This window comes from Streptomyces sp. KL2, assembly GCF_046529545.1.
Lineage (GTDB): Bacteria > Actinomycetota > Actinomycetes > Streptomycetales > Streptomycetaceae > Streptomyces > Streptomyces radiopugnans.
On the sequence record NZ_CP127170.1, the window covers coordinates 2,949,286 to 3,006,425 of the forward strand.

Sequence of the window (57,140 nt, forward strand, 5' to 3'; positions counted from 1 at the left end):
GTCGTCGGTCTGCACCAGGAACGGCTCCAGCGAGGCCAGGAACGCCAGCTTGGCGATCCGCTCGTGGCCGTAGGTCCTTACGTAGCGGGCCAGTTCGCCGGTGCCCATGGAGAAGCCGACCAGGATGACGTCGCGCAGGTCCAGCGTCTCCAGGAGGGTGTTCAGGTCGGCGGCGAAGGTGTCGTAGTCGTAGCCGGTGCCGACCTTGCTCGACTGCCCGAAGCCGCGGCGGTCGTAGGTGATGACGCGGTATCCGGCCGCGAGCAGCTCCCTGGTCTGGAGCTCCCAGCTGTGGCCGTCGAGCGGGTAGCCGTGGATGAGGACGACCGGCTGACCCGATCCCTGGTCCTCGTAGTACAGCTCGATGTCGGTGGTGTTCTCGCTGCCGACCTTGACGTAGCCCATGGGAACATCCTCTCCGCCGCGGAGAACGGTCGTTCTCCGGCTCTGTCGACTACAGTAGAGAACGTTGGTTCTCTTTGCAAGGGGAGTTCTCGTGATCGATGAGCAGACAGCGCGCGAACGGGTGGTCTCCGCCGCCGACCGGTTGTTCTACGCCCGGGGTGTGCAGGCCGTCGGGATGGACGCCGTCCGCAGCGAGTCGGGCGTCTCGCTCAAGCGCATCTACGCGCTGTTCCCCTCCAAGGAGGATCTGATCGTCGCCGTGCTGCGGCACCGGACGGACCGCTGGAACGCGGGCGTCACCGATGCGGTCGACGGCGCCGGGACGCCGCGCGAGAGGCTGCTGGCCGTCTTCGACTTCCTGGCCGGCTGGTTCCGCGAGGACGACTTCCGCGGCTGCGCCTTCATCAACGTGTTCGGCGAACTGGGGGGCGGCAGCGACCGGATCGCCGAGGCCGTGCGCGAGCAGAAGGAGTCCTTCCGTCGCCAGGTGGCCGGCCTGGTCCGTGCCGCGGGCGGTCCGGACCACCTCGCCCCCCAGCTCGTCCTCCTCGCCGAGGGCGCCCAGGCCACGGCCGCCATATCGCGCGACCCGGACATGGCGGGCCACGCCCGCGCCGCCGCCGACACCCTCATCCGGTGCGCGCTGGACGACGCCGGGGAGCCGGCCGCGGCGGCGTGAGCGCCGTAAGCGGCGTAAGCGCCCCGGCGGGCGTACGTCACCGGCCGCCGGGGCCGCCGGGACCGTACGCCCGCCGAGGGACCGTCACCAGCGGATCGCCCTGAAGTCGACCGGCCGCTGCCTCAACTCGCCTGCGCGGACGGCGAGTCGCCGCAGCCGCTCGGCCATCTCGCCGGCGGGCAGGTGCCGCCGGTCGCCGTGGCCGGGCAGCAGCCACTCGAAGCGGATCCGACCCGCCACCCGCTCCAGGGAGGCGGCCAGCTTCTCGACGGAGTACCAGGTGACGGTGTCGAACACCTCGATGTCGCCCGTGGTGCGCGACCAGTGGAAGCTGTCGCCGGTGAAGCAGTACCGGTCGTCCGCCAGGTAGAGCACGCTGCCCTCGGTGTGCCCGGGCAGTGGGTGGGCGACCACGCCGCCGGCGATCTCCACCGGGTCCGTGCCGCGCAGTACGCGGTCGGCGTCGGGGGCGGAGTCGAGGTCGCCCTCGTGGATCCACAGCCGCGCGCCGAAGCCGTCGGCGTACTGGCGGCCGTGTGCGGCGTGGTCGCGGTGGGTGAGCAGTACGTCGGTGACGGGGCCCAGCTTCTCGTACCGCCTGGCCAGCGACGGGCTCCAGCGCGGGGTGTCCACCATCATCACGGTGCCGTCGGGGCGGCGCAGCAGGTAGGAGTTGGCGCCGGCCGTCTGCCGGGAGTTGTGCCCGCACAGGTACACCGCGCCGTCCGCGCCGTCCGAACCGTCCGCGCCGTCCAGCGGCATCGGGAACGGGTCGGGCACCTCCTCCAGCCGCCCGCCCGGAGGGTGGACGGAGCGGGTGTGGCAGGCGTGCGCGGCGGCGTGGAGCCGCCTTGCCTCAACCTGGTCGCGCGGCTCGCGCAGTACGACCGAGCGGCCGTCCGCCTCGCCGATCAGGCCGGGCGCGAGCTGCCGCGCCACATCGCAGTTCGTGCACCGCTCGTCCACCCGCCAGCCGTCCGCTAACCGCTCCCCGGCCATGTCCGCTCCTCTCCTCGGCGCGTCCGCCTGCCGGACGCCCACCCCCAGGGGTATCCCACGCCGTACGGCCGGGGAAAGGGGGCGATCAGCGCGCGATCAGCCGCCGCACAGGGCGCGGCCGGCCGGTCCGGTGACGCCTTCCGACCGCCGCAGGGCGGCGGCGTGGTCCCCGGGGCGGCTGTGCGCGGAGACGGTGACGGCCGCCCGTCCGCCCCCGGGCCTTCCGGGGGGGGTGCCCGCAGCCGGGCTCCCCTCGGGGCCCGGCGGGGACGGGGCCGCGAAACGGAAGGCCGGCCGGCTCGTTGGCCTGTACGGGCCGGGCTATGGCCGGAAAACCGGCTTACGGCCGCCTACGGGCGGAGAGAACAACGAGAGGGCGCTGTGTCCTCCGCGGCGAAGGAGGAGTCATGATCATGACAATCGGATCCGGTGAGCGCACCGGGACGGGCCTGGCCCTGGACAGACCGGAGGACAGGTTCCCGCTGGACCGGGGGGCGGCCCCGGAGCTGCCGGACCTGACCGGTCGGCGGGGCCCGGCGCCGCTGGCCTTCCGGTTCCTGACCGCCACCGACGGTTCGGGAGGTGTGCTTCCGGAGGACATCGCCTACGACGAGGAGACGCAGACCGGCGTCTACCAGGGCCTTCCTCCGGGGGTGTTCATGACCAGGAACCCGCCGAAGACCTTCGGGCCCACCGAGCCCACCGGCGAGATGGACGCGCCGGACGACCCGGGCCCGAGCGACGACTGACGGCCGGTGCCCGATGACGGACGGCGCGGGATGACCGCCTCCGGGACGGTCCTGGTGCTGGCGGGCCGCTTCGACCCCACCGCCGACCTGGTGGTCGAGGAACTGAACCGGCGGACCGTGCCCGTCTTCCGCACCGATGTCGCGGACTTCCCGCTGCGGCTCGCCCTCGCCGCGCGCCTCGGCGGGAGGGCCGGAGGGAGCGGGGGCACCGGGGAGGGCGGAGACGCCGCCGGAAGGACGTGGAGCGGCACGCTGCGCACCGGGCGCCGGACGCTGGACCTGCGGGACGTGCGCAGCGTCTACTACCGCAGACCCGCCCGTCCCCGCTTCCCCGACGGGATGTCGCCGGACGCCCGCAGGGTGGCCGAGCGGGAGGCCCGGCGAGGCTTCGGCGGACTGCTGGCGGCACTGCCGGTCCGGTGGCTGCCGCCCCCGGGCAGAGCGGCCGACGCCGAGTACAAACCCCTGCAGCTGCGCGTCGCGGCCGAGTCCGGGCTGTCCGTGCCGCGCACGCTGATCACCAACGACCCCGGCGCGGCCAGGGAGTTCGGCGAGACGGCCGGCGGCCGGGTGGTCTTCAAGCCCTTCACCCCCGTGCGCGGCACCGTCGGCGGTAGGTCGGCGGCGGTCTACACCAGCATCGTCGGCCCCGGGGAACTCGGCCACCCGGACGTCGCCACCACGGCGCACCTGTTCCAGGAATGGGTGCCCAAGGCCTACGAGGTGCGGCTGACGGCCGTCGGCGGGCGGCTGTTCGCCGCCGAGATCCACGCGGGCTCACCGGCCGGACACGTGGACTGGCGCAGCGACTACGGCAGCCACAGATACCGGCTGTGCGAGCCGCCGGCGGATGTCGCGGCCGGAGTGCGCCGGATGATGGACACCCTCGGCCTGCCCTACGGCGCGTTCGACTTCGTCGTCACGCCCGAGGGGCGATGGTGCTTCCTGGAGGTCAATCCGAGCGGGCAGTTCGGTTTCGTGGAGCAGGCGACCGGACTGCCGATCACGGCCGCCGTCGCCGACTGGCTGGAAGGGAAAGGGATGTGAGAGCGCACGGGGGCGACGAGCACGGGGAGCTCGTCGAGGCGCGGGTCGGCATGGTGCGGCGGATGGACGAGGGCGGTGTGGTGCTCTCCTCGCGGCTGGCCGAGGTCTTCCTGAACGTGCCGCGCCACCGGTTCGTCCCGGTGTTCTACCGCCGGGACGGCGGGCGCTTCCTTCCCTGCCGCCGCACGGACGGGGACACCGGTGAGTGGGCGGCGCGGGTGTACGCGGACGACTCCCTGATCACCGAGGTGGACGGGATCCACGCGGAGGACGCGGGGCGGCGGGCCGTCACGGGCGTGCCCACCTCCTCATCGACCGCGCCGAGCCTGATGGCCGACATGCTCGACGCGCTCGACGTCGACCCGGGCGCGCGGGTCCTGGAGGTCGGCACGGGCACCGGCTACAACGCGGCGCTGCTGTGCCGGCTGGCCGGTACGGAGAACGTGGTGACCGTGGACGTCTCCGAACGCCTCACCGCCGCGGCGCGGGAGCGGCTGGGCGGCCTGGGGCTGTCACCGGTGGTGGAGACGGCCGACGGAGCGGCGGGCGCCCCGGGGCACGCGCCGTTCGACCGGATCATCGCCACCTGCTCGGTACGACGCGTCCCCACCGCCTGGATCGACCAGTGCGCGACGGGCGGGATCATGGTGGTGCCGCTCAAGGGGGCGCTGGCCGGAGGCGTGCTGGCCCGGCTGACCAAGATCGCGGACGGCACGGTCGCCGGGCACCTCCTGCACACCCCGGCGGCCTTCATGCCGCTGCTGTCCGGTCCCCGCCCGGCGCCGCCCCCGTCCGGCCCGGAGGACGGGCGGCACCGTGGGACGCCGCTGTCCGGCAGCGTGCTCGACGACTGGACGTTCTCCTTCTTCGCCCAGCTCCACCTGGGGCCCGGCGTCGAGCGAGAACACCGCCGCGCCGCCGACGGCGCCCACACCACCGTGCTGTACGACCCCGCCGACGGCTCCCGCACACGGGTGGCCGACCACGGGGACCGGCGCACCGGCGCGGCGGTCACCGCCGCCGGGCCCCGGGACCTGTGGGCGACGGTCGAGCGCGCCCACCGGCAGTGGCGGGAGCTGAACCGGCCCCGCCGCGAGTGGTTCACCGTCCGCGCCACACCCCGGGACCAGACCATGGCCTACACCTCCCCCACCGGCCGCACCCACACCTGGGAGCTGTGAGCGTCCGGAGCCCGGCCGGACACGCCACGGCCGCCCCGCCCCGTCGGGGCGGGGGCGGCCGGGGGCCGGGAAGCGGGGGCGGCCGGGCGCGGTCTTACGCGCCCTTGGGCTCCTCCAGGCGCGGGAAGAGCGCCGGGCCCTTGGTGACCCGGGTGCCCGCCGGGAGCAGGCCCCAGGCGCCGGCGTCCTGGACGCGCTGGTCGGCCAGGGCGCCCAGCGGAGCCTCCGCGCCGAGGGAGTCCCACAGCAGGCCGGAGGTGCGCGGCATCACCGGGTTGAGCAGGACGGCGCAGGCGCGCAGCGACTCGGCGGCGGTGTAGAGGATCGTCGCCAGCCGCTCCTGGGCCTCGGGCGAGGTGTCCTTGGCGACCTTCCACGGCTCCTGCTCGGTGAGGTAGCCGTTGACCTGCTTGATGAAGTCGAAGACCGCCGCGATGCCGCCCGCGAAGTCCAGCTCGTCGCCGATGCGGCGGTCGGCCTCGGCCACGGCCTTCGCCATGCCCTCCCGGACGGCCTGCTCGGCCTCGCCGTCCGCCTTGGACTCGGGCAGCAGCCCGTCGAAGTACTTGTTCACCATGGCGGCCAGGCGCGAGGCGAGGTTGCCGTAGTCGTTGGCCAGCTCGCTGGTGTAGCGGGCGGAGAAGTCCTCCCAGGAGAAGGAGCCGTCCTGGCCGAAGGCGATGGCGCGCAGGAAGTACCAGCGGTAGGCGTCCACGCCGAAGTGACCGGTGAGCTGCTGCGGCGAGATGCCCGTCAGGTTGGACTTGCTCATCTTCTCGCCGCCGACCATCAGCCAGCCGTTGGCGGCCACCTTGCCCGGCAGCGGCAGGCCCTGCGCCATCAGCATCGCGGGCCAGATCACCGCGTGGAAGCGGAGGATGTCCTTGCCCACCAGGTGGACGTCGGCGGGGAAGGTCTCCTCGAACTTCTTCTGGTCGGAGCCGTAGCCGACGGCGGTGGCGTAGTTCATCAGGGCGTCGATCCACACGTAGATGACGTGCTTGTCGTCCCAGGGGATCTTCACGCCCCAGTCGAAGGTGGAGCGGGAGATCGACAGGTCCTCCAGGCCCTGGCGGACGATGTTGACGACCTCGTTGCGCGCCGACTCGGGCTGGATGAACTCCGGGTGCCTCTCGTAGTGCTCCAGGAGCCTGGGCCCGTACTCGGAGAGCTTGAAGAAGTAGTTCTCCTCCTGGAGCATCTCCACGGGCTTCTTGTGGATCGGGCACAGCTTCTCGCCGGCGAAGTCCCCCTCGCCGTCCAGCAGGTCGCCGGGGGACTTGTACTCCTCGCAGCCCACGCAGTACGGGCCCTCGTACTCGCCCTTGTAGATCTCGCCCTTGTCGTACAGGTCCTGCACGAACTCCTGGACGCGGGCGGTGTGCCGCTCCTGCGTGGTGCGGATGAAGTCGTCGTTGGCGATCTCCAGGTGCTCCCAGAGGGGCTTCCACGCCTCCTCCACGAGCTTGTCGCACCACTCCTGCGGGGTGACCCCGTTGGCCTCGGCGGTGCGCATGATCTTCTGACCGTGCTCGTCCGTGCCGGTGAGGTACCACACCTTCTCGCCGCGCTGGCGGTGCCAGCGCGTGAGCACGTCGCCTGCGACGGTCGTGTAGGCGTGGCCCAGGTGCGGAGCGTCGTTGACGTAGTAGATGGGGGTCGTGACGTAGAACGCCTTCGCCCCCTGCTGCTCTTTTCCAGTGGCCGCCATGGGAGAAATCCTAACGGTCCGGGGCCGTGCCACCGGTCCGGATATAGCCGTGCGCGGGGGGTGCCGGAAAGGGTGCCGGGGCGGCCGGGGGGAGGGCGGGAGAGGCGGCTCCGGGCACCGGGTGTGCCGGTGCGGGCACCGTACGGATCCGGCCGGGGCGGGCGCGCCGGCGACCGCCGGACGGCCTGCCGACTCCACGGGCCGGATTCACCCCGCGTTCACCGTGAGGTCGCCCCCCGTCGTGCCTGCGCGCCTAGCGTCCGGACACGCGTAGACACGGAACATCCGGAGGGGACCATGCGCAAGCTGCTGCCGCTGATCGGTTCGCACCCCGGCGGGAGAGCCGCCCTGACCTGCCGCTACCGCTGCGGCGACGCCTGCTTCCACGAGGTGCCCAACACCAGCGGCAACGAGTACGCCGGCGACGTCATCGCCGCCGCCCTCTCGCGCCGCTCGGTGCTGCGCGCCGGCGCCGTGGTCGGCGCCGCCGCCGCTGCCGGCGCGGCGGTCGGTTTCGGCCAGGCGCCCGGCGCCGCCGCGGCGCCCGCCGCCGTACCGGCCAAGGGCTGGGAGAAGGGGAGCGGCAAGGTCCGCGGGGCGGCGCGCGGCCTGCGCTTCGCGCCCGTCGCGCCGAACACCGCCGACGCGGTGACCGTCCCCGAGGGCTACGCGCAGAACGTCGTCATCCGCTGGGGCGACCCGATCCTGCGCGGCGCGCCCGCCTTCGACCCGGAGAAGCAGAGCGCGAAGGCGCAGGCCGGCCAGTTCGGCTACAACAACGACTTCCTCACCCTGCTGCCGCTGAAGGGCGAGCGCGGGCGCCAGGTGCTGTTCGCCAACCACGAGTACACCGACGAAGAGCTGATGTTCCCCGGCTACGACGCGGCCAACCCCACGCGCGAGCAGGTGGAGATCGCCTGGGCCGCGCACGGCCTGTCCGTCGTCGTGGTGGAGGAGGACCGCCGTACGGGCAGGCTCACGGCCGTGCCCCGCCACCACCTCAACCGCCGCTTCACCGCCACCAGCGAGTTCCGCCTCACCGGCCCGGCCGCGGGGTCCGACCTGCTGAAGACCTCCGCCGACCCCACCGGCACGAAGGTGCTGGGCACCCTCAACAACTGCGCCGGCGGCACCACCCCCTGGGGCACGGCGCTGTCCGGCGAGGAGAACTTCAACCAGTACTTCGCCAACGCCGCGTCCGTCGCCGACCCCGACGTGAAGGCCAGGCTGGCCCGCTACGGCATGTCCGGCGGCGCCTCCGGGCGCAAGTGGGAGCGGTTCGACGACCGCTTCGACCTCACCAAGGAGCCCAACGAGGCCAACCGCTTCGGCTGGGTCGTCGAGGTGGACCCGTACGACCCCGACTCCGTCCCGCGCAAGCGCACCGCGCTCGGCCGTTTCAAGCACGAGGCCGCCGAGCCCCGCCTGACCGCCGACGGCCGCCCGGTCGTCTACATGGGCGACGACGAGCGCTTCGACTACTTCTACAAGTTCGTCTCCTCCAAGCGGATGATGAAGGGCGACAGCCGCGCCGCCCGCGAGCACAACCTCACGCTGCTGGACGAGGGCACCCTCTACGTCGCCAAGCTGACCGGCGACAGCCCGGCCGCCGAGATCGACGGCAGCGGAAAGCTCCCCTCCGACGGCGAGTTCGACGGCTCCGGCGTGTGGATCCCGCTGGCCACCGGCACCACCTCCCACGTCCCCGGCATGAGTGCCGAGGAGGTCTACGTCCACACCCGGCTGGCCGCCGACAAGGTGGGCGCCACCAAGATGGACCGCCCCGAGGACGTCGAGCCCAGCCCGCGCACCGGCCGCGTCTACGTCGCGCTGACCAACAACTCCCAGCGCGGTGCGGCGGGCAGGCCCGGTGCGGACGAGGCCAACCCGCGCAACGCCAACAGGCACGGCCAGGTGCTGGAGCTGGCCGAGCACTGGGACGACCCGGCGGCCGACGGCTTCGCCTGGCGCCTGTTCCTGGTCTGCGGCGACCCGGAGGACCCCTCCACCTACTTCGGCGGCTTCCCCAAGGACCAGGTCAGCCCGATCTCCTGCCCCGACAACGTCGCCTTCGACTCCTACGGCAACCTGTGGATCTCCACCGACGGCAACGCGCTGGGCTCCAACGACGGCCTGTTCGGCGTGGCCACGGCGGGTGAACGGCGCGGTGAGGTGCGGCAGTTCCTCACGGTGCCCGTCGGCGCCGAGACCTGCGGCCCGATCATCCAGGACCGCCGGGTGCTGGTCGCGGTGCAGCACCCGGGCGAGGTGGACGGCGCCAGCTACGAGCAGCCCGCCTCGGCCTGGCCCGACGGGCCGGGGAAGGTCGTCCGCCCGTCGGTCGTCGCCGTCTGGCGCGAGGACGGCCGCGGCATCGGCGTCTGAGGGCGTCCGAGCGCGGTGCTCCGGCCGCCGTACCCGTCGGTGCGGCGGCCGGTTCTCGGCGGCACTCCTTGACAACTTGGCATGTCCTTGTGTGCCCGGGCCGGGGCAGGGAAGGAGGAAGGCAAGGAACCTACCCGAAAGGGTGAAGTCATGGAGATAACCGGCATCATCACCGCGATCATCATCGGCATCGTCGTCGGTGTGCTGGGGCGGTTGGTCCTGCCGGGCCGCCAGCGCATCGGTGTCCTGTGGACGATCGTGGTCGGTATCGCCGCCGCCCTGATCGGTACGTTCATCGCGGCCGGAATCGGTGTGGCGGACACCCGCGGTGTCGACTGGATCGAGCTGTTCATCCAGATCGGCCTGGCCGCGGTGGGTGTCGCCGCCGTGGACCGCGCGAAGGTCCGCGCCTGACGGACGGCCGGACGGCACGCGGGGCCCCGCCTCGCCGGCCTTCCCGACACGTGACCCGGGTGGTGCACCTGCCCGGCGGAAAGCGGCCCCCACAGCCGCTTTCCGCCGGGCTCTCGGCTGTCCGGGGCCCGGCTCGCGGCCTTCGAGCCCCCTGCCCTCCGGCTTCCTGCCCTCCGGACCCGGACAGCCGGGAGGCCGGGGGCGGTGCGTGCGCGTGCCCCGGGCCTCCGCCGCCTCCGGCGCGGCGGTCCCGCCCGGCTCCGTCCGAACCCACCGGGCGGGACCGGCTCCCTCGCTCCGGAGCCGGTGTCCGAATCCGGGCTCAGCCCGTGTGGTGGTCCCGCTGGAAGAGCGCGGCGTGCTCCAGCACGTCCTCCATCGGGTCGTCGATCTGCCCGGTGGAGATCAGCGCGACGGTGGGCCCGTTGTGCGATCCGTGGTGGGTCTCGTCGGCCCAGGCCGACGCGGCCCCGCCAGGCAGCGCGACCGCCGTCACGACGGCCCCCGCCGCCACCCCGCACCAGCGCATCGTCCGGTTCCGCCTCACCGTGCTTCTCCTCTCGTCCTTCATCCGGTCACGGCAGATCGCCGTCCGCCGTGCATATCTGCCGGTGAGCGGAAAAGTTACGAACGGATTGTGGATCTGTCCTACGGCGTCCCGCTGTGCGCCCCGTCGCGCGCTCCGGGGAGCGTCCGTGCCCGCCTCGGCCGCCGGCCCGGTGCCACCGCGCACGCGGGGCGGACGGCCGAGGAGACGAGGAAGCCGGGAAGGGTTCCATCTGCGATGGTTCCAAAGTTGATACCCTCATCCATGAGGGTTCCATCTTTGGAACCCTCATGGATGAGGGTATCTGCGAAGCGAGGCGTCGATGGCGGGCGGTTTCATCGGGCGCGAGCGGGAGTTGGCCCTGCTGGGAAGGATGCTGCGCAAGACGGAGCGGGGCGACCGGCCCGGCCGGGCCGTACTGATCCGGGGGCGGCGGCGAGTGGGCAAATCGAGGCTGGTGGAGGAGTTCATCGAGCGCTCCGGACTGCCGAGCCTGTTCTTCACCGCCTCGGCCCAGTCCACTCTCTCCGCCGACCTCGGTCTGTTCATGGAGGAACTGGCCGCCTCGGACCTCCCGGGCGCGGCGGAACTGGCCGGCCAGTCGCCCCGCAACTGGGACGCCGCGCTGCGCCTGCTGGTCACGGCCCTGCCCGACGACCGCCCCGCCGTCGTCGTGCTGGACGAGATGCCGTATCTGATCGGCAACGACCCCGGCTTCGAGGGCACCCTCCAGAAACTCTTCGACCGGGAGTTCTCCCGCAGACCGGTGCTCCTGCTGTGCGTGGGCTCGGACCTGGCGATGATGGAGCGGCTCAACGACTACGACCGCCCGTTCCACCAGCGCGGCACGGAGATGGTGGTCCCACCGCTCAACCCCTCCGACGTGGCCGGGATGCTGGACCTGCCGCCCGCCGAAGCGTTCGACGCCTACCTCGTCTCCGGAGGGCTGCCGCTGGTGCTGGAGGAATGGCCGCGAGGCGGCGGCGTCTTCGACTACCTCCAGGACGCGCTCACCGACCCCACCTCCGCGCTCGTCGTGAGCGGGGAGCGGTCGCTGGCCGCCGAGTTCCCGGCGGACGCCCAGGCCCGGCTGGTGCTCGGGGCGATCGGAGCGGGGGAGCGGACGTACTCGCTGATCGGACGTGAGGCGGGCGACCTGCCCAAGGCCAGCCTGAGCCGGGCGCTGCAACTGCTCGGAGCCAAGAGGGTGGTCGATGCGGCCACGCCGCTGTCGACGCGCCCCTCCAAGGAGACGCGCTACCACGTCGCCGATCCCCATCTGCGCTTCTGGCTGGCCTTCCTCGGCCCGCACCTGCCGGAGGTCGAACGGGGCAGAGGCGATCTGGTACTGGAGAGGGTCCGCCGCTCGTGGGCGGCCTGGCGGGGGCGCGCGGTCGAACCCGTCGTCCGCGAGGCGCTGCTGAGAATGCGGGAGGGCGGGCTGCCCGAGGGAACCGGGGCCGTGGGCGGTTACTGGACCCGCACCAACAACCCCGAGATCGACATCGTCGGCGCCGACCGGGCGCCGATCGCCAGGCGGATCACGGCCGTCGGCTCGGTGAAGTGGCTGGAGAACCGCCCCTTCGACGCCCGCGACCTCTCCCGCCTCCTGATCCACCGCTCCCAACTCCCGGGCGCGGGCGAGGAGACTCCGCTGTACGCGGTGACCAGATCGGGCGCCACGGTGGACGGGATCCACGTACTCGGCCCCGATGAGCTGATCACCGCCTGGAGCTGAGCCCCGTCATCCGCGCCCGTACGCGGCGGCCTACCCCGCAGCCCGCCGCCGGATCAGCGCGACGGCGCCGAGGACCTCCGCGACCACCGTGAGCACCGCTCCGGACAGCGCGGTGGCGAGCGGGAGCAGGGCGGCGCGCCCGGCTGTCCACCGCCTCGCTCCCCGTCCGGCTCTCCGTCCGTCCGGTGTCCCGCACCGCGTCTCCTGCCGTCGTCCTCCGGGGTACCGGTAGAGGCTAGGAGGCTTCGCATCGGGACGGCGCGCCGGGGCCCGCGCGGTGACCGTCCCGGCCGGCCGCGCCCCGGCGCTTGCGGTCACGGCTCGGCTTGCCGATCGCCGGGGCCAGCACGGTGGCGACCGCGCACAGCACGCCGGAGACGATCCAGGCCGCGTCGTAGGAGCCGAGGGCGTCGCGGAGGACGCCGCCGGTGAACGCCATCACCCCGGCGCCTAGCTGGTGGAAGGCGAGCGTCCAGCCGAAGACGACCGCGCCGGCGCCCTTCCCGTAGATCTCGCGGACGGCCGATAGCGCGATCGTCGGCGGGACGGTGGCCACGTCGAGCAGGCCGAAGAAGACCACGAAGACGATCAGCGGCCAGTTGGCCTCCGGCCCCAGGAGGGAGGGCAGGAGCAGCAGCGAGACCCCGCGCATCCCGTAGTAGAGCGCGAGCAGCAGGCGCGGGTCGTGGCGGTCGGTGAGCCAGCCGGAGACGACCGTGCCCGCCACGTTGAAGACCCCGATGAGCGCGAGCAGCGAGGCCGCGACGGTGGGCGGCATGCCGTGGTCGTGGGCGGCGGGCACGAAACCGCTCCACATGATCCCGTTGGTGGACGCGCCGCAGACGGCGAAGGTGCCCGCCAGCAGCCAGAACGGACGGGTACGGGCCGCCGAGCGCAGCACCCGCAGCGCGTGGCGGGCCGCGCCCGGGGCCGGTGCCGGGCGGGGGACGTACTCCCGGGCGCCGTAGGGGCGCAGGCCGAGATCGGCGGGGTGGTCGCGCAGCAGCAGCCCTGCCGGCGGGACCAGGGCGAGCGCCACCAGCGCGATCGTCACCGTGGTCGGGCGCCACTGGTACCGCTCGATCGACCAGGACAGCAGCGGCAGGAAGACGAACTGGCCGAAGACGCTCGCCGCCGTCAGCAGACCGGTGACCAGGCCGCGCCGGGCGGCGAACCAGCGCTCCACCACCACGGCCGCGAAGCCCATCGCCACGGAGCCGCAGCCCAGCCCCACCAACAAGCCCCAGTAGAGGGTCAGTTGCCAGGGCTGGGTCATGACCGTGGTGAGCGCCGCCCCGGCGGCGACGGCCGCCAGCGCCCCGGCGGCGACGCGTCGCAGCCCGAAGCGGCCCATGAGCGCGGTGGCGAAGGGCGCGACCAGCCCGGAGGCCGCCATGTTCACCCAGACCGCGAGACCGATGGAGCCGCGCGACCAGTCCAGGTCGCGGTGGAGCGGCTCGACCAGCAGCCCGGGCACGGTGGCGAAGGCGCCCGCGCCCATGACCGCCAGCGCGGCCACGGCGGCGACCCACCAGGCCCGGTGCACGCGCCGCCCACGGGCGGTGCGCGGGGCGGCCCGGCCGGTACGGACGTGCTCGGTGGTGGTGCGGGTCGTGTGCGTCATGCCTCCGATGCTGTTCGGACCGATCGGCCCGAACGAGTGGCCGGATGGCCGACATCTGAAAGAATCTGGCCATGGACGTCTTCACGCACCCGGAACGGCACCGGGTGGCGGTACTGGTCCGCCACGGGGTGCTGCCGATGGAGCTGGGCCTGGTCCACCAGTTGTTCCGCGCGGCCGAGTCGGCCTCCGGCGCACCGCTGTACGAGGTCGTGACCTGCGCGCCCGCCCCCGGCCTGGTCCGCACCGACGCCGACTTCCCCGTCCACGTCGGACACGGCCCGCGGGCCCTCGCCGAGGCCGACACCGTGGTCGTCCCGGCCAGCCACGAGGACGACGGGACGTACCCGTGCGGGCGGCTGCCCGCCGCGCTCGCCGACGCCCTCGCCCGCATCCGGCCCGGCACCCGTATCGCCTCGGTCTGCACCGGCGCCTTCGTGCTGGCCGCCGCCGGGCTGCTCGACGGCCGCCGGGCCACCACCCACTGGAAGTCCGCCGAGCACTTCCGGCGGCTCCACCCGGCCGTACGGCTCGACCCGAACGTCCTCTACACCGACGAGGGCGACGTGCTCACCTCCGCGGGCGAGGCCGCCGGGATCGACCTGTGCCTGCACATGATCCGCCGCGACCACGGCGCGGCCGTCGCCAACCGGGCGGCCCGCAGCACGGTCGTACCGCCGCACCGCGACGGCGGGCAGGCCCAGTACATCCCGCGCCCGGTCGCCGAGCCGCGCCACTCCTCCACCGGCGCCGCCCGCGCCTGGGCGCTTGAGCACCTGGACCGGCCCATCACACTGGCCGAACTGGCCGCGCGCGAGTCGATGAGCGTGCGCACCTTCACCCGCCGCTTCAAGGAGGAGGTGGGCACCACCGCGGTGCGGTGGCTGAACCGGCAGCGCATCGAGCGGGCCCGGCAACTGCTGGAGGAGACCGACCTGTCCGTCGACCGGGTCGCCGCCGACACCGGCTTCGGCACGGCCGCCTCGCTGCGCCAGCACATGCAGCGCACCCTCGGCGTCACCCCCACCGGCTACCGCGCCACCTTCCGCGGCCCCGCCACCCGCCCGGCCGGTCTGTGACCGGGTACGGCGGGGAGCCGCTGAGGCGGGCGGGAGCGGGAAGACGTGAGCGGCCCGCCCCGGTCGGGGCGGGCCGTGGTGCACGGGGCCGGGGTGTGCCGGTCAGCTCGGCCAGTAGGACCAACTGGAGCAGCCCACGTGGTCCTCGCAGACCCGGAACTGCTTGATGCGTGAGCTGTAGCTCGCCCACGGGCCCCGGTTCCCGTCCGCGCCGTTGCCGTCCCACTGGGAGACGTGGGCGCCGTTGGCCAGGTAGGCGTCGGCGTATACGCCGTTGCCGTCGCGCTCGCCGTCGTAGGCGCGCATCGCGTAGGCGGTCGCCTGGGCGGCGTCGCTGCCGTGGTAGCGCGTCACGGTCGCCGAAGCCGGCGCGGCAGTGGTGAGGGCGAGCAGGAACGCGCCGCCGAGCACGGCGGCCGTACGCGCGACTCTCCTCGTCCTCCCGGTCGTCCTCGTCATGTCTCCCCCTTGCGGTCACTCGCGGTCGATGCGGTGCACACGGGCCGGACGGCCCGCTCCTCCGAGTCTGGGAAGGAGGTGTGCCGACTTCCCGCTTTCGGTGGCGAACAACGCGGAAGGGGCATCGGGGGAACGGAGTTGCGGGCGCCGCCGGAGGGGCGGCTACGCGCCGGCGCAGTCGCGGCAGGCGCGGGCGGAGGACGCCACCACGGTGTGGAGCGCGGCGGCGAGGGCGCCCGCGAGCGCGACCGCCGGCCAGTTCCCCGACAGGGGGGAGGACGCGGCGAGGGTGAGCGCGGACACGCCCAGGCAGACGCCGGCCGCGGTGCTGGCCCAGGCGGTCGCCCGGGGGAGCCGGCGCGGGGTGGGCAGCCGCCGGGCGAGAGGTCCGGTGGCGGCCAGTGCGGCCGTCGCGAGCAGCGCGGCGGCGGCCGCGACCCCGGCCAGGGGGAACGCCAGCAGGCGGGCGGCCAGGGGGAGTTGGCTGCCATGCCCGGTGGCCAGGAACAGGTACCAGCAGACGGCCGGGAGCGGGGCGGCCAGGGCGACGGCGCGGGCGGTGTGGCGGACCTGGGCGACGGTCAGTTCCCGCTGGCAGGCGGGAGCCACCTCCGCCACGGTACCGAACTCGCGCACGGCCCGCCGGACGGCGAGGTCGTGGGGCAGCCCCTCGGCGGCGTACGCGGCCACCGTGCCGGCCAGGCCGTCGCGTATCTCCGCCACCAGGCGGGCCTTGGCGCGGACCGGGCCGCGCAGGGCGGACGCCAGGGCCGCGGCGTACTCGTCCGCGTATTCGTCGGCGTACTCCTCGGCGTACTCCTCGGGGCGCTCCCCGGCGGGACCGGCCCGCCGTCCGGTGCCGCTCATCCGGCGCGCCCGGGGTGCGGGGCGGGGTCCAGGACGGAGCCGATCGCCGCCGTGAACGCCTGCCAGGCCGTCCGCTCCTCGGCCAGCGCGCGCCGTCCGGCGTCGGTGAGTTCGTAGCGGCGCCGCCTCCGCTCGCCGGTGGAGTCCCAGCTGCTGCGCAGCAGTCCGGTCCGCTCCAGGCGGTTCAGCGCGGGGTAGACCGTGCCGGTGCGCAGTTCGAGCGCGCCCGCGCTGCGCCGCTGTACGGCGGTGATGATCGCGTATCCGTGCAGCGGCCCCGGCTCCAGCACGGCCAGCAGCAGTCCGTCCAGATGTCCGCGTACGGCGTCGGCCTTCATGAGTAGGCAGCCTACACAACCGCTGCGTAGGTGTGCTATGTATTGGCAGCCAACATATTCATCCCCGGAGCGAGGAGACCGCGGTGACCAAGGTGCTGCTGTCCGTCCACGTCCTGGCGGCGATCGTGGTGATCGGACCGATCACCGTCGCCGCCTCCCTCTTCCCGCGCCACGCGCGGCAGGCCGCCGCTTCGGCCGCCGCTTCGGCCGCCGCGTCCGGGGAGCCGGGGGAGGGACGGGACGCGGGGATCGCCGCGTTCCTGCACCGGATCTGCCGGAACTACGCCGTCGCCGGCATCGCCGTCCCGGTCTTCGGAATCGCCACGGGTGCGCAGCTCGGCGTCCTCACCGACGCATGGCTGGTCGCCTCGCTCGTCCTGACCGCGCTCGCCGCGGCCGTCCTGGTCCTGGCGATCGTCCCCGGCCAGCGGCGGATGCTCCGGCCGGCGGGCGGTGCGGGGGCGCGTACGGCGGCGGACGACGGAGAGGCGCGCTCGGCGGCGGCCCGGCTGTCCATGCTCACCGGCGTCTTCAACCTGCTGTGGGCGGTCGTCGTCGTCCTGATGATCGTCCGCCCCGGCTCCACCACGGGGGCGTGACCGGCGTGCGCACCCTGCGGATCGCCGCCGGCGCGGAGGCCGCCACCCTGGCCGTCCTGCTGGCCAACCTGCTCACCGTCCACGCGCGGCCGGTCACCTCGCTCGCCGGCCCGCTGCACGGCACCGCGTACCTGGTCGTCATCGCCGCCGCCTGGCAGGCCACGACCGCCGCCGGCACGGGCGCGCGGTGGTACGCCCTCGTCCCCGGCGTCGGCGGACTGCTCGCCCTGCGCCGCATCCGCAGGACCCCCGCCCCCGGCGTCCAGGAGGGACGAACATGACGGGCCCTTACGAGGAACTTCCCCTGCCACGGACCGAGTTGGCGCTGGAGGCCCTTCGCCACGCGAAGCGGACCGAACATCCGTCGATCTTCAACCACAGCCTCCGGACCTACCTCCACGGACGCGCGTCCGGCGAGCGGCGCGGCCTGCTGCCCGGCCGCGACTACGACGACGAACTCCTTTTCCTGGGCTGTGTCCTGCACGATGCGGGGCTCACCCCGCAGGGCGACGGCGACCAGTCCTTCGACCTCGACGGCGCCGACCTGGCCGCCCGCTTCCTCACCGAGCGCGGGATGCCCGCCGACCGGCCTGACGACCTGCCGCAACGGCTTGGACCGCGAGGTCGCGGCGACGGTGCGCACGGTGGGCGGGGGCCGGACGGCGGTGGAGACGGCGCGGCCGGGGATCCCGGAGCCGCCGTCGAACGTGTGCGGGCCCTGCCCGGCCGACGGTGGTCCCGTGGGCAGTGAGGGGCCCGCCTACTGCCGCAGGCGGTCGTAGGTGTCCCGTGCTTCGCGCAGGTACGGTCCGGTCGCGGCCGGCTCGTCCCGGGCGATCCGCTCCAGCAGGGTTACGGCCTCGGCGGATGCCTCCCTGGCGAGGTCCGAGCGGTCCCCGGTCAGGAGCCGGGCGCGGGCGAACGCCGAGAGGGCCCGGGCGAGCGCGTCCCGGTGGGCCGGGCGGTCCTGGCGGGTGAGCAGCCGGGCGAGTTCCAGAGCCTCGTTCGTGGTGTCGGCCGCCTCCCGCGTCCGTCCGGCCTCGGCGAGACGGAGTCCGTGGCTCGCCAGTGCCACGGCCGTGGACGAGCGGAGCGGGGGGAAGGCGTCGGCGAGGCGGCGGAGGATGGTGACGGCCTCCTCCGAGGCCCGGAGCGCCTCCGGGTGCCGTTCGGGGACCGCGGCCAGATGCTGTCCGAAGTGCATCAGTGTCTGGGCGAGTTGTATCTCGCCGACCGGCCCGGCGGGCTCCGCGCGGGCCCTGCAGAGGCCGACGGCCTTCGCCAGGAGGCCCAGGGCGTTCTCCTCGCCCAGTTCGGCCGCGATCACGCCGTACGTGGAGGACGCCGCCGCGGTGGCGAAGGCGGCGGTGTCCGGATCGGCCACCGAGCGGCTGACGCCCTTCGCCCGGGCGCCGGCTTGGAGAGCCGCCCCGCCGTCTCCGGCGTAGAAGAGCAGGGTGGCCAGTTGGGACTGGGCCGAGGCCAGGGACGCGGCGTATGCCCCCGGGGTGTCCGCGTGGAGTGCCTCGAACCTTTCCACGGCCTCCCGGGTCGGCGGCAGGGCGTCGGCACGGCGACCGCGGTACAGCAGGCGGGTCCCGAACACCAGCGCCGCCTGAGCCGCCTGCGCCTGCGCCTGTGCGGGCGGGGTGGTGGCTTCGCCCCGGTGCTCCAGCACCTCGCGGCGGAGTTTCAGCACCTCCTCGGCGGCCGCGAGGGACTGCCTGAGCCGGCCCAGCGCGAACAACTGGTCGCCGTACTTCCCCAGGTGTTCCGCGAGCAGGGGGCGGTGGCGGCCGGGATCGCGGCCCATGAGCCGGCGGCTCACCTCCACGGCCTCCTTCGCCCGGCGGAGGGCCCCCTCGGGCCGTCCCGCGAACTGCAGCAGGATTCCGGTGGAGGACAGGGTCATCGCCAGGTCGGCCTCGTACCGCTCGGGTGCGGACCTGGCCAGGGAGCGTAGCCCGCGCACGGCCTTCTCTCCCGCCGCCATCGCGTCCCCGAGCCGTTCCAGGCCGACCAGGCAGTTGTACTTGACCAGCCAGTTCTTGTTGAGGATGTCCGCGAAGGCGGCGGCCTTCCCCCGTGCCAGCCGAGTGTTGATGTCGATGGCCTCCTCGACGGTGCGCAGAGCGTCCTCCAACTCCCCGGCCCGGAACAGCAGGGCGGAGAGGTTGTTGAGGCAGAGGGCCAGGCCCGGGCGGAAGGCGGCCGGATCGGTGGCGGCCAGCGACCGGTAGATCGAAGCGGACTTCTCCAGGGCGTCGCGGGCGTCCTTCAGCCTGCCCACGCCTTCGAGGCACTGGTCGAGGGTGATGAGGGCCATCGCGAGTTCGGAGCGGAACGCGCCCGGGTGCTCCTCGGCCAGTCCCTCGAACCTTCCGACGGACTCCTCGGCGGCCTCCAGCGCCAGGTCCGGGCGCTCGTGGCCGAGCAGGCTGTTGGCCAGGGTGTTCAGGGACAAAGGGAGGTCGTACGCATGGGCCTGGGGGTACTTGACGGCCAGTTCACGGTACACATCCACCGATTTCCTGGCGGCGTCCAGCGCATCGTCGCGCAAACCCAGTTCCGCCAGGTCGATGGAGAGCGCGTTGAGGGTGTTGGCGAGGTCGGCCCGGTACGCCTCGGGTCGGGCGTCGCTCAGCTTGCGGCGGATGGCGATGGCCTCGCGGACGGCCTCCAGCGCCCGGTCCTTGCGCCCCATGAGGCGGGCGGCGCTCGAAAGGGTGGTGAGCGCCAGGGCCAGGCCGGGCCGGAATGCGTCGGGATTGTCGGCGGCCAGTCCCTTGTGGAGGGCGACGGCCTCCTCCGCCGCCTTCAGGGCCTCCTTCCGACGGTCGCACTCCAGGAGATAACCGGCCATGTCCTGCAGGCCGTCGGCCAGGAGGGAGACCGAGTGTTCGTTCCGTCCGTACCGGTCGCACAGGTCCTGGCGGATCTCCACGCACTCCTCGGCGATCCGCAGGGCGGCCCGGTGGTCGCCGAGGTTGCTCTCGGCCGAGGCCAGCGTCGCCAGTCCCCGTGACAAGTGGCCAAGTGCCACCGGGTCCTCGGGGCGGGCTTCCCCGCGCATCAGCGCGACGGCCGTGCGGGCGGCCTGGAGCGCATCCCTCTGCTGGCCGAGCCTGCTGTGCCACATGGACGCGTTGTTGTGGCAGGCGCCCAGCTCGGACCGGCGCTCCGGAAGGTGCTCGGGCAGGGCCTGCCACAGGTCGATGGCTTCCTGGTTCGTCCGGAGGGCCTCTTCGTGCCGCCCCACGGAACCCAGTCGTTTGGCCAGCTCCCGCAGGGCCACGGCGAGCCGTGCCCGGCGCTCGGGGGAATCGTCGGCCTGATCGCGGTGGACCTGGACGATCCGCTGGTGGAGTCGCAGGGCCCAGGGGGCGAGGTTGTGCGAAATCCCGGGCAGGTGCTCGGCCAGGTCCTCCAGGTCGTTCAGGGACGTGCCGGGGTCGTCGACGATCACCGCGAGCGCATCCAGCAGTGGCCCGGGATCCTCCACTCTGGTGGCCACGGTGATCGCGGGGAGCACCAGGACGTGCCGGTGGCGGACGCACCAGTCGGTCAGGCGTTTCTCGCCGAGGATGCCACGGACCGCCGCGCGGGTGGCGAGGGTGAGGAACCGGGCGGCCTGGCCGGACGTGGCACCGGGCAGGAGCCTGTCGGCAAGCTCCGGGTACTTCTCCAGCCGACCGCCGACGAAGCGCTCGGCCAGCCGGTCGGGCTGGAGGTCGCCGACGGGGCGGCCGTCCGGGGAGGGGAGGACGGCCCGGATCCAGGAGAGCACCGAATGGAGGCGGTCCTCACTCAGATCCGACAGCCGGGGCACGCGCCGCACGAGAGTGCCGGCCTGGGCCCGGTCCTGCGGGTACAGCACGACCGCTCCCGCCACCGCGTCGAACAGAGCGTCGTCTGACAGCACGGGCCGGCCCACCCCGTGCGCGGTGGCCACGCGCAGCCAGTGCGACCGCTCGTGAGCCAGCAGTTGCTCCTCCACCGCCGCGGTGCCGTCGTCGGGTCCGAAGACGGGCGAGGGCGACGATTCGCCGGAGCCGGCGGCGTCGAGGAGGCTCACCAGGGCAGCCATGTGCAAGGTGAGGGGGGAGCCGAGGTGTTCGCCGGGTTCGACGGGAGCAAGCCCTTCGGCCAGCTCCTTCCAGGAGGGGATTTCCTCGTCGGCGCGCTTCCAGTCGGGCATGTGCTCCAGGGCCGACGAGAACGCGAGAGCGGCCTCGCGGAACGAGCGCCGCTGCGTCTTGGCGTCCGTCTCCAGACCCGGCAGGAGGATCTTCAGCGTCCTGCTCATGAGGGCCGCGACGGGGAGGGACGCCTCGCTCTCCCGTCGGCTGGTCCACCAGCCGTCCGACCGTGCCGTCAGTACGACCTTGACCGGGACGCTCCGGTTCCGCGCGGCGAACTCCACCGCCGCTGCGGCCTCCTCCACGCGGCTGTCGGCGCCGTCGACCACCACGAGCAGCGGCACCGTGGGCGACGGCAACCGGCGTATGCCGTCGGGGCTTCCCGAACCCAGCCAGAGGACCGCCCAGTCCTCCCCTTCTGAAGCCAGTTCGCGGGAGAACTCCAGAGCCAGACGGGTCTTCCCCCGGCCGCCGGGGGCGTGGACCAGGGCCGCTCCCGGACCGGGCCGCCGCGACCACTCGCGCAGGAGGGACAGCTGTTCGCCGCGCCCGCCGAAGGGGACGATCCCCCGGGCGGGGTGGAGCAGTTCGATGACCGAGGAGGGAGCCTGGACCAGGCCGGGACCGTGGTCCTGATCGGCCAGCTTCGCGTACTCGACGGGTTCGAGGACATGGACGCCCGGCGGCCCGTACCGGTCGACGGTGTCCAGGAAACCCTCCGCCCGGAGCAGGGCGGTGGCCGTCTCCGCCTCCAGCCGGGCGGGCCGGTGACCGGGCAGCTCGGCGAAGACGACGCCGGTCAGGAGGTCTCCGCAGAACACGGCCGCCCCGGATACACCCCGCCACGGCGAGCCCTCGGCCGGAGGCGGCGGGGTGGTGTCGCAGTCGACCACGTACGTGCCGCCGACGAAGCCGTTGCCCGGATTGATCGTGCCGAGGACCTGAGTGCTCTCCCCCGGGCGGTGTTCCGCGTACGGGAACCCCCACACACGGCACTCCACGCGGTCCCGCTCTCCGACGACGCGCCCCCAGCGCGGCCGGTCCGGCGCGGACCGCCGGCCTGCGGGAGACTTCTTCCAGTCGGGTACGAGGACCAGGGCCGCGTCGACACCCCGGCCGTGCCGCCCCTCCGGGTCGTGGGGATGCGCACCGAGGGGCATGCCGCGCCACTCGACCCGTCCCTCGTGCGCGGGCCCCTCCCCCTGTCTGCGCACCCGCACCGGAGCGCCCGTCTCCCCCACGGTGTGGGCGGCGGTCAGGACGAGGCCCGGCAGGATCTCGTATCCGGAGCCCCATCCCTCCGTGGTCAGCACCTGTACCACGCGTACGTTGTCCATCCCCCGACCTGTCCGCCGCTCGACGGCGTATCCGTGCCCTCCCTCCGGTCCGACGACCGGAGGGAGAGGATCTGTTCGTTGTCAGTGCTGGGATTCAGTGCTGGGATTCAGTGCCGGGATTCAGCGCCTGGGAGAGCGCGTCGCGCCCTCGGGAAACGTCTCGGACGGCGGAGGGGCCTCGCCCTCGGCCGAGACCAGCGGGGGCCTCCCGTCGGCCCGGCGGGGAGTGAGGGTGAAGGCCACACGGTGGCCGCGGCCCCGGGACAGGCCGCCCTCGGCGTCGGCCGTGAGGACCCACGCGCGCAGGCCCGACTTCCCCCGGACCTCCTGCCGGAGTTCGACCTGGAACTCCATCTCGATCGGGCCGACCTCGAAGGCGATGTCCTGGCCCGCGCCGCGGGACGCGGCCTCCATCAGGCCGTCGCGCACGGCGGCGACGGCTTCGGCGAGTTCGATCTCCATGTGATCCCCCCCGGATCCGGCGATGTGCTCGGTCGCCGTCCGCTTCCCCCGGCAGTCGGCGGACCGCCCCGCCGGACCTCTCCCCATCGGTCGGCGGCCGCGGAGGCGCGGACGTGCGGTCAGACTGTAACGACTCCGTGTGGTGCCCGCTGTGCGTTCTGTGAAATCTTCCCCGGCCGCCATGTCCGGGAAGCACCGGCGAGCGTGACGGCATATGCGCCGGTGACGCGTCCCGCGTTGCGGGGCCACCGCGCTCCTCCGCGCGGCGGAATCGGCCACCGCAGACTTCGCGCACGCCGGTTTCGCGCCGGTGGGAAGCCGGGGAGGTCTACTGTCGGCGGGACACGGCCGACGGCGGGGAGCCGACGCGTCCGCGTGTGACGGGCCGTGCCCGAACGGGGAGGGAACGGTTATGAGCGATCGGGTGCTGCTCCGGCTGCGCGGAGCGGACGGCGAGGACGCGGAACGCCTGGAACTGGCGACCTCGGCGTTACGCGAGGAGCTGCTGGAGCTGGACGTCGAACGGATCGAGGCGGTGAGCGCGGGGCCGGCCCCGGACGGGACCCGGGCGGTCGACGTGGCGGAGATCGGCGGTCTGCTGGTGACCCTCGCCCAGATGCCCGTTGCCCTGCACGAGCTGGTGACGGCGGTCCGGCACTGGCTGGCCAGGGGCGCGGACTCCGGAGCCGCCGACCGTACCGCCGAGCTGACGATCGACGGCGACACCCTGAAGGTCACCGGCGTCTCGGCCGAGACCCAGGACCGGATCGTCGACGCCTGGCTCCGGGCCCATGCCCCCGCTCCTTCCGCTCCCTCCGAGCCGGAGAGGAGCTGACCGCGGTGGCGGGACGACACGCCCTGATCGTGGCCAACGACGTCTACGAGCACGAGGGGCTGAGCCGCCTGGCGGCCCCGGCCCACGACGCCCGGGCCCTGGAGTCCGTGCTGGCCGATCCGCAGATCGGCCGGTTCCAGGTCACGGTGGTCCGCAACCAGCCCGCCCACGTCGTCCGGCGGGAGATCGCGAACTTCTTCGCCGACCGCAGGCCGGACGACTTCCTGCTGCTCCACTTCTCCTGCCACGGCCTGAAGGGGGCGTCCGGCGCGCTGTACTTCGCCGGCGCGGACACCGTGCCGACCCGGCTGTCCGCGACGGCGGTCTCCGCCCGCTTCGTCGACCAGGAGATGACCGAGAGCCGCGCCCGGCGGATCGCCCTGTTCCTCGACTGCTGCTACGGCGGGGCCTTCTCCCGGGGGATGCGGGCCCGTGCGGCGGACGCGATCGACGGGGAGAGCGCCTTCCCGGCGGCGGCGTCCGGGGCCGACGGCGCGGGCGACGGCCGGGGCCGGATGGTCATCACGGCCTCCGGCGCCACGGAGTACGCCTTCGAGGACGACCGGCTGGCCCGGGCGGACCGGCACGGGCCGTCGGTCTTCACCGGCGCGCTCGTCCACGGGCTGCGCACCGGCGAGGCGGACACCGGCGGGGACGGCCTGGTCGACCTGGACGAGCTGTACGACTACGTCTACACGCGGGTGCGCGCCACCACCAGGCACCAGACCCCGCAGAAGTGGGTGGACGCCTCCGGCAAGCTGGTCGTCGGCTGGGTTCCGCTGTCCGCCCGGCTGAAGGGCGCGCCCCTCCCCGCCGATCTGGTCGCCCGTACGGACGGGCGGGCTCCCGCCGACCGGCTGGCGGGGGTGCGGGAACTGCGGCGGATCCTGCTCGACGACGACGTCGAGCGGGCGGTCGGCGCCATGGACCTGCTGCACCGGCTGACCGGGGACGACAGCAAGGAGGTGTCCGCCGCCGCGACCGCCGCTCTGCAGGAGGCGCAGCTCAAGGCCGTCCCCGGCCGTGTCGAACTGGGAGCGGCGCCGGAGGGCGGATTCGGGGGCGGGGCCGGATTCGGAGCCGGAGGCGGGGAGGCCGGGCCGCCGGCCACGCACACGGTACGGCTGGTGGGCTCGCCCCTGGCACGCGTCTTCCAGGCCACCACCACGGCGAGCTGGATCACCGTGGAGCACAGCGGGCCCTTCGACCCGTCGGGCGGGTGGGTCAGGATCGGCGTCGACTCCGGAGCGCTCGCCGAGCACTCCGGGCCGCTGCACGGCTCGGTCAACATCGTGAACCGGCTGGGCGAGTTCGAGATACCCGTCACCGCGCCGGCCCGCGGTTCGCTGTGGCCCCGGACGGCCGGCACGGCCGTTCCCCGGCTCCCCCGGCCCGGCTGGCTCCTGGACAGGAGGGTGCCTCCGGCCCTCGCCGCCGCGGCTGTCGTGGCCTGGCCGCTGTCCGAGGCGTCGGCCGCGGGAGACATGAACCTCGCCGGCGCGGTGTTCTTCCTGCTGCGCTCGGCGCTGCTCCTGGCCGGGGCCCTTCTGCTGGACCGGCCCGGGACGAAGGGCGCGGTGGGCCGGGGCCTGGTCGCCGGGAGCGGCGTCTACTACCTCGCCTTCGGCCTGGGTCTGCTGGCCGTCCACGCCGATGTGTACGCGCTGCTGGGGCTGGCGGCCACCGTGCTGCTCCTGGCCGGACTGGTGCTGCGGCTGTGGCCGCACCGGGCGGTCCTGAAGGGGATGAGGCCGACGGCGGCCGCCGCGAACCGGCTGACGTACGTCACCGGGGCGGCGCTGGTGGGCCTGTTCGTCATGTCGTTCGTGTCGCTGCCGGAGACGGACGTGACGGCGGTGGACGTCATCGGGCTGCCCGCGGTCCTCTGCGCCGTCCTCCCGATGGGGGCGTTGTGCGTCGCCGCGACGTCGGCCGGTCTCCGCGGAGCGCGGGCGCGTCTCTCCGCCGTCGCGGCCATCGCCTCCTACTACGGCCCCGAGCTGTACTTCCTCCTGGGCTCCCTGTTCGGGAGGGAGCACGTCTACGTGGGCAACACCCTGGTCTCCCCGTACCCGTCCCCCGGGTACATCCTCGTCCAGGCCGCGCTCGTCGCGGCGCTCGCCCTGCCCGCGGCCCTGCCGCTGTGGCGCGGCTGGACGCCGCCGCCGAAGGCGCCGATGCCGCCGAACGTCCCGCCGCCGCCGACGGTTCCACCGCGTCCCCGGTGAGCTTCCGGCGCCCCGGCGGTGGCGGCGCGTACGGGCTCACAGGCGCTCGAAGCCGCGGACGCGCTCCCAGTCGGTGACCGCGCCTTCGAAGGCGGACAGTTCGGCGCGGGCGGCCCGCGCGTAGTGGGCGACGGTCTCCTTGCCGAAGAGTCCGGCCGCGATGCCGCTGTTCTCCCAGCGGTGCAGGGCCTCGGTGAGGGTGGCGGGCAGGCGGGGGACGGACGGGTCGGCGAGGGCGTTGGCGGTGTGCTCCGGCGGCAGGGGGAGGCGGTTGTCGATGCCGTGGAGCCCGGCGGCGACGGCGGCGGCGACGGCCAGGTACGGGTTGGCGTCGCCGCCGGGGACGCGGTGCTCGATGCGCAGGGACGGCCCCGAGCCCACCACCCGTACCGGGCAGGTGCGGTTGTCGCGGCCCCAGGCGATGCCCGTCGGGGCGAACGCGCCGGGCCGGAGGCGCTTGTAGGAGTTGACGTTGGGGGCCATCAGCAGGGTCAGGTCGGGCAGGCAGGCGAGCTGCCCGGCGACGAAGTGCCGCATCAGCTCCGACATGCCGTCACCGGCGGACGGGTCGGCCAGGACGGGCGTGCCGTCGGTGCCGCGCAGGGAGATGTGGACGTGGCAGGAGTTGCCCTCGCCCTCGTCGAACTTCGGCATGAACGTCAGCGAGGCGCCCTCGGCGGCGGCGATCCGCTTGGCGCCGTCCTTGAACAGGACGTGGTTGTCGCAGGTGGCCATCGCCTCGTCGTAGCGGAAGACGATCTCGTACTGACCCGGGTGGCACTCCCCGCGGGCGGTCTCCATCCGCAGCCCGGCGCGCGTCATCGCGCGGCGGATGCGGCGGGCGACCGGCTCGACCTCCTCCAGGCCCTGGAGGGAGTAGTCGGTGTTGTAGCGGGCGGCGGGGCGCAGGCCGGTGTAGCGGCGCTCCCAGGCCTCGCGGTAGGAGGCGGTGAAGACGAGGAACTCCAGCTCGGTGCCGGCGTACGCGGTCAGGCCGCGGGCGGCCAGCCGGTCGAGCTGGGTGCGCAGGACGTGGCGGGGGGCGACGGCGACCGGCTCGGGTCCGTGGTCGGGGCCGGGGCCGTGTTCGCCGCCGGGGCCGACGGGCCACACCGCGTCGGCCAGGACGAGGGCGGTGCCCTCGTCCCAGGGCAGGACGGTGCGCAGGGTGGCCGGGTCGGGGCGCAGGACGAAGTCGCCGAAGCCGCTGTCCCAGGCGTCGATGGCGTAGCCGGGGCCGGTGTCCATCTCCACGTCGGTGGCGAGCAGGTAGACGCAGGCGCCGAAGCCGCCGCGGGCGGCCTCCTCCAGGAAGTAGGGCACGGACAGTCGGCTGCCCATCAGCCGCCCCTGGAGGTCGGGCACGGCGACGACCACCTCCTCGACGCGCCCCGCCTCGGCCTCGGCGCGCAGCCGCTCGTACGGGTCGGTCACCTGGACTCCTCGGTGGAGGCGGTGGAGGCGTTGGAAGCGGCGGGTTCGGCGGATCGGGAGAAGGGGGCCGCGCCGGCCAGGGGGTTGGGGACGGTGCCGTGGACGACGTCGAAGCCCTCGTCGCGTTCGGCGCGGTCGTGGAAGCCGCCGCCCAGCAACTGCTCGCGGTTGAGGGCGACCCGGTCGAAGGAGGGCGCGAGCAGACCGAACTCCTCGAAACGGTCGGCGAGTTCGGGGAAGCGGCCGTGGTAGCGGCCGACCTCGGCACGCACCAGGGACCAGAAGTCCGCCTCGGGGACGCCCAGATGCTCCTCCACCAGGGGCGCGAGGAAGCGGAAGTGGCCCGCGAAGACGGCGCTCAGCAGCGAGTGCGCCAGCTCGCGCGCCGGCCAGCGCAGCAGTGCGGCGTCTGCGCGCGGCGGCAGCCCGGCGTACTCGGGGCGGCGGCCGGGGAGCAGGTTGACGTCCTCGGCGAAGTCCTTGAGCGCGATGCCGACGGGCACCTCGCGGGCGTCGTGGAGGACCACGGTGTTCTCGCCGTGCGGGCAGAAGGCGATGCCGTGGCGGTACAGGCAGTGCAGCAGCCCCGGCAGCAGGGCGGCCAGGAAGCGGGCCAGCCAGGCGCGCGGGGCCAGGCCGGAACGTTCCACCAGCTCGGCGACCAGCGCCTTCCCGTCCGAGCCGGTCTTGAGCAGGGCGGCCATCGTGCGGGCCTTCTCACCGTCGCGCAGCAGGGCGGTCACCGGCTCGCGCCACACCGCGCCCAGCAGCTCGTGGTAGCGGTAGGGGGCGTCGGCCACCGACTCGTACAGCGGGTGGCGCACGGCGACGGAGGCCACCTCGCCCAGGGGGTGGAAGCGCAGCTCGTCGCGGAGGTAGGGGTCGGTGTCGCGTATCGCGTGCAGCCAGGCGCTGATGTCGGGCGCGGCCCGCGTCGGTTCGGTGGACAGCCCGCGCCACACCAGGGTGTTGCGGATGAGCAGCGGCACCTTGACGTTGCGGCGGCCGGGGTGGTCGAGGTTGGCGAGGGTGCGGATCGACTGGAGGGGCCGGTAGCGGTCCGGGCCCTCGCCGAGGGGGACGATCCGGCCGTCGGCGAGGTAGGGGGCGAAGAGGGTGGCCACGGCCTCGTCCCAGTGGAAGGGGTGGACCGGCAGCCAGACGAAGTCGCCCGGGGCGTAAGGGCCTTGGGTGCAGGCGTCGGCGAGGGCGGTGGCGAAACGTTCGCGCACGGCCGCGTCCAGCTCCTCGGACAGCAGCGCCTGAGCGTCCAGGCCCGGTATGCCCGCGTACGAGGCCAGGGTGGTGTGTACGGCCGCCCAGCGCAGCCGCACCTCGCCGGCCGCCTCGGGGGCGTAGGCGGCGGCGTCGGAGGCGGAGAAGCCCAGGCGGCCCTTGTTGAGCAGCATGCAGGGGTGGCCGTCCTGGTGGGACTCCAGCTCCAGGTGGTCCAGGTCGGCCAGGTCGGCGGCGGGCAGGTCGCGGGCGATGACCTCGGCCTCGGCGCGGCGGGTCGCGGTCAGCTCGCGCAGCGCCTCGGCGGTGGTGGGGCCGTCCCAGCCCAGCACCGCGCGGGCGTCGAGCAGCAGCCGCTCGGGGCCGGCCTCCTCCCCCTCCGCGTCGCCGCCGGGCGCGGGGTGGCGGCGCAGGGTGCCGGGGACCAGGCGCCAGGAGCCGAAGGAGCCGCGGGCGGCGCGGAACGTCCAGGACACCCCGCCGCCCAGGTCCAGCCGGTACGCGCCGGGGGAGCCGGCGGGCCCGGCGGCGGGTTCGGGGTCGGGTTCGGGGACGAGCAGTTCCTCGTAGGCGAACTCCTCGACGGCCTTGGCCAGCAGTCTGCGCCCCGCCTCCCGCCAGGCGTCGCGGGGGACGGCGCTCATCGGGCCGCCTCCCCGGCGCGCGCCCCGGCCCCGGGCTCTCCGGTCCCGGGCTCGGGCCCGGGCGCGCCGAAGGTCGTCCAGGCCGCCCGGTCGGGCACGGGCAGTACGGTGCGCCCGGCGGCGGAGTTGAGGATCACCGCCGCCCGCCACGCGCCGAGGGTCAGGTCGGGCGCGCCCACGCCGTGGGTGTGCATCTCGGCGTTCTGCACGTACAGCGCGCCGGTGACGCTCGCGTCGAGCGCGACGCGGTAGTCGCCGCCGACGCGGTAGCGGCCGCGCGCGTCCCAGTCGACGAGCTTCTCCAGCGGGTCCAGGCAGGCCGGTCGTACGGCCGCGTAGCCGGTGGCCGCGACGACCGCCGAGGTGCGCACCTCGAACTCCGTGCCCTGCCGGGTGTGGCGGCAGCCCAGCACGTAGCCCCGCCCCCCGGAGTCCTCCACGGGGCGCACGGCGGTGATCTCCACGCCCGGGTGGAGGTCGGCGCGCGGCCGGCCGCCGCCGATGGTCCGCTCGTACAGCTCGTCGTGGATCTCGCCGAGGGTGTGCTCGCTGACGCCCTTGTAGAGCTGCCACTGCTCGCGCACCAGCCGGTCGCGGACGGCCTCGGGCAGGGCGCGGAAGTAGCGCACGTAGTCCGGGGTGAAGTGCTCCAGGCCGATCTTGGAGTACTCCATGGGCGCGAACGCCGGGGTGCGCGCCAGCCAGCGCACGTACGGGCCGCCGCGCCCCTCGCCGTCCTGGCGCCGCAGCAGGTCGAGGACGACCTCCGCGCCGGACTGCCCCGCTCCGACCACCGTCACGTCGTCGGCCGCGGCGAGGGCGGCGCGGTGGGTGCGGTAGTCGGCGCTGTGCAGTACGCGCCCGGCGTGCGCGGGCGTGAGCAGGGGGCGCAGCGGCTCGGGCACGACCGGGGTGGTGCCGACGCCGAGGACGACCCGGCGGGCCAGCACGCGCCCCTCCCGGCCCCCGCCCGAATCACCCGGCGCGCGGTGGGTGACGGCGAACGCCTCGGCCGACGCGTCCCACTCCACCGCCGTCACCTCCGAGCCGAAGCGGCACGAGGGCAGGCGCTCGGCGACCCAGCGGCAGTAGTGGTCGTACTCGCGGCGCGGGATGTGGAAGCGCTCGGAGAAGAAGAACGGGAACAGCCGCCCGTGCTCGCGCAGGTAGTTCAGGTACGACCAGCGGCTGGTGGGGTCGGCCATCGTCACCAGGTCGGCCATGAAGGGCACCTGCAGGACGGTGCCCTCCAGCAGCAGGCCGGGGTGCCAGGAGAAGGCGGGCCGGCGGTCCAGGAAGAGGGTGTCCAGTCCCGGCACGCCGTCGCAGAGCGCGGCCAGGGAGAGGTTGAACGGGCCGATGCCGACGCCGACGAGGTCGTACACGCCGTGCGGCGGGGTGGAGTGGTCGGTCACCGCTGTGCCTCCGCGAGGGGGTTGGGAAGGTCGATGTAGACGGACTGGGTGTGGACGTCGCCGACCAGCTCGTCGAGCCCGTCCACGCAGGTCAGGAAGTTGGCCTTGCAGCGCAGCGACGGGGCGTCCAGCAGCAGGTCCAGCAGGCCCTTGGCGCCGGGCTCGGCGGCGCGCAGCCGCTCCAGCGCGCCGCGCAGCACGCGCAGCAGGCGCTCCTCGCGGGCCAGGCCGAACGAGCCGAACGCGCCCACCAGGCCCAGCAGGTTGCTCACGCCCAGGTAATAGGCGACGCGCTCGTCGACGAAGGAGTCCTCGAAGACCAGCTCCACCCCCTCGTACAGGCCCGGCAGCAGCCGCTCCAGCGCGGCGGCGCGGGAGGCGGCGACGTAGTAGCCCTGGCTGTCGCGGTACCGGCCCGCCACCGGCAGTCCGTCGGCGCCCAGCGCCACCAGGGTGTTCTGGTGGTGCGGCTCCAGTGCGATCCCGTGGTGGGCCTGGAGGCGGATCAGGGGTACGGCCAGCACGTCGAGGTAGCGCAGCAGCCATCGCTCGGACGCCTCGGCGGTGGAGATCCCGTGGGCGCGGGCGGCGCGCTCCACGGCCTCGCACAGCGCGGCGCGGTACGGCGGCGGGGATCCGTCGCCGGGGCCGGTGCGCTCGGCGAGCAGGCCGGCCACGCACAGCGCCTCACCGGTCCCGCTCCCGCTCCCGCCCCGGAAGGGGTTGTCGCGTACCGCCGTCTCCAGCCCCGTCTCCGGTCCCGCTTCCGGGGCGCCCTCGCCGCGGCCCGCCGACACCCATGCGAAGTCGCGCAGGATGCCGAACTCCGGGTGCTCGGCGCGCAGCCACCCGCCCGGCCCGGGGCGGTCCGGCGATCCGGCGGCCAGCAGCCGTGCGGCCCGCACTCCCAGCCGCAGTTCGCCGCGGAGGTTGTTGCGGCGGGAGTTGGTGATCCGCATGCCGAGCGACAGCTTCAGCATCGCCCCCGCGTCCGGCCGGTGCACCGTCCGCAGCGAGGAGGTGGGGTACCAGGCGGGGCCGGCCGGACCCAGCGGACGCAGCAGCCCGGCCTCCAGCAGCGCGGCGGTCTCCGGGCGGCGTACGGCCTCGCGCGCCTGCCAGGGGTGGGCGGGCACCGGCACCATGCCGCCGGGCACCTCCACACCCGCCGCCAGGGACCGCAGCAGCTCGGCGACGGGGCGGCCGTCCGCGCTCTCGCCGACGACCGCGTCCGGGTGCGCGGCGAACCAGTGCAGCGGGAAGGAGCCGCGCAACTCCGGCGAGTAAGCCTCCAGTTCGGCGTCCGACGCCTCCCCGCGGCTCTTGGGCGCGGGGTGGAGGGGGTGGCCCAGCAGCAGCGCCTGCTCGGCGTCCAGGAAGGGGGTCGGGCCCGCGGTGCCCGGGGCCTCCGCACGGCGCCGGGCCAGATGGACGGCGGTGCGGCGGGCCGAGTCCAGCACCCGGGCCACCGCGTCGTCGCCGTCGAGGAGCGAGTGGCCGCGCCGCAGCGCGTGCTCCCGGACCAGCCCCGCCGCCGCCAGCGAGATGCCCGCCGGGAGGCTGCCGCCCCGCTCCGATGTGACGACGCGCACCTCGCCGAAGCGGTGCCAGCCGGTCGCGGACCGGTAGCGCACCGGAACGCGCAGCGTCATCCTGCTCAGCGGCAGCACCAGGTGCAGCGACTGCCCGGCGGCCGGCACCTCGGTGCCGGTCTCGCGGACGTACGCGCGCAGCAGCCGCTCGGCCGCGGCGGTGCAGGCGGCGCGCTGCGGGTCGGGGTGGTCGAGCGGGTCGGTGCCGTCGTACGGGCCGCCGCGCACCGGCGGGTTTCCGCCCCGGGGGGTCGGGTTCACAGGGGCTCCTCCTCGGCTCGGCTCCCGGCCCGTTCCTCGGCCCGTTCCTCGGCCCGCTCCTCGGCGAGGCCCGCCTCGGCGACCGCGTGCAGCAGCCGCTCGACGTCGGCGGGCGTCGCGTGCGGGTTGAGCAGGGTGAGCTTCAGCCGCACCCGGCCCGGCCCCTCGCCCGGCAGTTCGGTGCGGCCGACGACCGCGCGGCCCTCGCGCAGCAGCCTGCGCCGCAGGGCGGCGTTGATCCGGTCCGCCCGCGCCGGGTCGGCGCCGTGGCCGGCGCTGCGATCGGCGCGGCCCTCCTCGCGCGGTACGTAGCGGAAGAGGAACGCCGTGAGCACCGGGTCGGCGTGCAGCTCCAGCCGGGGGTGGGCGCGCACCGCCGCCGCCCCGGCCAGCGCGAGGTCGTGGCAGGCGTCCACCAGCCGGCCCAGGCCCTCGCGGCCCAGCGTGCGCAGGGTGACGGCGATGGAGAAGCCGTCCGCGCGGCGGGTGGTGCGCAGCGACAGGCCGAGCAGGCTGGGGTAGCCGGCCTCCTCGTCGTCGCGCGGGTTGAGGTAGACCGCGCGGCGGGCGAGCGAGGCGTACGTCTCCGCGCGCCGGACGAGGAACACGCCCGCCGCGACCGGCTGCCAGCCCAGCTTGTGCCAGTCCAGGGAGACGGAGTCGGCCAGTTCGACGCCGTCCAGCAGCGGGGCCAGGCGGTCCGACAGCAGCGCGCCGCCGCCGTAGGCCGCGTCCACGTGGAACCAGGCGCCGTACTCGGCGGCCAGGCGCGCGCACTCGGGCAGTGGGTCGACCGTGCCGGTGTCGGTGGTCCCGGCGGTGGCGACGACGGCGACGGGCAGCTCGCCGGCTTCCGCGCACCGCTTCAGGGCGCCGGCCAGCGCGCCGGGGTCCATGCGCTGGGCGCGGTCGATGCCGACGGGCACCACCGCGTCCTCGCCCAGACCCAGCAGGGCGGCGGCGCGCTGGACGGAGAAGTGCGCGGCGGCGGAGGTGAACACGCGGGGGCGCGGGCCGGTGCGCGGTACGCCCTCCAGCTCGACCTGCCGCCCCGATGCGCGCCCCAGCACCCGGTCGCGGGCCAGCATCAGGCCCATCAGATTGGACTCGGTGCCGCCGGAGGTCAGCACCCCGGCGGCCTCCTCGCCGTAGCCCGCCAGCTCCGCCAGCTCCGCCAGCAGCAGCGTCTCCAGGGTGGTGGCGGCCGGTGCCTGGTCCCAGGAGTCCTGCGAGGGGTTGAGCGCGGAGACGGCCAGGTCGGCTGCGACGGCGACGGCCAGCGGCGGGCAGTGCAGGTGGGCCGCGCACAGCGGGTCGGCCGGGTCGGCGCTGCCGTACGCCAGCAGCGAGGCCAGCCGGGGCAGGGCCTCCGTGCCGCGGGCCGCCGCGTACTCCCGGGCGACGCGCGCGGCCAGCTCCCCGGGTTCGAGCGCCGGTACGGGGCCGCCGCGCCGCGCCGCGCCCTCCTCCAGCGCCGCGAGCGCGGCGCGCAGCAGCGGCTCCAGGGCGCCGGGACCGTCCGCGGAACCGGACAGGGCGGCACCGGGCAGCGGGGCGGCCGCGGACGGGGCGGTGCCGGGCCGTGTCCCCGCACCGGACCCGGCGGCCGTCAGCAGCCCGTCGACGAGTGCGCTCAGCGTCTGGGAGCGCCCGCTGCCGTCCCGAGCAGCCGGAACGTCCGCTTCCGTGGCCCGGACGCGCCCTGTCACGCCGCCCGCCCGGGGCGGCGACGGTACACGCGGGCGCGGGCGCGGGCCGAGGGCTCCCGCGCGCACCGGTGCCGTGGGACGGCGTCCGCGGTGGCGGTCGGCGCGGGGGGTGTGGTGGGCACGGTCATCGCGTTGTCGCTCCGTTGCTCCGTCAGGAGGAATGCGGTGGCGGTACGGCCCGGAGGCCGTCCCCGGGGGCGGTCGGTGGTCACAGCAGGTGGCGTTCCGCGACGGGGTGGCCGAGGAAGCCGTGCATCGCGAACTCCCAGCCGTAGGAGCCCGCGTAGGGGAAAACGACCAGATCCCCCGCTCGGACTCGGTCCACCCGGACATCGCGCAGCAGGGTGTCCTCGGGAGTGCACAGTTCGCCGACGACGGTGACGCGCGTACCGGCCGCCTCCGGGCGCGGCAGGCCGTCGGGCCAGCGGTCGACGGGCAGGACGGCGATGTTGTGGACCAGGTCCCAGGAGGTGGGGAGCTGGAAGTGGTTGATGCCGCCGCGCAGCACGGCGAAGGCGGTGCCGTAGCTGTGCTTGACGTCGGTGACCTCGGCCGCGTACCAGCCGCAGTCGGCCACCAGGAAGCGGCCCGGCTCCAGGACCACCCGCACGCCCGGCGGCGGCTCGCTCCGCGCGACCAGCTCGCCGAAGCGGGAGACGTCGAAGGGCCGCTCGCCCGCGAGTTCCTCGAAGGCCACGCCTATGCCGCCGCCGACGTCGACCATGCGCAGGTCCACGCCGTGCTCCCGGGCGGTCGCCGTGCTCCACTCCACACACCGGCGCAGATGGGCGGCCTGGGCGGCGGCGTCGAGGTTGTTGGAGGCGGCGTGGATGTGGAAGCCGGTGACGTCCAGGCCCGGCAGCCGCAGCGCCTGCTCCAGCACCCCGGGCACATCGGGCTCGGGCACCCCGAACTGCGACGCCTGCCCGCCCATGCGCAGCGAACCGGAGGCCGGCACCGAGACGGGCCCGGCGGCGGGGTTGACGCGCAGCGCCACACGGGCGGTGGTGCCCTCGGCGACGGCGATACGGCTGATGCGGTGGAGTTCCAGCAGGCTCTCGGCGTTGACCGCCTCGACCCCGGCGCGCACCAGGGCGGTCAGCACGGGCACCGACTTGGCCGGCCCGGCGGCGACGACGGGTACGGGGGAGGCATCGCCGGAAGGGGAGCCGTCCCGCTCCCGGAGGGCGGCCAGGGCCAGCTCCAGCTCGGCGCGGGAGGCGACCTCGAAGCCGTCCACGTACGGGGCCAGCGCCCGTACGACGCCGGGGAAGGAGTTGGCCTTCACCGCGTAGTGGACGGCCGCCCACTCCGGCAGGGCCGCGCGCAGCTCGCGGGCGCGCGCTGCCGCGGCCCGGCCGTCGTAGAGGTAGGCGGAGACGGGCGCCTCGCCCCGCGCCAGCTCCAGCAGCCGTCGGCGGACCGGCTCGGGCAGGACGTCGGCGGGATAGGCGGAGCGCGGGGCGGCGGATGGCGGGAGAACGATGGACAAGGGCTCTACCTCGCTGGGTGCGGCACGGGCGGGGAGGCGGTGCGGTCGTCCGGTGCGCGGCGTCAGCCGCCGTCGGAAGCGCTCACGTCCCCTCCTTCCGGGTGCGTCACCCGGCCGCCTGAACGGCCGTTAAATTAGGTGAGGCTAACCTAATGACTTCTCTCTCTTCCGCCAAGAGAGCCACGCGGCGCACGGGCGCTCGTACCCCGCTTCCCGCGCGGGCGCTCGCGCACGCGCGCCGAAGACGTCACATCCCTTACCAGTGAGGGCGCTTGTAGTCCTGGACGACGGGTGCCGGCCGGCCGCCGGGCCGGGGCGGGTCCGTTCGTCACCCCACGTGCGCGACCCGCCGCGGAACGCCTTCCCCGCGGGCGGCGGGCCCGGCCGCGGGGGCGCTCGCGCGGCCGTACCGCCCCGGCTTCAGGCCGCCGGGCCGGATGCCCGGTGCACCCCGGGAGGAATTCGCGGCCGAGGCGTGTCACGCTTGAAGTCCGCCACGTCGACGACGACGCCGAGCACCCGATCTCCATGGGGGTGCTCGGCGTCATGCGTTTCACGGGTTCCGCAGGGGTCGGTGGAACCGGGCGGGACAACAGGAGCCGCACCTTCTAGGAGTAACGCGTGATCGAGAAGATCTACGACCGGATACTGCACCGCAACCCCGGCGAGAAGGAGTTCCACCAGGCCGTGTGGGAGGTCCTGGAATCCCTCGAACCGGTCTTCGCCCGGCGTCCCGAGCTGCTGGACGAGTCTCTCATCGAGCGCCTGTGCGAGCCTGAGCGTCAGATCATCTTCCGTGTCCCGTGGAGCGACGACTCCGGGAAGACCCACGTCAACCGCGGTTTCCGGGTGGAGTTCAACAGCGCCCTCGGTCCGTACAAGGGCGGCCTGCGCTTCCACCCGTCCGTCAATCTGGGGATCATCAAGTTCCTGGGCTTCGAGCAGACCTTCAAGAACGCCCTGACCGGCATGCCGATCGGCGGCGGCAAGGGCGGCAGCGACTTCGACCCCAAGGGGAGGTCGGACGCGGAGGTCATGCGCTTCTGCCAGTCCTTCATGACCGAGCTCTACCGTCACCTGGGCGAGTACACCGACATCCCGGCGGGTGACATCGGGGTCGGCGAGCGCGAGATCGGCTACCTCTTCGGCCAGTACCGCCGCATCACCAACCGCTGGGAGGCCGGCGTCCTGACCGGCAAGGGCGTCCTGTGGGGCGGCTCCCAGGCCCGCTCGGAGGCCACCGGCTACGGCCTGGTCGTCTTCACCGCCGAGATGCTCAAGACGCGCGGCGAGAGCCTGGAGGGCAAGCGGGTGGTGGTCTCCGGTTCCGGCAACGTGGCCATCCACGCCATGGAGAAGGCGCGGCAGCTCGGCGCCGTGCCGATCGCCTGCTCCGACTCCGGCGGCTACGTGGTGGAGGAGAAGGGCATCGACCTGGAGCTCCTCAAGGAGGTCAAACTGGCCGAGCGCGGACGGCTGTCGGCGTACGCCGAGCGCAGCGGGGCGCGCTTCGTGCCCGACGGCCGGGTCTGGGAGGTGCCGTGCGAGGTGGCCCTGCCCTCCGCCACCCAGAACGAGCTGGACCGGGACGACGCGGCGACGCTGGTCCGCAACGGCGTGCTCGCGGTCGGTGAGGGCGCGAACATGCCGACCACGCCGGAGGGCGTGCGCGTGCTGCGCGAGGGCGGCGTCCTGTTCGGCCCGGGCAAGGCGGCCAACGCCGGCGGCGTGGCCACCAGCGCGCTGGAGATGCAGCAGAACGCCTCGCGCGACTCCTGGACCTTCGAGCACACCGAGGCCCGGCTGACCGAGATCATGCGGCACATCCACGACCTGTGCCACACCACCGCCGAGCGCTACGGCCGCCCCGGCGACTACGTGGCCGGCGCCAACATCGCCGGCTTCGAGCTGGTGGAGCAGGGCATGGTGGCGCAGGGCCTGATCTAGCCCGCACGGGCGCGGGGCGCCGGGGGCGGCGGAGGAACGGTTCGCCGCCCCCGGCGCCCACGTCGTTCCGGCCCCCGCCCGCCGGGCGCGGGCGCCTCGCGCCCGGCGGGCGCTGCAGCAGGGCGCCCAGGGCGGCGAGCAGGACGGAGACGGCCACCGCCCCGGCGGCCGCGGGCTGCTCCGGGCCGACGCTCACGCGTGGAGGCGGTCGAGGAAGGCGAGGAGGTTGGCCCTGGTGCGCTCCGCCTGCTCCTCCACCGTCAGCGACTCCTCCAGCCGCCCGCCGCCATCGGGGAGCCTCCTGCCGCGCACGTACAGGGAGCAGGCGAGGTCGGCGCACATGTACAGCCCGACCGAGTCGCCCTCGCGCCCGGCCCGGCCGGCCTTGGGGGCGGCCATCAGGGCCACGCCGTCGGCCGGGTGCGTGGTCAGGCACAGCGAGCACATGCCGCCGCCGCGGCGGGCGCGGCCCGGCTGCCGGGCGGGGGAGCGGAGTGCCACGCCCGTGAGCAGACCGCCGCGTTCGACGACGACGCAGCAGCGGTCGGGGGCCGCGGGATCGCGCCAGCCGAGGAAGTCCAGGTCGTCCCAGGGCTGTTCGGTCAGGTCGCGCGGCAGTGCCATGCGCTTCGCCTCGCCCTTGGAGCAGTTGACGAACGACGCGCGGATTTCCTTCTCGGTCACGGGTCTCATGGCGGGCAGCCAACCATTGGCGGGGAAGCTCGGGCAAAAGGTTAATACTCACGGGAACGCCCGGTACCGGCACGGCCGGACGCCGGGTGCGGGACGCCGCGTACCGGCGCTTCCCGACGGTGCCGCCCGGCGGTCCTGGCTGACGGTGCGTCACGGAGGCTGCCGGAGGGGGTGGGCGGGACGGCGGGCGGTGCGCGTGTCTGAACGGCTAAAGGTCCGAAATGATCCAGAATGGTGGAAACTGCTCCATGTTGACCATAGTTGTCCCGTTGCCGAGGAGCGTGGCATGCATGTTCGCGAAGGGCTCCCCGACCAGCCCACCCGCGTCGGCCGCATCGACTGGCCCAAGGAAGGCGACAACGGTACGCACCTGCGCCTGAGGAGCGGGCACGTCGTCGTCTTCGACCGGCAGCCCTGGCGGATCCTGGAGATCGACGAGTACCGGGACCACCCCTGGCCGCTCTCCTACGAGCAGGCCTGGCGCGAGCACCTCGAACTGTGGCGGCACTCGGAGGACCTGCGCCGGATGAACGGACGGCTGAACGCGCAGCCCCCCGAGCGGGCCGACTTCTACAAGCGGCCCGTGGTGCTGGTCCTGCGCAACGAGAACTTCCCGCGCTCCGCGCCCAAGCACTGGTGCGCGCCCATCAGCCACGGCTGGCAGGTCCTGCCGGAGCACTACGCGGTCTGCCGCACCTGCGGCGAACTGCCGCCCTGCAGCAACGGGGAGTACCGCGGGGAGATCGGTCCCCGCGCCGCCGCGCAGAAGGAGGGCGCGGGCCTGTGCGTACCGGCGGGCTGCTGCATCGGCTGCGCGGAGCCCATCAAGCCCCGGATGCGGACGGTGCGCTTCCCCGGACCGAACCTCTGGTACCCCGACCTGGGCGAGGGCAGCGCGATCTTCCACGCCCGCACCGCCTGCGCCGACCAGGTCGAGTGCTACCGGCTGCAGTGGAAGGCCGAGCACGTCCCCACCGCGCCGCAGCCGACGGCGCCGCTGTGGTCCCCGGGCACCGCCGAGAGCGTACTGCCGCCGCAGACCAGGTTCTCGCCGGACGCGTCCAGGTCCGCCGGGGGGTGGAACGTTCCGGCGGTGAACGGCGCGGGCGCGGGGGAGGCCGTCCCCGCAGCGGCCCCCGCGGCGCCTGCCGCTCCGGCCGCGCCCGCCGCTTCGGCGGCTCCGGGTACGGGTGCCACCGAGGCCGAACCCCGGCCCGCGCCCGAGCGGCCGCAGCCGCAGGCGCCCGCACAGTCCGCGCCCGCACAGTCCGCGGAGCCCGCGCCGGAGCCCGTGCCCCTCGTCCCGGCGACCCCGGCCACCCCCGCGCCCGCCCCCGTCGCACCGGCACCCGCACCGCCGGCCCCATCGGCCCCGCCCGCCCCGCCGACGGAGCCCGCGGCCGCCGAAACCCCCGCCGTACCGCCCACCGCGCCGCCCGCCGAGGAGCTGGACGCGATGCGCCGGCTCACGGAGGACCTCAGCAGCTCCCTGTCCGCCGACCGCCCCGCCTTCCACGACGCCGAGCAGGCCGCCCGTGTGATCGAGGAACTCACCGCCGCGGTCCGCAACATCGCCCTGTGCCTGAACGGCACCAATCTCCGGGCCCGCCCCTGAGACCGGGCGGCGGCGCCCGGCCGGGGGCGGCGCTCAGCCCAGGTAGCTGAGGGCGAGGACGGCCAGGTCGTCGCGGAGCCGCTCGCCCCACCAGGAGTGGGCGTCCTCCACCAGCGCCGCGACCACGCGGTCGGCGGGACGCCCGTCGCCGGTCGGCAGCGGATGCCCGGCGAGCAGGGCGGCGAGGTCCTCGGGCTCGCGGCGGTCCTCCGCCCCGGCGCCCTCGGTGAAGCCGTCGGTGTAGAACACCAGGGTCTCGCCCGGGGACAGCTTCGCCTCGGTCACCGGGTGGTGCAGCTCGTCCAGGACGCCCAGGAGCGGGCCGCGCACCTCCAGCAGCTCGGTCCCGCCGTCGGCGCGGCGCAGCAGCGGGGCGGGGTGCCCGGCGGAGGCGACCCGGACGCGGACGGCGCCGGAGGGGTCCGAGGGAGCCGCCGGGTCGGAGAGAGGCTCCAGAACGGCGTAGACGAGGGTGCAGAAGGGGGTGTTCTGGCGGCGCAGCGCGTTGTTGACCAGGCCCAGGACGTGCTCGGGATCCGTGGTGTGCTGGGCCGCCGCCCACAGGGTGTGGCGCACCAGGCCGGTGATCGCGGCGGCGCCGGGCCCCTTGCCGCAGACGTCGCCCAGCGCCAGGACGTGCCGGCCGTCGGGGGTGGTGAAGGCGTCGTAGAAGTCGCCGCCGATGTGCAGGCCGCTGCCGAAGGGGTGGTAGCGGGCGGCCAGGTCGAAACCGGGCAGCTCGGGCAGGCGGGGCGGGAGCAGCGGTTGCTCCAGGGCCTCGGTGGTGGCGCGCAGCCGCTGCAGCAGGCGGTCCCGCTGGATGCCGACGGCCACCTGGTCGGCGATGTTCTCCAGGATGGACAGCGTGGAACCGGGCAGGGCCAGGCGGGTGTTCAGGGTCAGCACGCCGATCAGCTCTCCGCCGGAGACCAGCGGATAGCCGGCGAAGGACCCCTGGGGCCGTCCGGTCCCGGGCGGGGGGCCGCCGGGGGGTGTGAGGTCCAGATGGGGGCGCTGCCGGTCGGCTATCTGCCCCACCAGGGCTCCGTCCGCGTGCTCGGGGTGCAGCAGGTCGGCGGCGGTGGTGCGGTCGGCGTCGGCGCACGCGGTGGGTTCGGGTCTGCCGGACGGCGTCAGGGTCCACAGGCAGACGCGGTCGGCGCCCAGCCGGTCCACGGTGGCCCGCACACAGCGGTGCAGGCGTTCGGCCAGCGGACCGGGGGCCGTCATGGCGGCGGCGACCTCCGCGCTGAGCAGGGCGTGGCCGGTGCGCTCGGCGAGCTTGCGCTGCGCGTGCAGCCGGTCGGTGACGTCCTCGGCGAGCACCAGGACGCGCTCGCGGCCCTGGGAGTCCGTCACCTTCTGGGGGGCTATGCGCATGGCCTGCGAGGTGCCGTCGGACCTGGTGCGTTCGAAGACCACGTCGGGGCCGGGGGAGGACTGCTCCCGGGCCGTGTCCAGGTGCTGCCGCAGCGCGGCGCGGGCGTCCGGCGGGAACAGGTCGGCCAGCGGGCGGCGGAGCGAGCCGTGGTCGTCCAGCTCCAGGACAGCCGAGGCCCGGCGGTTCCAGGCGAGCACCGCGCCGTCGTCGTCCAGCATGAGCGCGCCGATCGGGGCCTGGGTGAGGAACTCGCCCAGCAGGCGCTCCCCCAGCTGCCGGCTGATCACCGTGCCGTTGGTGAGCTGCCGCTGGGCGGAGGCCCGCACCGCGGTCTCGGCACGCCGCCGGGAGAGGGACTCCAGCAGTTCGCGGACCGTCCGCGGCAGCAGGTCGGCCCGGGCGTCCGGGACGCGGCGGACGAGATCGGAGGGGAAGAGTATCGGCAGCGTGGCGAGCCGGGAGTCGGTGGCGGAGGTGGCGACCACCACCGCCGCCAGGTCCGCCGGATGGGGGCGCAGCGCGTGGATCAGGCCGACCGGGGCCTGCACCCGGCGGCCCACCACCGCCACGGCGGGCGGGCGCTCGCCGGGCGTCCCCTCGGTGTGCTCCAGGACGCTCGCGGCCGTGACGCGGACCAGCTCGGCCTCCTCGCCGGACGCGGCCCCCGCGCCGAACGCGGCCTCGAAGTCCTCAGCGGTCTCGGGCAGGACGTCCACCAGCAGGATGCGGGTTCTCCCGCCGGACATCGTCGGCACGCCTCAGCCCTCCAGCAGCGGTTCGTCCAGCAGCGCCTTGCCGGTCCACACCCGCAGCACGTCGGTGACCGGGGACATCACATGGGCGGCGCGGGCGTCGCGCAGCATCCGCTGCAGCGGCGAGTCGGTCCCGTAGCCGATCCCGCCGACCAGTGTCAGGGCGTCGTTCACGGTCGCCTCGGCCGCGTCGGCGACCTCGGCCTTGGCCGAGGCCAGCCCCGGCAGGGCCTCGGGGCCGCCGAGCTCCGCCTCGGCGGCGGCGTGGTAGATCAGCCGCCGGGTGCGTTCCACCCGGGCCCACATCGTGCCCAGCCGGTGCTGTACGACCGGGTTGCCGGCCAGGACCCGGCCGGCGCGCGTGCGCCGCCGCAGCAGATGGGAGCGGGCCTCCTCCAGGGCGGCCGCGGCGACGCCCAGGTAGGTGCCGGCCATGGCCATCAGGAAGTAGGGGGCGACGACGTTGAACACGTACCAGATCTCGTCGCCCTCGTTCCCCAGCAGGCACTCGGCGGGGATCTCCACACCGGGCAGCTCCAGGCCGCGCGAGGCGTTGCCCCGCATGCCGAAGCCGTGCCACTCGGGCCCCCACTCCAGGCCGGGCGTGTCACCGTCGACGACCGTGCAGGAGAACTGGCCGGGCGGCGTCCGCGGCCCCACGGCGACGGTGGACAGGACGTAGGAGTCGGCGTGGCCGCCGTTGGTGACGAAGCTCTTCGCGCCGGTCAGCCGCAGCCGGCCGTCGCCGGAGCGCTCCATGCGCGTCTGCGGCAGCCAGAACTCGCCGCCCGTCCCGGGCTCCGACAGGGCCAGGGTCGTCAGGTGCTCCCCGGCGGCGATCGGCTCCAGGTACCGCTTCCGCTGCACGGCGCCGGCCTGTGCGGAGATCACCGCCGAGCCGACCAGGTGCATGCCGAAGCAGATCGACGTGGACGCGCAGGCCCGGCCCGTCGCCTCGCCCACCTGCGCCACGGCCAGCAGCCCGTGTCCCATGCCGCCGGAGTGCTCGGGCACCACCAGCCCGCCCAGCCGGGAGAGCAGGGCCGCCATGCCCTCCGCGGGCCACCGCTGCTCCGTGTCGACGGCGGCAGCCTGCGGGCGCAGGACCTCCTCGGCGATCTCACGGGCGGCGGACACCGCGGTCCCCAGTTCCATCCGCACCACCGCTGTACCCCGCTTCTTCGTACGAACCCGGTCGAGAGCATCGGCGGGCGTCACGGTTTCCGGCATCCTTGCCGGACGGCAACGGTGCCGTAGCCTACTTGAGACTTCTTCCGTACCGGGAGGCCGGGATTCCGCCTGTCCCGGCCCCGCCTCGCGGGCCCGCCCGCCACCCTGCCTCACGGTCCCGCCCAAAGCCGCGGCCCGCCCCGTCCGGGGCAGCCGGCCCCGGTGCTCTCCGGCGGGCGAAGCCCCAGTTCAGACGCTGTTTACCGCCTCACGTGCGACCGGTCCCGGACCGGCGCGGGCCGCGGCTCCCGGCGTGCCAGGGGCTCCCGCCGCCGACGGCGGACCGGGCGCCTGGGGCGTACGTCACAGCGCCCACTTCCCCGCGTGCGCCCCCGCCCGCCTCGCCCGTTCCGGCACCCACCGGGAACGCGGCCGTAGGCCGGCTGCCGTACGGCCGTCGTCCGATCGGTGCGGCCGCCGCGCGGGTGCGCGCCGCCCCGGCCGGCGCGCTGGTACAACGGCGAGCGGGGGGCAGACCGCAGGCCGCAGGACGACCGGGTGGAGGCCGCGTGAACGCCGTGCCGGACAGAGCCCCGACCTTCGGCCGCACGGTCCCGCTCCCCGGCGGGCTCGTCGGCCACGGAGGGCTCGGTGGCATCGGAGGACTCGGCGGCGCCGGAGCCGTGGCCGCGGCGCCGGGCTCGCCGAGCGCCCTGCGGCGGGAGGCCCGGAGACTGGCGGCCGTCTGCGTCCTCCTGGCGCTGTCCGCCGCCCTCCTGGTGCCGCTCACCCTGCCGCTCGGCTGGGACGAGACGGTCTACGCCAGCCGCTTCTCCCCCTACGGCCCCCCGACCCCGTTCAGCGCCCCGCGCACCCGCGGCGTGCCCCTGCTGCTGTTCCCGGTCGCCTCCTGGAGCGACTCGGCCGTGCTGCTGAGGATCTGGCTGCTGGCGCTGTCGAGCGCCGCGCTGTACCTGGGGTTCCGCCCCTGGCTGCGGGTGGTGCCCCGGCCGTCGGCGGTGTGGGCGGCGGCGGCGCTGTACGGCTCGCTGTGGACGGTGCTGTTCTACGCGGGCGCCGCGATGCCCAACCACTACACGGCGATGGGCGCGCTCGCGGCGGCGGGCTGCTTCGCCGGCCGCGGGCCCGGCCGCGGCGCGCGGTACGCCGGGCTGGCCGCCGGGCTGGCCGTGGCGACCCTGATGCGGCCCAACGAGGGCGCGGCCGTCGCCGTGCCCCTGCTGCTGGCCGCCGTCGCGGTGCCCGCCTGGCGCGGCCGGGGCAGGGTCGTGGCCGTGGCCGCGGGCGCCGCGGCGGGCGCGCTGCCGTGGGTGGTGGAGGCGTGGCTGCGGTTCGGCGGGGTGGCGCAGCGGCTCGCCGAGGCGAGCGAGGTCCAGGGCGGCATGCGGCCGGTGCTGTCGGTGGCCCACCACCTCACCTCGCTGGACGGCCCGCTGCTGTGCCGCCCCTGCACGGACGACGGCGTGTGGTGGGCGGCCGCGGCCTGGTGGCCGCTGCTGGCGCTGCTCGCCGCGCTGGGCCTGCTCGCGGCACGCCGCTCCCGTACGCCGTGGGGCATGGCGGGCACGGGGGACGCGGCGCCGCTGTGGCTGGCCGCGGTCACGGCCGGCTCGCTCATGGCGCAGTACTTCTTCCTGCTGCCCTACGCCGCGCCGCGCTTCCTGCTGCCCGGCTACGCGCTGCTGGCCGTACCGGCCGCCCTCGGCCTGCTCCGCCTGGTGGACCGGGCCCGCCGCTCGGTGCCGGCGGCCGTCGTCCTCGCCGTGGCGCTGGCGGGCCATCTGGCCGTCCAGGCCACCCTGGCGCACACCCACGCGGGCGTCCAGGAGCAGGCGCGCGAGGACTGGCGGCGCATCGCGGCGGTGCTCCACGCGCACGGCGTCCGCGCCCCCTGCGCGGTCACGGGCAACGACTCGGCGATCCCCGTCGCACACGCCGCGGGCTGCGTCAGAACGGACCCGCGCGCCCCCGAGCGGTCCGACGCGGTGGTCATGCGCCGGGCGGACCCGCCGCCCTGGGCGCGCGACTGGCCGCGCCACCCGGTGCCGGACACCTACAAACGCGGCTGGACGGTGTCGGTCCGCCCATGACGCCACCGCGGGCCGGACGCGGCCCCGAGCCGAAGCCCGCCCGCCGAAGCCCTCATGCCGCGGCCCCCGTGCCCGCCGAAGCCCTCATGCCCGCCGAAGCCTCGCGGGCCGCGACCGAACCGCCGGGAGACGCACGTGCCGCCACCCGAACCGCCCCACCGGCCGCCCCCGGACAGCTGGGAGGGCGCCCGCGACACCCGCGCCGCCCACGGCGTCCCCGCGGTGCTCGCGGCGGCGCGGCTGGCCTTCATCACCGCGGCGCTCCTGGCGGCGTACTACCTGCTGCCCGTGGACGAGGAGTTCACCGGCGGCACGGCCGTCATCCTCGTCCTGGGGCTGCTCGCCGTCCTCGCCCTGTTCCTCTGGGAGATCCGCGAGATCGAACGCTCCCCCCGCCCGATCCTGCGGGCCGCCGAGGCGCTGGTGAGCGTACTGCTGCTGTTCCTGCTGCTGTTCGCGACCGTCTACCACCTGCTGGAGAGGGCCGAGCCGGGCAGCTTCACCGAACCCCTCACCCGCACCGACGCCCTGTACTTCGCGCTCACGACGTTCGCCACCGTCGGCTACGGCGACATCACCGCCCGCTCCCAGCCGGCCCGGATCATCGTGATGGTCCAGATGGCCGGCGGCCTGCTGCTGGTGGGCGTCGCGGCCCGGCTCGTGGTGGACACGGTCAAATCGGCGCTGCGCCGCCGGGCGCCCTCCGGGCCGGGGGCGTGAACCGCGCGCCGTACGCCGCCCGGCTCACGGCGCCCCGCCACTCGTTCCGCAGACGCAGGACCAGCGGCCGATACCCCCGCGCTCCCCGGCGGATAGCGTGGCAGGCGCTCCCGGTCGACGACCGCCCGCCCCCGAAAGCCCGTTGAGGAGACCGCCGTGCGCGTCATCGCCTTCGACCACCTGGTGCTCAACGTCGAGGACGTCGAGCGGTCCCTCGGCTTCTACTGCGGCCCGCTGGGCCTGGAACCGGTGCGCGTGGAGGAGTGGCGAGCGGGGAAGGCGCCGTTCCCGTCGGTGCGGGTGAGCGACACGACCATCATCGACCTGGTCGCGGGCCCCCGGGACGGCTCCAACGTGGACCACGTCTGCCTGGTCGTCGAACCGCTGGACTGGCAGGAGGTCGTGGACTCCGGCGCCCTCACCGTGGTGGACGGCCCCGGCCCCCGCTTCGGGGCGCGCGGCACCGCCCAGTCCGTCTACGTCCTCGACCCGGACGGCAACACCGTCGAGCTGCGCTGGTACCCCCAGGACCGCTCCCCGGAGAGTTCCCGGGACGCCTGACAGCGGCACGGGCGCCCTGCCATCCTGGACGCCATGTCCAGGGGGAGCGACGCAGGGGACACCGAGCGCGGCCTCGTACGCCGCCGGCGCTGGACGGGGGCCGCCGTCACCTGCGCGGCGACGGCGCTGGCACTCGTCCACGTGCTGTTCCCCGGGTTGAGCATCGACAGCACGGCGGTCGCGCTGCTCGTGATCGCCCTGGTGCCGTGGCTGGGCGACCTGTTCCACAGCATCGAGCTGCCGGGCGGCGCACGGCTGGAGTACCGGCGGCTGGAGGAGCGCATCGGCGCGGCGGAGGAGCGCGCCACGCGCCTGGACCAGCAGGTGGACGGGGCCGCGGCGACCGCCCGCGTGGCCCTCGCCGCGGCCAACGGCCCCGGCCCGGAGGACCGGCGGGGAACGGAGGACGACGCCTCCTGGGCGGCCGGCGCCCTCGAGCGGCTCGTCACCGAGTACGCGCAGGTGCGCGAGCGGATGCCGAGCAGCCCCCTGCGCACCGCGCGCCAGGAGCGGATCTTCGGCGAGATGCTGAAGGTGGTGCCGCGCGTACCCGGCTTCGACACCGACGCCATGCTGGCGTCCGAGGAGCCCGGCGAGCGCCTGGCCGCCCTCGCCCGCCTCCACACCGAACCGGACCCGGCGAAGCTGGAGGTGCTGCTGGAGGCCACCGCCCGCGAGGAGCTGCCCTTCCTCCTGTACTGGTGCGCCAACACCACCGACCGCCTGCTGAGCGGCACGGCCGCGGACACGGACTCCGTCCCCGTCGGCCTCGTACGCCGCCTGCGCACCCGCCTCGCCGAAGTCCCCGACGGCAGCGACCGCGCCCGTTTCCTGCGCCGCGTCCTGCGCCGCCTCGACCCGTCCGCCACCCCGCCCGCCGCCGGCGGCTGACCCCCGGCGCCCGGCCTCCCGGACACGGGCGCGCCACGAGCCGGCCGCGCCGGCCCGCTCCCGCGGCCCCCGCCGCGGGACCGATCACGGCCGGCCGGGCCCGACGGCGCCCGAGGGGTGACCGGCACAGGGCTCGGCACTGCGGTTCGCGGTGTCCTGCGCAACCGCGGAACCCGGCAGGGCGAAGGCGCGCAGCTCCCCGGCCGCCGCCGTGCTGCGGAGCACCGTCCGGATGACCAGATAGCCGGCCGCTCCGCCCAGCGTGTTGGCGAGGAGGTCGTTGACGTCCACCGACCGGCCGTTGTTGAACAGGACGTACATGAGGCACTGCGCCACCTCGATCGACGCGCTGAACAGCGCCGCCCGGACGGTCGCCCGCTTCAGCGAGGAGCCCTGCCGGGAGACCAGCGGAACCAGCATCCCGAACGGGACCAGCATGACCACGTTGGGCACGAAGCTGAGGTCGGCGACGAGCAGGGGAACGGGCTGGACCATCTCGTACCACGGCACCTGGTTCGCGTACGTGCCGTAGGTCACGGCGACCGGGAAGACCGTGATGCTCAGCACGCCCGCGAGGTAGAGGGCGCCGACCAGGCGGGTCACGGCCTGCCTCCCGGCCCATCCGGGCCTGCGCCGCGCCGCGCGTACGGCCAGTACGAGGCAGTACACGGCCAGCAGTGGTCCCAGCACGGTCGTGGAACCGATCTCGAAGTCGATGTCGCCCATGGGCATGCTCCTCGCTGTGACGGACAGCCGCCCCGTGTGTCGTCCGGGCGGCGGTGCCACTCTCGTCCGCCGCACCGCGGCGGCGGATCTCCCCGAGGACGGAACCTCCACCGCCCACTGCGACTTTCGGCCGACCCCCCTCCGACCCCCTCCGGCTACGCTCACCCGCATGAGGTCTCGGCGAGGGCCCCGGCCGCGCGCCGTGGTGTGGTCGGTGGTGGCGGCGCTGCTGCTCGCCCTCGGGTTGCTCGACCACCGCTACGGCACGTTCCACGACGCCGCGGTCGGCGGACTCGAACTCGGATGCGCCCTGCTGGCGGTCGCCGTCCTCCTGCTCTCGCCACGGCTCGGGCCCCGGGCACTGCCCGCGTCGGCCGGCGCCGCGGCGGTGGCGTCGCTGGGCACCACGGCCGCCTTCCAGGCCCCCGCGGACCCGTACGGAGCCACCGAGCCGGCGGCACTGCTGGGACTGCTGACACTCGTCGCCTGGCGTGCGGCGCCCGGGTGGACGGCGGTGACGGCACCGGCGCTGATCGCGGCGGTCGTCCTGAGGCCGCTGGCCGCCGGAGTGAAGGAGACCGGCGTCGCCGCCGCGTTCTTCCTCGCCCTGGTGGCGACGGCGGCGCTGGGCGCCGGCCTCACCGTACGCGTGGTCGCGGCGGACAGACGGCGGCGGGAGGCCACCGTGCGGCTGGAGCAGCGCGCCGAGTTCGCCAGGGACCTGCACGACTTCGTCGCCCACCATGTGACGGGCATCGTCGTACAGGCACAGGGAGCCCGCGCGGTCGCGGCCGGGAAGCCCCACCTGGTGCCGCCCGCGCTGGAGCGGATCGAGCAGGCGGGGGCGGAGGCGCTCAGGTCCATGCGCGCCATGGTCGGCATGCTGCGCGACGCGGACGCGGACCCGGCCGGGAGCCCGGACGGTGCGGGCGCCGTACTCGCGCCGCTCGCGGGCATCGAGGGAGTGCGGTCCCTGGTGGAGGGGTTCGCTCCGGTCGGCGGCGGCGGCTGCGGACGGGCGCGGCTGCGGACGGAGGGCGTACTGGAGGACCTGCCGGTGGAGGTGACCACCACCGTGCACAGGGTGGTGATGGAGGCACTGACCAACGTGCGCAGGCACGCCCGGGACTTCACCGAGGTGGAGGTGCGCCTGATCCGGTCGGGAGACCGGATCACGGTGGAGGTGAGCGACGACGGACGGTCGCGCCCCGCCCTGGGCCGTGCCCTGGGCGGGGGGTTCGGCCTGCGGGGACTGACGGAACGGGTGAACATGATCGGCGGAACGGTGCAGGCGGGCCCCGGGGCGTCCGGGGGCTGGAGCATCAGGGCGACGCTGCCGGTGGGGGGTGCCGCATGACGATCCGGGTGCTGATCGCGGACGACCAGGCCATGGTCCGCACCGGTTTCGGGATGATCCTGGCCGCCGAGGACGACATCGAGGTCGTCGGGGAGGCGGCGGACGGCGTGCAGGCGGTGGAGCTGGCCGGACGGTGCCGGCCGGACGTGGTGCTGATGGACATCCGCATGCCCAGGCTGGACGGACTGGAGGCACTGCGCAGGCTGACCCGCCCCGGCCTGGTGAACCCGCCCAGGGTCGTCGTGGTCACCACGTTCGACGACGACGAGTACGTCCACCGCGCGCTGCGCGACGGCGCGTGCGGCTTCCTCGTCAAGGACTCCGGTCCCGCGCTGCTGGTCGAGGCGATCAGGGCGGCGGCCTCAGGGGAGGCCCTGGTCAGCCCGTCCATCACCGTGCGCCTGCTGCGCGGCCTGTCGGGCGGTGCCCCGTCCGGGCCCCGGGAGGAGCGGGACCCCGGGTTGTCGGCGCGCGAGACGGAGGTGGTCCGGCTGGTGGCCACGGGGCTCACCAACGCGGAGATCGCCGGTGAGCTGTCCATCTCGGTGGGCACGGTGAAGACCCACCTCGGCAACGTGCAGGCCAAGCTCTCCGCCCGCAACCGCGTCGAGATCGCCGCATGGGCCTGGCGGTCCGGCCTCGCCGGCCGGCGGTGACGAGCGGACGGGCCCGCCCCTGCGGCCCGCCCCGGTGGCCCCGGACCGTCCGCGCCGCGCCCGCCGGGGCGGGGACACCCTGCCCCCGGCGGAGCGCCGGGAGCCCGAACACACTCACCGGCTCGGCCGAGCGGCCATGGGAGGCTTGGGATGAGGGGACTGAACAGGAGGCAGGCGAGTGAGGTCGCGGGCCTCTTCCTGGGCGGGCTCGTGATGCTCGTCCTCACCGTCTACACGGCGGGGAGAACCCTTCCCGCGGCGGGGATCCTGGGCGAGGAGATCCGGGCACGCGTGCTCCACTGCGAGACCAAGGGGGGCGGGCGCGGCGGAACCTACACGGAGTGCGCCGCCCAGCGGGTCGGAGACGGGGGAGCGGAGGCGTCCCCCGGTGCGGTGAAGGTCAGGTACGAGGGCGCGGCCGGGGACGTCATAGCCGTCCGCTCCACGCCGTGGGGCTCGTACGCGGCGGTCCGGACCGACTTGCCGGGGCGAGCGGTCGCCCTCGCCGCTCCCCTGTTCCTGCTGATGTTCGCCGCGTTCCTCACCGGCGGGGGCGTCTTCTACCTGCGCACGCCCCCGAACAGGCGCTGACCGGGGCGGAGCCCCCGCCCGCTTTCTGCGCCACCCCGGCCCACCGGACGCCCCGGACACCGGCGACGGCGTCCCGCCGCCGAGCCTTCCAGCGGCCGACCACGCGACCGGTCGTGTGCAGCGACACGTTCGGCGGCCTTTGCGCCGCCGAACCGGGCAGGCCGCACCGCGCGCCTCACCTGTGCGCTCCACATTCCGCTGTGCGCCTCCGGAACCTCGGCCGGGGTGGCACCACATCGGTCACGGCGGCGCGTTCCCGCGGTGCGTTCCCAAGGGGGGTGGTGATGAACGGCGATCCGGTGATCCACGGGGCCTTCCTGGGGGTGTTCACCCTGCTGGTGTGCCGCTCGGGGTCGCGCTGCTGCGCGGCTGGGCTCCGCGCCGGGTACGCGGGCGGACCAGTGGCCCGATGATCCGGGCGCATGGTGCGAGGCTGCTGCTCGTCTGTGCCGGCACCCTGATCAACGGCCTGCCCCGTATGGCCGACGCGTCCCGGGCATGGGCCGACCACCGCGGTGCGAACGCATGGCGCGGGCGAGGCGATCACCCGCCTACGCCGGGCGTGGAGCCGGGCCGCGCGTGCCGGGGCGCCCGCCGTACCGGAGGGCGAAGCGCCCGGCCCGCCGCGCAGGGGATGAAACGGCGGGCCGGGAAACCTTCCTTGCCGGGCGCCGTCACACGCCGCGGAACTCGCTCTCCGCCATGCTCTCCGGCACTCGCGCCCCGGGCGCCGTGGAACTGTCCAGGAGCCGCAGGGCCGCGTCGGACGGCGAACCGGGCTCGGCGCTGTAGGCGATCATGCGCTGCCCCGAGTCGCCGGGGATGTGGAGGTTCTCGAAGGCGAGCTCCATGGCGCCGACCAGAGGGTGGCGGAAGTGCTTGACGCCCGAGGTGCAGGTGCGCACCGGGTGCCTGGCCCACCGGGAGGCGAAGTCGGGGCTCCGCATCACGAGCTGCCCGACGAGCTCGGCCAGCCGGCGGTCGTCGGGGTGGCGCCCGGCCACCAGGCGCAGCGAGGCGACCGCGAGCTGGGCCTCCTCGTGCCAGTCGGCGTACAGGGTGCGGAAGTTCTCGTCGAGGAAGAGGAGCTGGGTGAGGTTGGGGCGGGCGCTCGGGCTGTCCGGTCCCTTGGCGTCCAGGTGCCCGGCCAGCAGCGCGTGGCCCAGCCGGTTCCAGGCGAGGATGTCGTTGCGGCGGTCCAGGACCAGGGCGGGGACCGCCGTCATGGCGGACAGCAGCTGCCGGGCCGACGCGCTGGCGTACTCCGCCCGCGGGGCGGGGGCGCGCCGGGATGCCGCGGGGCGGGCCAGGTCCTTCAGGTGGGCGGTCTCGTCGTCGGTCAGCCGCAGCGCCCGGGCGATCGCGTCCAGGACGGAGTCCGAGGCGGTCGTCGCCCGTCCCTGCTCCAGCCGGGTGTAGTGGGTGACGCTGACGCCGGCGAGCATCGCCAGCTCCTCGCGGCGCAGCCCCGGAACGCGGCGCCGGCCCGTGTGCCGCAGCAGGCCGACGTCCTCCGGGCGGAGGTCGCCGCGGCGGTTCCTCAGGAAGTCTCCCAGTTCGGACGACGCGCTCATCGGCACCCCTCGGGTCGGTGGCTGCGGTCTCCATGATGCCCGTGCCGGGCGACCCGTGTCGCGGCCGAGGGTGGTCCTGCCGTGACCACCCTGGGCGGTGCTGGTCTCAAGCGGGTTCTGGCTGGGGCGCCGCGTCCCGGCGAGGCTCTTTCCGCGACGAACGCGCGAGAGAAGAGAAGGGAACCCCCTGATGAGCGTCATCGACACGGCCGATGTGAGACCGGCCGAGGAGCCGCCTCCCACACGGCTCACCCCCCGCCTGCGGCTGGTGCTGGTGATCCTGCTGGCCGCGCAGTTCATGCTGGCCGTGGACTTCTCCATCCTGAACGTGGCGCTGCCGGTCATCGGCGAGGGTCTGGGCTTCAAGCTGGCGAACCTTCAGTGGATCGCGACCTCCTTCGCGCTGTGCGCGGCCGGCTTCACGCTGCTGTTCGGCCGTATCGCGGACCTGTTCGGCCGCAGGCGGCTGTTCCTGGGCGGCCTGCTGGTCCTGGGCGCGGCATCGCTGCTGGGCGGTCTGGCGACCTCGCCCGAACTGCTCATCGTGGCGCGGATCTTCCAGGGCCTGGCGACGGCCGCGGTGACGCCGGCGGGCCTGTCGCTGCTGACCACGTCCTTCCCCGAGGGGCCGCTGCGGGACAAGGCGCTGGGGCTCAACGGAGCGCTCATGTCGGCCGGGTTCACCACCGGCGCCATCCTCGGCGGTCTGCTGACGGACCTGCTCTCCTGGCGCTGGGCCTTCTTCATCAACGTGCCAGTGGTCGCCGTCGTGCTGGTCGCCGCGGTGGTGGTGATCAAGGAGTCGCGCCCGGAGGGCCGCCCGAAGCTGGACCTGCCCGGCGCCATCACCGTCACGCTCGGCCTGCTGGCCATCGTCTTCGGCCTCACCCAGGCCGGTGAGCACGGCTGGACCTCGCCCGTCGCCCTGGCGTCCCTCGCCGTGGGCGTGGCGCTGCTGCTGCTCTTCTACGCCGTCGAGAGCAGGACGGCCTCCCCGCTGGTGCCGGTGGGGGTGCTGCGCCGGCGCAACGTCGCCTGGGGCAACGTCGCCGGTCTGATCGCCTTCCTCACCGAGACCTCCCTGGTCTTCCTGATGACCCTCTACCTGCAGAAGGTCCTGGACTTCTCCCCGCTCTCCGCCGGTCTTTCGTTCGGCGTGCTGGGCATCGGAACGGTCATCGGCGGGTCCATCGCCCCGCGGGTCGTCGGGCGGATCGGCACCCGGTCGACGCTGATCGCCGGCGGTCTGCTGCAGACAGTCGCCACCGCGGCGCTCCTCGGCCTCGGGGACGACCGGTCGTGGATGTGGCTGCTGCTGGTGGCCACCTTCGCCGGAGGCGTGGGCAACATGCTGGTGATCGTGGGCTTCATGATCACCGCGACGACGGGCCTCCCCAACCACGAGCAGGGCCTCGCCACCGGCCTGGCGACCATGACCCAGCAGGTCGGTATCACGATGGGCACGCCGATCATGAGCGCCATCGCGACCGCCTCCATCACCGGCGCGGGCGCCGCGGGCATCCTCGGCGGGCTGAAGGTGGCCGTCGGCGTGAACGCCGCCATCGTGCTCGTCGGAGTGCTCGCGGCCGCGCTGTTCCTCCGCAAACCCGCACAGGTCAGCGCAGAGTGAGTCCCCGCGCGGCCGGCCGGCCGGACACCGGCCGGCCGACGCTCCCCACAGGAGGAAGTCCGCAGATGCACGACCGCGACGTATCGCGCTCCGGCGAGGTCCGCTGGGAGGAAATGCGCGTCCCCGCCGGCACGCACACCATCCCGGTCCGGCTCTACCGGCCGGAGCCCTTCCGGTACGGCTGGCTGGTCTGGGCGCCGGGCGGCAGCTGGCAGGCGGCCTCCGTCGAGCAGTGGCACGAGACGAGCGCCGAACTGGCACGCGTCTCCAGGTGCACGGTGGTCAGCGTCGGATACCGGCTCGCCCCCGGCCACCGGCACCCGGCGCAACTGGAGGACGTGCTCACCGTCATGGGCTGGGCCCGGGACCTGGCCGCCCGTGAGGAGGCCGCCCCCGCGCTGTCGGTGGGCGGCGACAGCGCGGGCGGGACGCTGGCGGCTTCGGCGGCCCTGGTCTGGCGCGACCGCGGTGAGCCGCTGGCCGCCCAGGTGCTCGCCTACCCGCCGCTCGACCCGTCCTGCTCGGCCCCGTCCTACACCCGCATGCCGGACGCCTTCCCGTCGGTGTCGCGGATGCTGACGGCCTGGCGGATGTACCGGGGCGACCGGCCGGTGACGCACCGGCGCGGCGAACGGCTGCCCAGCACACCGCTGGAGGCCGACCGGTTCGGCGGGCTGGCGCCGGCGATCATCGCCGTCGGCGATCTCGACCCGGTGTTCGACGACGTCGTGGCGTACGCCCGGCGGCTGGACGAGGCGGGCAACGAGGTGATGCTGCGCACGTTCGCCAGGACCCCGCACGCCGCGATCCTGCGCGACTCGGTGCCCGCCGGGGAGGGCCTGTCCGTCCGCCAGTGGCTGGGCACGGTCCTCCGCCTCCACCTGGCACAGCACGTGCCCGAATCCTCTGGATCCTGAAAGGACGGCAATGACCGAGAACACACAGGCGACCGAGCCCCCGCACATCGAGGCGCTGAAGAGGCACTTCGGGGATCTGCGCGACGGGACCCACGGAACCGGGGGCGACACCGTCTCCCGGGCCGGCAAGGAACGGCACTTCAGACGGGCGGTCGAACTCCTCCACCCGCACGCCGTCGCGGTGCTGGAGGAGTTCGACACCGCGCTGCTCGACGGGGGCGGGAAGGTGGAGGCCAGCGGGGCGCAGCGGGCCTCCGACGGCGGGCTGGCCGCCGTCTGGACCCTGTCGTGGGCCGAGCAGCGGGAGACGGGCATCGTGCCCATCACGCTCGTGGCGCACTTCGGGCGCTCCTTCCACCATCCGCACCTGCGGGGCGCGACGGTGCAGGAGTGGCCGCTGAACGTGTTCACCCCGGAGCAGGCTGCGGCCGAGGTGCCGACGCTGCGCGCCATCGCCGCCGCCGACCTGCACAACCTGGTCTTCCAGCGCGACTACCGGATCGTCCCCGCCACCGTCCGCGGGGCCTGACCCCGGGCCGGTGCCCGTGCACACGCCTCCTCCCGCCGGGCGCCGCGCCCGGCGGGGGACCCCGGCACCGCGGCCGGGGCCCGTTCGAATCGGAAGGAATCCATCATGAGGACGCGACTGTCGGTCCTGGACCAGTCGCCGGTGGGCGACGGCTTCTCGCACGCCGACGCGCTGAGCTCGTCCGTCGACCTCGCCCGGATGGCGGAGGAGCTGGGATTCGCCCGCTTCTGGGTCGCGGAGCACCACGGCTCGCCGGGCTTCGCCGGCACCGCACCGGAGATCCTGACCGCGGTGCTCCTGGCGCGCACCGAACGCATCACGGTCGGAACGGGCGGGGTGCTGCTGCCCCGCTACACGCCGGGGAAGGTGGCCGAGGTCTTCGGCGTCCTGGCGTCCCTGTACCCGGGCCGGGTGGACATGGGGCTCGGCCGCGCCGGCGGCCCGGCCGAGGACTATCCGGAACGCGTCATCCTCCTGCGCCGGATGCTCGGCATGGACGGCGGGGGCCCGACCCTGACCGGGGCGCCCCCCGTGCCGCCGCGGATGTGGCTGCTGGGGGCCGGCCTGGGCTCGGCGCACCTGGCGGGAAGACTGGGCACGGAGTTCGCCTTCGCCCACTTCCTCAACCCCGGGCCCGCGATGGCGGCCCTGTCCGCGTACCGGGAGTCGGTCGTGCCGCGCGGCGGCTCTCCGGCGCCCGGCCCGGGGGTGCTGGCGGTCCGCGCGGTGACGGCGGAGAGCGAGGCGGAGGCCGAGGCGCTGGCCCAGAGCGTACTGCTGTGGCGGTCCCGCAAGGACCTGGGGGACGACCTGCCGCTGCCCACGCCCCGGGCCGCGCGCGACCACCGGTGGACGGCCCTGGAGGCGGAGCGCGCCGCCGTGCGCGGCCGCGGCCTGGTCTGGGGCACCCCGGACCAGGTCCACGCGCGGCTGGTCCGGCTGGCCGAGGAGCACGGGGTGGAGGAGGTCATGGTCAACACCCTCGCCTGCGACCCCGAGGACCGGATGCGCTCGTACCGCCTGCTCGCCGAGTACGCCGGGGCGGTGCCGGCGCAAGCCGCGGCCGGTGCGTAGCGCACCGCCGGTACCTCCCGGCGCCCGCGGCCGCGGGCGCCGGGAGGTACCGGCGGTGTCGGCGTTGCCGTCAGGGGACCGGCACGGTGGGGCTGCCGGGCTTCCCGGCGTCCGGCTCCGGGGACCTCGCGCCCTGCGCCGGCACCACGGGCCCGCCGACGGTTCCGGCGGCCGCGGACCGTCCGGCTCCCGCCGACTCCCGCATCTCCTTCCGGCTCCGGCTGAAGCGGCGCATCGCGGGCATCTCCACGTAGTGGTGGAGCAGCGCGCCGGCCGCCAGGCTCACGGCGAAGAAACCGGCGATGACGAGCAGTGAACCGAGGACGCCGTAGGTGGCACCGTCCATCAGCGAGCGCAGGTAGAAGATCGTCACCCCCTGCACCAGGTAGAAGCCGAAGGACACCTCCCCCAGCCACACCATCGTCCGGCTGCTCAGCCAGGAGCGGCCGCCGCGGGAGTCCGAGACCGCCACGGCCCCGATCAGGGCGCCGATCGGCACGATCGTCGCGACGACGAAGGTGTACTCGAACGGCACCATGAAGCCGGCTCCGTAGCCCAGGGCGGTCAGGAGCAGGGCGAACGGGGTGGTGGCCCAGCCCGGCCACCGGCCCGCGAGCACGATCCGGGCCAGCAGTACGCCGAG

The 57,140-nt window shown here is 74.7% G+C and carries 48 protein-coding genes (2 of these 48 only partly in view); 26 read left to right on the top strand and 22 right to left on the bottom strand.

The window, feature by feature from the left end; translation table 11 throughout:
• On the bottom strand, positions 1-405 hold the beginning of the coding sequence (locus QPK52_RS13370) for an alpha/beta fold hydrolase (RefSeq protein WP_410537705.1). The gene continues 438 nt to the left of window position 1, outside the view; the window shows 405 of its 843 coding nt (coding positions 1-405); its start codon is at positions 403-405; its stop codon lies beyond the left edge, outside the window.
• 91 nt (positions 406-496) lie between these two features.
• Between QPK52_RS13370 and QPK52_RS13375 the strand changes: the two genes are divergently transcribed.
• Positions 497-1,084: a TetR/AcrR family transcriptional regulator gene (locus tag QPK52_RS13375; protein WP_410537707.1), complete on the top strand. Its 588-nt coding sequence runs from the start codon at positions 497-499 to the stop codon at positions 1,082-1,084.
• An 84-nt stretch (positions 1,085-1,168) separates the two neighbouring features.
• Here QPK52_RS13375 and QPK52_RS13380 read toward each other — a convergent pair whose 3' ends face one another.
• Positions 1,169-2,083 (bottom strand): MBL fold metallo-hydrolase, encoded by a 915-nt coding sequence (locus tag QPK52_RS13380; protein WP_410537708.1) that lies wholly within the window; start codon positions 2,081-2,083, stop codon positions 1,169-1,171.
• A gap of 413 nt (positions 2,084-2,496) precedes the next feature.
• On the opposite strand from QPK52_RS13380, the gene QPK52_RS13385 reads away from it, so the two are divergent.
• The 3 genes from QPK52_RS13385 to QPK52_RS13395 are packed head-to-tail and all read left to right on the top strand — an operon-like array spanning position 2,497 to position 5,060.
• The gene (locus tag QPK52_RS13385) at positions 2,497-2,832 is read left to right on the top strand and encodes a hypothetical protein (RefSeq protein WP_410537710.1); all 336 of its coding nucleotides are present in this window, start codon (positions 2,497-2,499) and stop codon (positions 2,830-2,832) included.
• Between the two features lie 30 nt (positions 2,833-2,862).
• A complete protein-coding gene (gene tgmB, locus QPK52_RS13390) occupies positions 2,863-3,879 on the top strand; it encodes an ATP-grasp ribosomal peptide maturase (RefSeq protein WP_410537711.1) in 1,017 nt (338 codons plus the stop codon).
• On the top strand, positions 3,876-5,060 hold the full coding sequence (locus QPK52_RS13395) for a methyltransferase domain-containing protein (protein ID WP_410537712.1): 1,185 nt from the start codon (positions 3,876-3,878) through the stop codon (positions 5,058-5,060). Before tgmB ends, QPK52_RS13395 begins: the two co-directional genes overlap by 4 nt.
• 94 nt (positions 5,061-5,154) lie before the next feature.
• Here QPK52_RS13395 and metG read toward each other — a convergent pair whose 3' ends face one another.
• Entirely contained in the window at positions 5,155-6,771 is a 1,617-nt protein-coding gene (gene metG, locus QPK52_RS13400) for a methionine--tRNA ligase (RefSeq protein ID WP_410537713.1), read from the bottom strand.
• 297 nt (positions 6,772-7,068) lie between these two features.
• On the opposite strand from metG, the gene QPK52_RS13405 reads away from it, so the two are divergent.
• Positions 7,069-9,156 (top strand): PhoX family protein, encoded by a 2,088-nt coding sequence (locus QPK52_RS13405; RefSeq protein ID WP_410537714.1) that lies wholly within the window; start codon positions 7,069-7,071, stop codon positions 9,154-9,156.
• A gap of 150 nt (positions 9,157-9,306) precedes the next feature.
• On the top strand, positions 9,307-9,570 hold the full coding sequence (locus tag QPK52_RS13410; RefSeq protein ID WP_410537715.1) for a GlsB/YeaQ/YmgE family stress response membrane protein: 264 nt from the start codon (positions 9,307-9,309) through the stop codon (positions 9,568-9,570).
• 322 nt (positions 9,571-9,892) lie between these two features.
• On the opposite strand, the gene QPK52_RS13415 is transcribed toward QPK52_RS13410, so the two are convergent.
• Positions 9,893-10,099 carry a hypothetical protein gene (locus QPK52_RS13415; protein WP_410540321.1) on the bottom strand — a complete coding sequence of 69 codons (207 nt, stop codon included), beginning with the start codon at positions 10,097-10,099 and terminating at the stop codon, positions 9,893-9,895.
• Between the two features lie 340 nt (positions 10,100-10,439).
• On the opposite strand from QPK52_RS13415, the gene QPK52_RS13420 reads away from it, so the two are divergent.
• The gene (locus QPK52_RS13420; protein WP_410537716.1) at positions 10,440-11,855 is read left to right on the top strand and encodes an ATP-binding protein; all 1,416 of its coding nucleotides are present in this window, start codon (positions 10,440-10,442) and stop codon (positions 11,853-11,855) included.
• A gap of 235 nt (positions 11,856-12,090) precedes the next feature.
• On the opposite strand, the gene QPK52_RS13425 is transcribed toward QPK52_RS13420, so the two are convergent.
• Positions 12,091-13,479: an MFS transporter gene (locus QPK52_RS13425; RefSeq protein ID WP_410537717.1), complete on the bottom strand. Its 1,389-nt coding sequence runs from the start codon at positions 13,477-13,479 to the stop codon at positions 12,091-12,093.
• Positions 13,480-13,550: 71 nt separating this feature from the next.
• On the opposite strand from QPK52_RS13425, the gene QPK52_RS13430 reads away from it, so the two are divergent.
• Positions 13,551-14,555: a GlxA family transcriptional regulator gene (locus QPK52_RS13430; protein ID WP_410537718.1), complete on the top strand. Its 1,005-nt coding sequence runs from the start codon at positions 13,551-13,553 to the stop codon at positions 14,553-14,555.
• Positions 14,556-14,657: 102 nt separating this feature from the next.
• Here the strand turns inward: QPK52_RS13430 and QPK52_RS13435 are convergent, their stop codons facing one another.
• The 3 genes from QPK52_RS13435 to QPK52_RS13445 form a co-directional block, all read right to left on the bottom strand.
• Positions 14,658-15,014, bottom strand: coding sequence for a hypothetical protein (locus tag QPK52_RS13435; protein WP_410537720.1), 357 nt, complete (start codon positions 15,012-15,014; stop codon positions 14,658-14,660).
• A 162-nt stretch (positions 15,015-15,176) separates the two neighbouring features.
• Entirely contained in the window at positions 15,177-15,881 is a 705-nt protein-coding gene (locus QPK52_RS13440) for a permease prefix domain 1-containing protein (protein WP_410537721.1), read from the bottom strand.
• Positions 15,878-16,219 (bottom strand): PadR family transcriptional regulator, encoded by a 342-nt coding sequence (locus QPK52_RS13445; RefSeq protein WP_410537722.1) that lies wholly within the window; start codon positions 16,217-16,219, stop codon positions 15,878-15,880. The genes QPK52_RS13440 and QPK52_RS13445 overlap by 4 nt, the downstream gene beginning before the upstream one ends.
• Before the next feature lie 83 nt (positions 16,220-16,302).
• Here QPK52_RS13445 and QPK52_RS13450 point away from each other — a divergent pair, with 83 nt between their 5' ends.
• Genes QPK52_RS13450 through QPK52_RS13460 form a run of 3 tightly spaced genes read left to right on the top strand, consistent with a single transcriptional unit; the run spans position 16,303 to position 17,569 of the window.
• Positions 16,303-16,818 (top strand): DUF2269 family protein, encoded by a 516-nt coding sequence (locus tag QPK52_RS13450; protein ID WP_410537723.1) that lies wholly within the window; start codon positions 16,303-16,305, stop codon positions 16,816-16,818.
• A gap of 5 nt (positions 16,819-16,823) precedes the next feature.
• Entirely contained in the window at positions 16,824-17,099 is a 276-nt protein-coding gene (locus QPK52_RS13455; protein WP_410540322.1) for a hypothetical protein, read from the top strand.
• Complete coding sequence (locus QPK52_RS13460; RefSeq protein WP_410537724.1) at positions 17,096-17,569, top strand: HD domain-containing protein; 474 nt, start codon at positions 17,096-17,098, stop codon at positions 17,567-17,569. Before QPK52_RS13455 ends, QPK52_RS13460 begins: the two co-directional genes overlap by 4 nt.
• 9 nt (positions 17,570-17,578) lie before the next feature.
• On the opposite strand, the gene QPK52_RS13465 is transcribed toward QPK52_RS13460, so the two are convergent.
• Together QPK52_RS13465 and QPK52_RS13470 are read right to left on the bottom strand one after the other, a co-directional pair.
• Positions 17,579-22,294: a tetratricopeptide repeat protein gene (locus QPK52_RS13465; protein WP_410537725.1), complete on the bottom strand. Its 4,716-nt coding sequence runs from the start codon at positions 22,292-22,294 to the stop codon at positions 17,579-17,581.
• Positions 22,295-22,414: 120 nt separating this feature from the next.
• Positions 22,415-22,756 (bottom strand): trypco2 family protein, encoded by a 342-nt coding sequence (locus QPK52_RS13470; protein ID WP_410537726.1) that lies wholly within the window; start codon positions 22,754-22,756, stop codon positions 22,415-22,417.
• 412 nt (positions 22,757-23,168) lie between these two features.
• Here QPK52_RS13470 and QPK52_RS13475 point away from each other — a divergent pair, with 412 nt between their 5' ends.
• Positions 23,169-23,591, top strand: a complete 423-nt coding sequence (locus QPK52_RS13475) for a hypothetical protein (protein ID WP_410537727.1) — start codon at positions 23,169-23,171, stop codon at positions 23,589-23,591.
• Positions 23,592-23,596: 5 nt separating this feature from the next.
• Positions 23,597-25,819 (top strand): caspase domain-containing protein, encoded by a 2,223-nt coding sequence (locus QPK52_RS13480; RefSeq protein ID WP_410537728.1) that lies wholly within the window; start codon positions 23,597-23,599, stop codon positions 25,817-25,819.
• 36 nt (positions 25,820-25,855) lie between these two features.
• Here the strand turns inward: QPK52_RS13480 and QPK52_RS13485 are convergent, their stop codons facing one another.
• The 6 genes from QPK52_RS13485 to QPK52_RS13510 form a co-directional block, all read right to left on the bottom strand.
• A complete protein-coding gene (locus QPK52_RS13485; protein WP_410537729.1) occupies positions 25,856-27,253 on the bottom strand; it encodes a glutamine synthetase family protein in 1,398 nt (465 codons plus the stop codon).
• Entirely contained in the window at positions 27,250-29,133 is a 1,884-nt protein-coding gene (locus tag QPK52_RS13490; RefSeq protein ID WP_410537730.1) for an IucA/IucC family protein, read from the bottom strand. Before QPK52_RS13490 ends, QPK52_RS13485 begins: the two co-directional genes overlap by 4 nt.
• Positions 29,130-30,548, bottom strand: coding sequence for a lysine N(6)-hydroxylase/L-ornithine N(5)-oxygenase family protein (locus QPK52_RS13495; protein WP_410537731.1), 1,419 nt, complete (start codon positions 30,546-30,548; stop codon positions 29,130-29,132). The genes QPK52_RS13490 and QPK52_RS13495 overlap by 4 nt, the downstream gene beginning before the upstream one ends.
• The gene (locus QPK52_RS13500) at positions 30,545-32,401 is read right to left on the bottom strand and encodes an IucA/IucC family protein (protein ID WP_410537732.1); all 1,857 of its coding nucleotides are present in this window, start codon (positions 32,399-32,401) and stop codon (positions 30,545-30,547) included. Before QPK52_RS13500 ends, QPK52_RS13495 begins: the two co-directional genes overlap by 4 nt.
• The gene (locus QPK52_RS13505) at positions 32,398-33,951 is read right to left on the bottom strand and encodes a pyridoxal phosphate-dependent decarboxylase family protein (protein WP_410540323.1); all 1,554 of its coding nucleotides are present in this window, start codon (positions 33,949-33,951) and stop codon (positions 32,398-32,400) included. The genes QPK52_RS13500 and QPK52_RS13505 overlap by 4 nt, the downstream gene beginning before the upstream one ends.
• Before the next feature lie 367 nt (positions 33,952-34,318).
• On the bottom strand, positions 34,319-35,602 hold the full coding sequence (locus QPK52_RS13510; RefSeq protein ID WP_410537733.1) for a type III PLP-dependent enzyme: 1,284 nt from the start codon (positions 35,600-35,602) through the stop codon (positions 34,319-34,321).
• Positions 35,603-36,223: 621 nt separating this feature from the next.
• Here QPK52_RS13510 and gdhA point away from each other — a divergent pair.
• Positions 36,224-37,549, top strand: a complete 1,326-nt coding sequence (gene gdhA, locus QPK52_RS13515; protein ID WP_410537734.1) for an NADP-specific glutamate dehydrogenase — start codon at positions 36,224-36,226, stop codon at positions 37,547-37,549.
• A gap of 192 nt (positions 37,550-37,741) precedes the next feature.
• Here the strand turns inward: gdhA and QPK52_RS13520 are convergent, their stop codons facing one another.
• A complete protein-coding gene (locus QPK52_RS13520; RefSeq protein ID WP_410537735.1) occupies positions 37,742-38,242 on the bottom strand; it encodes an FBP domain-containing protein in 501 nt (166 codons plus the stop codon).
• Between the two features lie 286 nt (positions 38,243-38,528).
• Between QPK52_RS13520 and QPK52_RS13525 the strand changes: the two genes are divergently transcribed.
• Positions 38,529-39,857 (top strand): hypothetical protein, encoded by a 1,329-nt coding sequence (locus QPK52_RS13525; protein ID WP_410537736.1) that lies wholly within the window; start codon positions 38,529-38,531, stop codon positions 39,855-39,857.
• A gap of 33 nt (positions 39,858-39,890) precedes the next feature.
• On the opposite strand, the gene QPK52_RS13530 is transcribed toward QPK52_RS13525, so the two are convergent.
• Both QPK52_RS13530 and QPK52_RS13535 read right to left on the bottom strand, forming a co-directional pair.
• Complete coding sequence (locus QPK52_RS13530; RefSeq protein ID WP_410540324.1) at positions 39,891-41,984, bottom strand: SpoIIE family protein phosphatase; 2,094 nt, start codon at positions 41,982-41,984, stop codon at positions 39,891-39,893.
• Positions 41,985-41,996: 12 nt separating this feature from the next.
• Positions 41,997-43,145: an acyl-CoA dehydrogenase family protein gene (locus QPK52_RS13535; protein WP_410537737.1), complete on the bottom strand. Its 1,149-nt coding sequence runs from the start codon at positions 43,143-43,145 to the stop codon at positions 41,997-41,999.
• Between the two features lie 584 nt (positions 43,146-43,729).
• Between QPK52_RS13535 and QPK52_RS13540 the strand changes: the two genes are divergently transcribed.
• The 4 genes from QPK52_RS13540 (at position 43,730) to QPK52_RS13555 (ending at position 47,443) form a co-directional block, all read left to right on the top strand.
• Positions 43,730-45,271, top strand: a complete 1,542-nt coding sequence (locus tag QPK52_RS13540; RefSeq protein ID WP_410537738.1) for a hypothetical protein — start codon at positions 43,730-43,732, stop codon at positions 45,269-45,271.
• A 135-nt stretch (positions 45,272-45,406) separates the two neighbouring features.
• A complete protein-coding gene (locus QPK52_RS13545) occupies positions 45,407-45,991 on the top strand; it encodes a potassium channel family protein (RefSeq protein ID WP_410537739.1) in 585 nt (194 codons plus the stop codon).
• 156 nt (positions 45,992-46,147) lie between these two features.
• Entirely contained in the window at positions 46,148-46,552 is a 405-nt protein-coding gene (locus tag QPK52_RS13550; protein ID WP_410537740.1) for a VOC family protein, read from the top strand.
• Positions 46,553-46,585: 33 nt separating this feature from the next.
• Positions 46,586-47,443: a hypothetical protein gene (locus QPK52_RS13555; RefSeq protein WP_410537742.1), complete on the top strand. Its 858-nt coding sequence runs from the start codon at positions 46,586-46,588 to the stop codon at positions 47,441-47,443.
• A gap of 84 nt (positions 47,444-47,527) precedes the next feature.
• Here QPK52_RS13555 and QPK52_RS13560 read toward each other — a convergent pair whose 3' ends face one another.
• Positions 47,528-48,169, bottom strand: coding sequence for a VanZ family protein (locus QPK52_RS13560; protein ID WP_410537743.1), 642 nt, complete (start codon positions 48,167-48,169; stop codon positions 47,528-47,530).
• A 169-nt stretch (positions 48,170-48,338) separates the two neighbouring features.
• Between QPK52_RS13560 and QPK52_RS13565 the strand changes: the two genes are divergently transcribed.
• From QPK52_RS13565 to QPK52_RS13575, 3 genes are all read left to right on the top strand, one after another.
• Positions 48,339-49,526, top strand: coding sequence for a sensor histidine kinase (locus tag QPK52_RS13565; RefSeq protein WP_410537744.1), 1,188 nt, complete (start codon positions 48,339-48,341; stop codon positions 49,524-49,526).
• A complete protein-coding gene (locus QPK52_RS13570; RefSeq protein ID WP_410537746.1) occupies positions 49,523-50,182 on the top strand; it encodes a response regulator in 660 nt (219 codons plus the stop codon). The genes QPK52_RS13565 and QPK52_RS13570 overlap by 4 nt, the downstream gene beginning before the upstream one ends.
• Before the next feature lie 150 nt (positions 50,183-50,332).
• The gene (locus QPK52_RS13575) at positions 50,333-50,773 is read left to right on the top strand and encodes a hypothetical protein (RefSeq protein WP_410537748.1); all 441 of its coding nucleotides are present in this window, start codon (positions 50,333-50,335) and stop codon (positions 50,771-50,773) included.
• A 674-nt stretch (positions 50,774-51,447) separates the two neighbouring features.
• On the opposite strand, the gene QPK52_RS13580 is transcribed toward QPK52_RS13575, so the two are convergent.
• Entirely contained in the window at positions 51,448-52,347 is a 900-nt protein-coding gene (locus tag QPK52_RS13580) for a helix-turn-helix domain-containing protein (protein ID WP_410537749.1), read from the bottom strand.
• A gap of 190 nt (positions 52,348-52,537) precedes the next feature.
• Between QPK52_RS13580 and QPK52_RS13585 the strand changes: the two genes are divergently transcribed.
• The 4 genes from QPK52_RS13585 to QPK52_RS13600 all read left to right on the top strand — a co-directional run bounded on the left by QPK52_RS13585 (position 52,538) and on the right by QPK52_RS13600 (position 56,497).
• Positions 52,538-53,977 (top strand): MFS transporter, encoded by a 1,440-nt coding sequence (locus tag QPK52_RS13585; protein ID WP_410537751.1) that lies wholly within the window; start codon positions 52,538-52,540, stop codon positions 53,975-53,977.
• Positions 53,978-54,042: 65 nt separating this feature from the next.
• The gene (locus QPK52_RS13590; RefSeq protein ID WP_410537752.1) at positions 54,043-54,894 is read left to right on the top strand and encodes an alpha/beta hydrolase; all 852 of its coding nucleotides are present in this window, start codon (positions 54,043-54,045) and stop codon (positions 54,892-54,894) included.
• A gap of 10 nt (positions 54,895-54,904) precedes the next feature.
• A complete protein-coding gene (locus QPK52_RS13595; protein ID WP_410537753.1) occupies positions 54,905-55,423 on the top strand; it encodes a hypothetical protein in 519 nt (172 codons plus the stop codon).
• Positions 55,424-55,528: 105 nt separating this feature from the next.
• Positions 55,529-56,497: an MsnO8 family LLM class oxidoreductase gene (locus tag QPK52_RS13600; RefSeq protein ID WP_410537754.1), complete on the top strand. Its 969-nt coding sequence runs from the start codon at positions 55,529-55,531 to the stop codon at positions 56,495-56,497.
• Between the two features lie 70 nt (positions 56,498-56,567).
• Here QPK52_RS13600 and QPK52_RS13605 read toward each other — a convergent pair whose 3' ends face one another.
• Positions 56,568-57,140 carry the final stretch of an acyltransferase family protein gene (locus tag QPK52_RS13605; RefSeq protein WP_410537756.1) on the bottom strand. 723 nt of this gene lie beyond the right edge of the window, so 573 of the gene's 1,296 nt are visible here — the last part of the coding sequence; its start codon lies off the right edge, out of view; it ends in the stop codon at positions 56,568-56,570.

Coding starts and splice junctions, on each gene's coding strand:
- QPK52_RS13380 (WP_410537708.1), bottom strand. CDS start 2,083: ATGGCCGGGGAGCGGTTAGCGGACGGCTGGCGGGTGGACGAGCGGTGC.
- QPK52_RS13385 (WP_410537710.1), top strand. CDS start 2,497: ATGACAATCGGATCCGGTGAGCGCACCGGGACGGGCCTGGCCCTGGAC.
- tgmB (WP_410537711.1), top strand. CDS start 2,863: ATGACCGCCTCCGGGACGGTCCTGGTGCTGGCGGGCCGCTTCGACCCC.
- metG (WP_410537713.1), bottom strand. CDS start 6,771: ATGGCGGCCACTGGAAAAGAGCAGCAGGGGGCGAAGGCGTTCTACGTC.
- QPK52_RS13405 (WP_410537714.1), top strand. CDS start 7,069: ATGCGCAAGCTGCTGCCGCTGATCGGTTCGCACCCCGGCGGGAGAGCC.
- QPK52_RS13410 (WP_410537715.1), top strand. CDS start 9,307: ATGGAGATAACCGGCATCATCACCGCGATCATCATCGGCATCGTCGTC.
- QPK52_RS13415 (WP_410540321.1), bottom strand. CDS start 10,099: ATGCGCTGGTGCGGGGTGGCGGCGGGGGCCGTCGTGACGGCGGTCGCG.
- QPK52_RS13420 (WP_410537716.1), top strand. CDS start 10,440: ATGGCGGGCGGTTTCATCGGGCGCGAGCGGGAGTTGGCCCTGCTGGGA.
- QPK52_RS13425 (WP_410537717.1), bottom strand. CDS start 13,479: ATGACGCACACGACCCGCACCACCACCGAGCACGTCCGTACCGGCCGG.
- QPK52_RS13430 (WP_410537718.1), top strand. CDS start 13,551: ATGGACGTCTTCACGCACCCGGAACGGCACCGGGTGGCGGTACTGGTC.
- QPK52_RS13435 (WP_410537720.1), bottom strand. CDS start 15,014: ATGACGAGGACGACCGGGAGGACGAGGAGAGTCGCGCGTACGGCCGCC.
- QPK52_RS13440 (WP_410537721.1), bottom strand. CDS start 15,881: ATGAGCGGCACCGGACGGCGGGCCGGTCCCGCCGGGGAGCGCCCCGAG.
- QPK52_RS13445 (WP_410537722.1), bottom strand. CDS start 16,219: ATGAAGGCCGACGCCGTACGCGGACATCTGGACGGACTGCTGCTGGCC.
- QPK52_RS13460 (WP_410537724.1), top strand. CDS start 17,096: ATGACGGGCCCTTACGAGGAACTTCCCCTGCCACGGACCGAGTTGGCG.
- QPK52_RS13465 (WP_410537725.1), bottom strand. CDS start 22,294: ATGGACAACGTACGCGTGGTACAGGTGCTGACCACGGAGGGATGGGGC.
- QPK52_RS13470 (WP_410537726.1), bottom strand. CDS start 22,756: ATGGAGATCGAACTCGCCGAAGCCGTCGCCGCCGTGCGCGACGGCCTG.
- QPK52_RS13475 (WP_410537727.1), top strand. CDS start 23,169: ATGAGCGATCGGGTGCTGCTCCGGCTGCGCGGAGCGGACGGCGAGGAC.
- QPK52_RS13490 (WP_410537730.1), bottom strand. CDS start 29,133: ATGAGCGCCGTCCCCCGCGACGCCTGGCGGGAGGCGGGGCGCAGACTG.
- QPK52_RS13520 (WP_410537735.1), bottom strand. CDS start 38,242: ATGAGACCCGTGACCGAGAAGGAAATCCGCGCGTCGTTCGTCAACTGC.
- QPK52_RS13525 (WP_410537736.1), top strand. CDS start 38,529: ATGCATGTTCGCGAAGGGCTCCCCGACCAGCCCACCCGCGTCGGCCGC.
- QPK52_RS13530 (WP_410540324.1), bottom strand. CDS start 41,984: ATGTCCGGCGGGAGAACCCGCATCCTGCTGGTGGACGTCCTGCCCGAG.
- QPK52_RS13535 (WP_410537737.1), bottom strand. CDS start 43,145: ATGGAACTGGGGACCGCGGTGTCCGCCGCCCGTGAGATCGCCGAGGAG.
- QPK52_RS13555 (WP_410537742.1), top strand. CDS start 46,586: ATGTCCAGGGGGAGCGACGCAGGGGACACCGAGCGCGGCCTCGTACGC.
- QPK52_RS13560 (WP_410537743.1), bottom strand. CDS start 48,169: ATGGGCGACATCGACTTCGAGATCGGTTCCACGACCGTGCTGGGACCA.
- QPK52_RS13565 (WP_410537744.1), top strand. CDS start 48,339: ATGAGGTCTCGGCGAGGGCCCCGGCCGCGCGCCGTGGTGTGGTCGGTG.
- QPK52_RS13570 (WP_410537746.1), top strand. CDS start 49,523: ATGACGATCCGGGTGCTGATCGCGGACGACCAGGCCATGGTCCGCACC.
- QPK52_RS13575 (WP_410537748.1), top strand. CDS start 50,333: ATGAGGGGACTGAACAGGAGGCAGGCGAGTGAGGTCGCGGGCCTCTTC.
- QPK52_RS13580 (WP_410537749.1), bottom strand. CDS start 52,347: ATGAGCGCGTCGTCCGAACTGGGAGACTTCCTGAGGAACCGCCGCGGC.
- QPK52_RS13585 (WP_410537751.1), top strand. CDS start 52,538: ATGAGCGTCATCGACACGGCCGATGTGAGACCGGCCGAGGAGCCGCCT.
- QPK52_RS13590 (WP_410537752.1), top strand. CDS start 54,043: ATGCACGACCGCGACGTATCGCGCTCCGGCGAGGTCCGCTGGGAGGAA.
- QPK52_RS13595 (WP_410537753.1), top strand. CDS start 54,905: ATGACCGAGAACACACAGGCGACCGAGCCCCCGCACATCGAGGCGCTG.
- QPK52_RS13600 (WP_410537754.1), top strand. CDS start 55,529: ATGAGGACGCGACTGTCGGTCCTGGACCAGTCGCCGGTGGGCGACGGC.